Here is a 56,400-nt window from a genome sequence, read left to right on the forward strand (position 1 = left end):
GCGTCTAGAGGGTCTCCAAGAACCCGAGGATATCCCCGACGACCTGCTGCGGGCTGCGCCCGTCGGTGCGGGCGCGGTAGTCGGCGACCTCACGGTAGAAATCTGCGCGCTGGTCCAGTAGCTCTTGGTAGCGCGCGAGCGGATCCGCGGACTGCAGGACCGGGCGGGAATTATTGCTGGAGGTGCGGCGCACCCCTTCTTCGGCGCTGACTTCCACCCAGATGACGGTGTGGCGCTCCAAAAGGTCCCGGGTCGCCGCGCTGACCACGGCTCCCCCGCCGAGGCTGACCACGCCGCCGGCCGACAGGGCCTCGGCCGCGTGCTTTTCTTCCTCCCGGCGGAAGGCTTCCTCGCCCAGCTCGGCGAAAACCTCACCGCAGGGCTTGCCGTGGGCGACCTCGATCAGCTGATCCGAGTCCACCAGCCCCACGTTCAGGGCCCGGGCGAGCCGGCGCCCGATGGTGGATTTACCGGCGCCGGGCGGCCCCACCAGCACCGCCAGCGGTCGCGGAGCTCCCGTCGCTAGAGGAGGTACGGTCATCGTAGTCCTGGCCTTTCCACTGTTCTTAGTCGTTATGCTTCAGGCTAATCCTGCGGGAAGCTCAAGCGCTCGGCAACATAGTCCTGGTACGCGGCGATGTTGCGCTTGGTCTCCGCCAGGCTGTCACCACCGAACTTCTCCAGCACGGCGCGGGCGACGACGAGTGCCACCATGGCCTCGGCCACCACGCCGGCGGCGGGCACGGCGCACACGTCGGAGCGCTGGTGGATGGCGGTCGCGGCGGAGCCGTCGGCCATGTCCACGGTCTTCAGCGCGCGCGGCACGGTAGAAATCGGCTTCATGGCCGCCCGAACCCGCAGCTGCTGCCCGTTGGTCATGCCACCTTCGAGGCCGCCCGCGCGGTTGCTGAGCCGGTCGACGCCGTCGTCGGTGCGCACCATCTCGTCGTGAGCGGCGGACCCGCGGCGGCGGGCCTCGGCGAAGCCGTCGCCGATCTCCACGCCCTTGATGGCCTGGATGCCCATCAGGGCGGCCGCCAGCTGGGCGTCGAGGCGGTCCTCGCCGCTGATGTGCGAGCCCAGGCCAATGGGCAGGCCGTCGACGACGACCTCCACGACGCCACCCAGGGTGTCGCCCTGTTTCTTGGCGGTTTCGATCTCGGTGACCATGCTCTCTTCGGCGGCCTTGTCGAAGGAACGCACCGGGGAGGCATCGATGGCGCTAAGATCCGCGGGCGTCGGGGCCGGGCCTTCGTAGGGCTCGGAGGCGCCGATGGAGATGACGTGGGAGATGACCTCCACGCCGAGGGTCTCCCGCAGGAAGTTGCGGGCGAAGGTGGCCGCGGCCACGCGGGCGGCGGTCTCCCGGGCAGAGGAACGCTCCAGGATCGGGCGCGCCTCGGCGTGGTCGTACTTGACCATGCCAGCAAAATCCGCGTGCCCCGGGCGCGGGCGGGTCAGCGCCGCCCCGCGGCCCGACTGCATAGCTTCCGCGACCTGCGCGTCGTCCATATCCAGCGGGTCCGGGCTCATCACGGTGGTCCACTTCGGCCACTCGGTGTTGCCGATCATCACGGCGATCGGGCTGCCCAGCGTCTTGCCGTGGCGGACGCCGGCGAGCAGGGTCAGCTCATCGGCCTCGAACTTCATTCGGGCGCCGCGGCCGTAGCCGAGCCTCCTCCGCGATAATTGCTGCGCAATTTCGTCCTTAGTAATCGGAACCCCGGCCGGCAGGTGCTCAAGCAGCGCGATGAGCGCCTGCCCGTGGGATTCTCCCGCAGTTGTCCAACGAAGCATGGCTGTCATTATTTCACGCCGGCCCTGTGAAGTGGTGCATCCGTCTACATAATGGGGGTAGTAGCCCACCTCCCCACCGCTACCGCCGCGGCCGCGAAGAGCATGGCCGGACCATGGGGAATGCCGCCGCGGGCCGTGCCCGGCCGGCGGCCGGGCACGCTGCATAATAATCCGGCCGCCAGGGTCACCAGCCCGGCGATGACCATCGCGGCGAGCACCCCGGCGGCCCCGGCCAGCGCCGCGCAGGCCACGCCCAGAGGGAGCGCGAGCTTGATATCCCCGCCGCCTAAGCCCCCGGCCGGGCCCGGCAGCAAGGCCTGGGCCAGGTAGATGCCCGGCCAGACCAGCCCCACGGCCCAGGCGGGGTTGAAAAGCAGCGCGAGCACCGCCAGCGCCCCGGCGGGCAGCGTCAGCCAGTTGGGCAGGCGCCGGGCGCGCAGGTCCCACCAGCACAGCGCCGCGGCCCAGGCGGCCAGCGCCGCCAGACCTGCGAGCTGTGCGGCACTGACCAGTAGTGTTTCGCCCACGACGGGCCCGTTAGGCGCAGTGTGCACCATGAATTATTCCCCCGCTCCCCGAAGCTCTTGGTGCCTAGCTTAGGGGATCTGGCGCGGGGCTGCCCGGGGAGGGCGCCGTGCTGCTAGCTGCGCTTGGCGCGGTTGATGACCGAGCTTTGGCGGGCGGCCAGCGCGTTGTTGAGCGCGGAGATCATCTCTTCCTGCGGCGCGGGCTGGCCGGTAAACTGCTCGAACTGGCTAAAGGCCTGGTGTGCCAGCATGATATGCCCGTTGACCGTCGCGTAGCCATTGGCGGCCGCAGCCACAGTCAGCGGGGTCGGCCAGGGCTCGTAGATGACGTCGAGCACCGGCGCGTGCGCCAGATCCAGCAGGTAGTCCTCCAGCGCCGCCGATGGGACCGTGGAGACGATGACCCCGGTGTTCAGTGATAGCTGCTCCAGGTCGGTGTGGAAGTCCGTGGTACGCAGCTCGAGGCCCAGCTCGCGGGCCAGCGGCTCGAGTTCGGCCCGGCGGTCGGAGCGGTTGAGCACGGTGACGGTTTCTACCCCGCGCTGGGCCAGCGCCCACAGCGCCGGGCGCGCGGTGCCGCCGGCGCCGATCAGCACGGCCTCGCCGACCTGCTGGTCCCCCAGCAGGTGCTGCAGCGCGCCCACAACGCCCTCGGTGTCGGTGTTGTCCGCCCGCCAGCGCCCGCCGTCGAGCGGCACCAGAGTATTCGCCGAGCCGAGCAGTCGCGCCCGGTCGGTGACCTCGTCGGCGACCTCCACCGCGGCGAACTTGCCCGGCATGGTCACGGAGAAGCCGCGCACGTCGGCCGCGGCCTCGCGCACCAGGCGGGGCAGCTGCTCGGCGGTGCACTCCTGCCGGCCGTATTCCCAGTCCTCCAGGCCGAGGGCCGCGTAGCCGGCGTTGTGCAGCACCGGGGAGAGCGAGTGATCGATGGGCGAACCCAATACCGCCGCGCGTGGCATGTACGAGGCCTCCTAGCTTTCTAGGTTTATAGCGTTCTAGTTTTCGGCGTTGTCCGCGTCGGCCGGGTTGGTACCTTGGCGCTGGTGGTCCAGGATGCCGGAGTCAAGCGCCTCGCGGACCTTTTCCTGGTGCTCGTCGAAGTTGTTGGTGAACACGGTCGTGCCCTGATCGTCGACAGTGACGAAGAAGAGCCACTCGCCCTCGGCCGGGTGCTCCATCGCCTGGATGGCTTCCTCCGACGGCGAGGCGATCGGGGTATCCGGCAAACCTTCCTTGGCGTAGGTATTCCACGGCGTCTTGCGCTCGCGGTCCTCGTCGGTGGTAGCCAGCTCCACGTCCTCCAGGCCGTAGTTAACGGTGGAGTCGAACTCCAGACGCATGGGCTCGTCCAGGCGGTTCAGGATGACGCGAGCGACCTTGTCGAACTCACCGGCCGGCGCCTCGCGCTCGACCAGGGAGGCAGACGTCAGCAGCTCGTAGGGGCTCACGCCAATGGCCTGGGCCCGGCCCACAATATCGGTCTCGTTGTACTGCTCCGCCGAGCGCGAGACCAGGTCGGTCAGGATCTCCTCGGCGCTCATGTTCGGGTCCAGGATGTAGCGGCCCGGCGCAATGAGGCCCTCCAGGCGCTTGGGATCGTCGCCACGGGCCTTAACCGGCTCGACGGCCCATTCCGGCGCGCCCAGCTGCTTCGGGTCCGCGGTCGAGGCGACGCGCTCGAGCTCGTCCTTGTTGACGCAGCTGCCTTCCTCGCAGGTGACCTTCTCAATCATGGAGTAGATGCCGTAGCGCACGTCGCCGCCGATGACGGAGACGTCTTGGAGAGTGGCACCGCCCTGCACGTCGAGCAGATCCACCTGGTTGTTCAGATCGAGCAGCGCCTTCACGGCGGATTCCGCGCTCATCTCCTCCTGCAGGCGGTAGAACCCGGGCTGCAGGGAACCGGCGTCGACGTTGTTGGCCGCCGCAGTCTGGAAAGCCTCGTCGCTTTTGACCACGCCCTTGTCTACCAAGTCGGGGCCCAGCTGGGAGATGGAGGAGCCTTCCGGCACCTGGATAAGCTGCGTCACGCCGTTGCCCGTCCCTTCGAAATCGGTGCGCGAACCGCCCTTGTCGCCCACCAGGATCTGGCCGCCGATATAGACGATCGCGCCGATGATCAGCACGAAGGAGGCGATCAGCACGGCTAAGCCACGCTGGCGTCGCTTCACGAACTTCGGTTCCATGCGCCTAGCCAAGCGCTGTTCATTGCGGCTCACTAAATTAGTCTCCTGAGTTCGAAGGCTTTATTGGTTTGCGTCATTCTGGTTATCGGATAGTACCCGCGCGCGGGCGTCCAGCCAGCTTTGGAGAATCTCCACAGCAGCGGCTTGGTCAATCACTTTACGGCCCTTTTTCTCAGATACTCCAGAGGCACGCAAGGCTTGAGTAGCGACCACCGTGGTGAGACGCTCATCCGCCAATCTGACAGGTGCTAACGAAACCATCGTTTCAGACTTCGCCAAACGGCGACGGATACGAAACGCGATCTCTTTGGCGTGCTTCACACTCTTGGAGCCGTTGGCCTGCAAATCTCGCGGCAGACCCACGACTACTTCCGCCACTTGGTACTGTTCGGCCAGCTCAACGAGCCGATCGATGTCCGCACCGTCGCGGTCCTTGAAGCCGGTCACCCGGGCGACGGTTTCCACGGGAGTAGCCAAGCGCGCGTCGCGATCACTGACTGCTACCCCAATTCGGACGGTGCCGACGTCTACGCCGAGACGCCGGCCGGGGCCGGGGTCGTCCTGGCCGGGAGTATCCGGTGTGACTTTCGCCATAGTGCTTACAGGCTTTCCAGCATGTCCTTGACGGCCTCGAAGCCCCGCTCGGCGCCCTCGGCCAGCCGGCCGGAGCCCTGCGCCATGTCCGGCTTGCCGCCGCCGCGGCCGTCGACGTACTCGCCGAAGAGCTTGACGATGTCGCCGGCCTTCACGCCGCGTTCCACGGCGGACGGGGTCGCGGCGATGATGAAGGAGAACTTCTCGCCGTTCTTCGCGCCCAGGGCGATGACGCCGTCGCGGTCCTTCAGGCGGTTCTTCAGGTCGGTGGCCACGGTGCGCAGATCGTTGCCATCCGTGCCTTCCGGCAGGCGCAGCATGATGGTCTGGAAACCGTTGACCTCGCGGGCGGCGGCCACGAAGTCCGCGGCCTGGGCCTGCAGCTGGGCCTTGCGCAGGGTGGAGATTTCCTTCTCCGCGGCCTTGAGCTTCTCGCTCAGCTGGGCGATCCGCTCCGGCAGTTCCTCGGTCTGGACCTTCAGGTCGCGGGAAACGCCCTCGACCAGCGCGGCTTCCTTGGAGAAGTACTTGAACGCGTCCAGGCCGGTGTAGGCCTCGATACGGCGGGCGCCGGAGCCGACCGAGGACTCACCCAGCACGGAGACCGGGCCGACCTGAGAGGAGGCGCCGACGTGGGTGCCGCCGCAGAGCTCGATGGAGAACGGCCCGCCGATTTCGACGACGCGGACGTTGCGGCCGTAGTTCTCGCCGAACAGCGCCATCGCGCCCATCGCCTTGGCCTCCTCCAGGGAGGTCTCGATGGTGTTGACCGCCAGGTTGGAGTCGACCGCCTGGTTGGTGATAAGCGCGATCTCTTCCATCTGGGCCTCGGTGAGCTGGTCGGTGAAGTTGAAGTCGAAGCGCAGGTAGCCCGGGCGGTTCAGAGAACCGGCCTGGACCGCGGTCGGGCCCAGCACCTGGCGCAGCGCGGCGTGGATGAGGTGGGTGGCGGTGTGCGCCTGGGTGGCGCCGTGGCGCCAGGCGGCGTCGACCTCCGCGGTCATGCGCGTGCCCAGATCCAGCCCGCCGGCGGTGACGGTGGCCTTGTGGACCCACAGCTTCTTGCCGATCTTCTGCACGTCGTCGATCTGCAGGGTGGTCTCCCCTGCCACCAGGCGGCCGCGGTCGGCCATCTGGCCGCCGGACTCGGCGTAGAGCGGGGTCTGGTCCAGGATAACCTCGACCTCGTCGCCCACCTCGGCCTCGGTGACCTTCTCACCGTTGCGCACCAGGCCGATGACCTGGGCGTCGGAGCTCAGCTCCTCGTAGCCGGTGAAGACGGTCGGCTGGTTGTCCACCCACTCGCGGTACAGGGACTCGTCGGTGTGCCCGTGCTTCTTGGCCCGGTTATCGGCCTTGGCGCGCGCCTTCTGCTCGGCCATGGCGGCCTCGAAAGCGGGCATGTCGACCTCGAGGCCGGCCTCGGCGGCCATCTCCAGGGTCAGGTCGATCGGGAAGCCGTAGGTGTCGTGGAGGGCGAAGGCGTCCTCGCCGCGCAGGGTCTTCTGGCCGGCGGCCTTAACGGCTGCGGCGGCCTCGTCGAAGCGGTAGGTGCCGGACTCGAGGGTCTTCAGGAAGGCCTTTTCCTCGTTCTTGGCCACGCGCAGGATGCGCTCGCGGTTGTCGGCGATCTCCGGGTAGGACGGCTCCATGGTGTCCATGACCGTGGTCAGGAAGCGCTCGATGGTCTCCCCGGTCGCGCCCAGCAGGCGGGCGGAGCGGATGATGCGGCGCAGCAGGCGGCGCAGGATGTAGCCGCGGCCCTCGTTGGACGGGGTCACGCCGTCCAGGATGAGCATCATGCCGGTGCGGGAGTGGTCGGCGATGACGCGGAAGCGGATGTCGTCCTCGTGGTTCGAGTTGTACTTCGAGCCGGTCAGCTCCTCGGCCACGTCGATGACCGGGCGCAGCAGGTCCGTCTCGTAGACGTTATCCACGCCCTGGAGCAGGCAGGCGACGCGCTCGATGCCCAGGCCGGTATCGATGTTCTTCTTCGGCAGCTCGCCGACGATTTCGAAATCGCCCTTGCCGTTGCCCTCGCCGCGCTCGTTCTGCATGAAGACCAGGTTCCAGATCTCCATGTAGCGGTTGTCGTCCGCCGCCGGGCCGCCTTCCTTGCCGTATTCGGCGCCGCGGTCGTAGTAGATCTCGGAGCACGGACCGCAGGGGCCGGGCACGCCCATGGACCAGTAGTTGTCCTCCATGCCCATGCGCTGGATGCGCTCTTCCGGCACGCCGATCTTGTCGTGCCAGATGCTGGCGGCCTCGTCGTCGGTCTCGTAGACGGTGACCCAGAGGCGATCCGGGTCCAGGCCGAAGCCGCCGTCGTCGACCGAGTTGGTCAGCAGCTCCCACGCGTTAGTGATAGCGCCTTCCTTGAAGTACTGGCCGAAGGAGAAGTTGCCGGCCATCTGGAAGAAGGTGTTGTGGCGGGTGGTGATGCCGACCTCTTCGATGTCCAGGGTGCGCACGCACTTCTGGATGGAGGTAGCCAGCCCGTTCGGGAAAGGCGGGTTCTGCTGGCCCAAGAAGTAGGGCTTGAAGGGAACCATGCCGGCGTTGACGAACAGCAGGTTAGGATCGTCCAGGATCAGCGAGGCGCTGGGGACGGGCTCGTGGCCCTTCTTCACAAAATGCGCAGTAAAGCGCTCCCGAATCTCGTGGGTCTTCACCAGGTAACTTCCTTTGATTATCGACTAACGTCAGTAACAGCGCTCAACTTTACCCGCCCCACAGCTGTGGGTGAAGTTCGGGACGCCCGAATCGCCCCGTCCCACCGGCTGTACCGCGCGCCGCTCCGGCACCGCGCTAGCCCCGGCTCGTCCCTGCTCGGCCGCTAGCCGCGCCCGCGCCCGCGGACGATGTCCCGCAGGCGGCCCAGGAAACCGCGCACGCGCTTTTCCGCGCCGTGATCGGTGGGCTGGTAGTAGACCGCGTCCGCCAAGGTGTCCGGCAGGTACTGCTGGGCCACCACCCCGCGCGGATCGTCGTGCGGGTAGACATAGCCCACGGCATTGCCCAGGTCCTTCGCCCCGGCGTAGTGGCCGTCGCGCAGGTGGGCGGGCACGAAGCCGGACTTGCCGGCGCGCACGTCGTCCAGGGCGGCATCGATAGCGCCGATGACCGAGTTCGACTTCGGCGCCGTGGCCAGATGAATGGTGGCCTGCGCCAGCGGGATCCGGGCCTCCGGCAGGCCGATCAGTTGGGCGGCCTGGGCGGCGGCCACGGCGGTCGGCAGCGCGGTCGGATCCGCCATGCCGATGTCCTCCGAGGCGTGAACGATGAGCCGGCGGGCGATAAACCGCGGGTCCTCCCCCGCCTCAATCATGCGGGCCAGGTAGTGCAGGGCCGCGTCCGGATCGGAGCCGCGGATCGACTTGATGAACGCGGAGACGACGTCGTAGTGCTGGTCGCCGTCGCGGTCGTAGCGCACCACCGCCTTGTTGACGTTGTCCTTAATGGTCTGGGTATCCAGCTCCCCGCCGTCGGGCACGGCCTCGGCCGCGGCCTCCAGGTAGGTCAGCACGCGGCGCGCGTCGCCGCCGGCCAGCAGCACCAGCTGGTCCCGGGCCTCGGCGTTCACGGTGATGCGGCCGGCCAGGCCGCGCTCGTCTCCTACCGCCCGGTCGACCAGTGTCTTAAGATCCTCGTCGCCGAGCGGGTTGAGCTGCAGCAGCAACGAGCGCGACAGCAGCGGGGAGACCACCGAGAACGACGGGTTCTCCGTGGTCGCGGCGACCAGCAGGACCGTGCGGTTTTCGACCGCCGCCAGCAGCGCGTCCTGCTGCGTCTTGGAAAAGCGGTGCACCTCGTCAATGAAGAGGACGGTGCGCGCGCCCCGGGCGGCCTCGTACCGGGCCTGGGTGATGACCTCGCGGACCTGCTTGACGCCGGAGTCCAGCGCGGACAGGCCCACGAAATTCTGCCCCATCGCGCTGGCGATCAGGGAGGCGATCGTGGTCTTGCCCGTGCCCGGCGGGCCGTAGAGGATGACGGAGGCCTCCCCGGAGCCTTCCACCAGCCGGCGCAGCGGCTTGCCGGGGTCTAACAGGTGTTTCTGGCCGACGACCTCGTCCAGGGTGCGCGGGCGCATGCGCGCGGCCAGCGGCGAGCCCGCGTGGGTGCTAAACATCTGCTGCCCGCGGCCAGCCAGCCCGCTGGGCTGCTCGGATTCCGGGGTCGGGGAAATCCCACCGAAGAGATCTTCTTGAGCCACGGTGGCTGGCACCTCACTTTCTTCTACAACATCCGGGGCGGCAACGCCGGGGTCCGCGCCGCGCCGATCTAGCGCTGGCCGGGCTCGCGCAGGCGCTGGGCTACGACCGCGCCGAAGTCGGCGGCCGGGCGACAGTCGCCGTCCTCGCAGCGGTTGGCAAAGCGCGACAGGGCCTCGAAGGTCTCGAAGAGATCGCGGCGGATGAGCAGCTCGTCGTCGCTGAACGGGCCGTGCTCAGCGGTGCGCAGGAGGGACTGCTCCGGGCCGAGCGGGATTTCCTCGTGGCCGCGCAGCACGGCGGCGAGCACCTCTACCCCGCCGGCGGACATGGTGGTCAGGCTGGAAAAGGCCCAGCCGACCAGGCAGGCGGTGACCAGGTGCTGGATCTGGCCGGCGTCTTTAAACTGCGGCCACAGGCTGTGGACCTCCCGGGCCCAGGCCTCGATGAAGACGTCGGCCTCCGCGTCGGAGACCGGCTGGGCGAAGAGGAACTGCGGGAAGCCGGCGACGACGCAGGCGACGTCGAAGCCGACGTTGCGGAAACCGGCCCACTCGTAGTCCAGGAAGTGGATGTTGTCGGCCACGATGATGTTGTCCGGCGACAGGTCAAAGGGCGTGAAGGCGCGGTAGCGGCCGGACTGCAACGACTTGGCCGCCTGGTCCGCCAGGTCCTTGACCTCCTCGGGGACCTCCAGGCCGGCGGCCTCGGCGATGGTCACCCCACGGTAGATGGAGTCATAGAGCGCCTTGTCGCGCATGACCTGGTTCTCGGCGTATTCCGGGTGCTTTTTCAGCATCCGGGACAGCAGCAGGTCGTAGTCCTGCTCGCGGTCGGCGGTGCCGGCGTGCATCTGGCCCAGCTCCGCGCCCAGGGAGCGCAGCAGCGTTCGCCGCACGTCCGCGTCGGCGGACTCGAGGGCCTCGGCGAAGGTGTCGGTGTTGCCCGAGTCGGTGAGCACCACCACGCGCTTGTCCACGTCGTGCGCCAGCAGCACCGGCCCGGGGCGGACGTCCGCCGCCAGGGAGTTGGTGAACTGGTAGGCCACGATCTCCCGGAGGAAGGCGGCGTCGTCGACGGCGTAGCCCGTGGCCGGGTTGTGCTTGATGACCACCGACCGATGCGGGAGGAACGGGGAGTTGGCCACGCGGGCCCGCAGCACGACCGCATGCCCGGACCCCACCAAGGCTTCGACGTCGCTGAGCTTTTGCGTTCCCCCGAACCGGTTGGACAATAAGTCCTCAGCAAAGGCGACAATTGCCTGCTGGTCGGGCTGTGCAGTCTCCACCTAAAATCTCCTCCTGGGGTAAGCGTTAAGCCCCGGAACACGCACCGCGTGGCCCGGGGCGTGCCGCCTTAGTTATCCGTCGAGTCGGGCGCCTTCGGCTTGGTTTCCTTGTCCGCCTTGGCGTTCTTTTCCGGCTTGAAGTCCACGCCGGTCTCCTTGCGCTGCGCGGCCGGGATCGGGGCCGGAGCATCCGTCAGCGGGTCGACGCCGCCGCCGGACTTCGGGAAGGCAATGACGTCGCGGATGGAGTCGAAGCCACCCAGCAGGGAGACGATACGGTCCCAGCCGAAGGCGATGCCGCCGTGCGGCGGGGCGCCGAAGGCGAAGGCGTCCAGCAGGAAGCCGAACTTCTCGCGGGCCTCCTCCTCGCCAATACCCATGACGTTGAAGACGCGCTCCTGGACGTCGCGCTGGTGGATACGGATGGAGCCGCCGCCGATCTCGTTGCCGTTGCAGACGATGTCGTAGGCATACGCCGTGGCCTCGCCCGGGTTCTCGTCGAAGGAGTCAATCCACTCCGGCTTCGGCGAGGTGAAGGCGTGGTGCACGGCGGTCCACTTGGAGTGGCCCAGGGCCACGTCGCCGGAGGCGGTGGCGTCGGCGGCCGGCTCGAACAGCGGGGCGTCGACGACCCAGGTAAACGCCCAGTCACCTTCCTTGATGAGGTCCAGCTTGCGGGCGATCTCACCGCGGGCGGCGCCCAGCAGGGCGCGGGAGGACTTGGTGTCACCGGCGGCGAAGAAGATGGCGTCGCCCGGCTTGGCGCCGACGTGCTCGGCGATGCCTTCGCGCTCGGCGTCAGTGATGTTCTTGGCCACCGGGCCGCCCAGGGTGCCGTCCTCGGCGATGGTGATGTAGGCCAGGCCCTTGGCGCCGCGCTGCTTGGCCCAGTCCTGCCAGGCGTCGAACTGGCGACGCGGCTGGGAGGCGCCGCCGTCCATGACGACCGCGCCGACGTATTCGTTCTGGAAGACGCGGAAGGTGGTGTCCTTGAAGAACTCGGTGCACTCCACGATCTTGATGTCGAAGCGCAGGTCCGGCTTGTCGGAACCGTAGTACTTCATGGCGTCCGCGTAGGTCATGCGCGGGATCGGCGTGGTGATGTCGTAGCCGATGAGCTTCCACAGGGCGACCAGGATTTCCTCGGCCAGGGCGATGACGTCGTCCTGGTCCACGAAGGACATCTCGACGTCCAGCTGGGTGAACTCCGGCTGGCGGTCGGCGCGGAAGTCCTCGTCGCGGTAGCAGCGCGCGATCTGGTAGTAGCGCTCCATGCCGGCGACCATGAGCAGCTGCTTGAACAGCTGCGGGGACTGCGGCAGGGCGTACCAGGAGCCCGGCTTCAGGCGGGCCGGCACGAGGAAGTCGCGCGCGCCCTCCGGGGTGGAGCGGGTCAGGGTCGGGGTCTCGATCTCGGTGAAGTCGTGGGAGTCGAGGACCTGGCGGGCGGCGCGGTTGGCGGCCGAGCGCAGGCGCAGGGCGTTGCCCTGGCTCTCGCGGCGCAGGTCCAAGTAGCGGTAGCGCAGGCGCGCTTCCTCGCCGACCTCGCCGGAGGTCGACGGATCGTCAATCTGGAACGGCAGCGCCGCCGACTTGTTCAGCACCTCCAGGTCGGTGACGTTGACCTCGATCTCACCGGAGGGCAGGTTCGGGTTCTCCGAGCCCTCCGGGCGGGCCTCGACCACGCCGGTGACCTTGATGCAGTACTCGGACCGCAGGTCGTGGGCGCGCTCGGCGACCTCGGACTCGCGGAAGACTACCTGCGCCAGACCGCTCCGGTCGCGCAGGTCAATGAAGATAACTCCGCCGTGGTCACGGCGGCGAGACACCCACCCCGTAAGCGTTACTGTCTCGCCGGCAATATCCTTGCGGAGCTCGCCCGCCAAATGGGTACGCAGCACTGTTGCTCAAATCCCTTCACACATAGCTTCCTCGGTAGCTTCCGCGCCCCCAAAGCCCGGCGCGCTGCAGGCACCGCTGAGCGCGCATCACGCAGCGCCCGCGGCGTCCCAGCGGCCAGCCCGGCGAAGGGAGGCAGAAGTTGACGTTTTCAGTCTACCCACCCACGGCAAGCGGCAGTGACTTATCCCCCACCTGCCGGCGCTGGGCGCGAACCGTTATCCGGTATGGCCTCCGGTGGAACCCCGGCTTTACGTGGCCTTTGTTCGACCCTCGCCTACAGTTTCAGCCGCCTCCGGTGGGCCCGATCGCCTATTCCGCGCGGGAATTTTCGGACGCTAAAGAGGTAGATAGGGCTCGGACATGGCACACTTAAGCCATGACTTTTCGCAGTGGCGGTGACATTAGTGGTAAACGGGCGCGTACCGGCGGTGGCGGGCGCGGCGGTGTCGTGGCGGCCGGCGGCGGCCTGGGTACCGTGGTTCTGATCGGTCTCTACCTGTTGCTGGGCGGCAGCCCGGGGCAGCTGGGCGGCCTGCTCGGCTCCGAGGAGCCGGCGTCCCAGTCCGGTGCCGGGGCGGAAGCCGGCGGCCAGCTGGATCATTGCCAGACCCCCGAGGATGGCAACAAATACGACGACTGCCGCGTGGATTTCACCGGCGTTTCGCTGGACCGCGTGTGGAGCGAGGTCCTGCCGGAGCAGGCCGGAATCGAGTACACCGAGCCGGAGCGCGTGGTCTTCGAGCAGGCGACCCAGTCGGGCTGCGGTGCCGCCTCGGCCGCGACCGGCCCCTTCTACTGCCCGGCGGATAACACCGCATATTTCGACACCTCCTTCTTCCAGCAGCTGGAAAGCTTCGGCGGTTCCTCTGCCCCGCTGGCGCAGATGTACATCGTGGCCCACGAGTTCGGCCACCACATCCAGAACCTCGAGGACACCCTGGGGCTGTCGAACTACGACGACCCGGGCGAGGATTCCAACGCGGTCAAGATTGAGCTGCAGGCCGACTGCTACGCCGGCATCTGGGCCTCCCACGCGGACAAGGGCGAGGACGCCCTCCTAGAGCCGATTACCAAGGAGCAGGTCGCCGAGGCCATCGAGACCGCCCGCGCGGTGGGCGATGACAACATCCAGTCCCGCTCCGGCGGGCAGGTGGATCCCGACTCCTTTACCCACGGCACCTCCGAGCAGCGCCAGGAATCCTTCCTGGCCGGCTACCAGACCGGCTCCATGAAGTCCTGCGACACCCTGGGCCGCGGCGCCTACAAATAAGCCAGTAGCTCAGTAGCCGACTCAGGCCCCGGGTGGGATACCGCACCGGGGCTTTAGTCTGCGCAAATCCTGTCCGCTCCCCCGTCGCTGCTCCCCACGGCACGCGCCGCTCCGAGCTCTACACTGGGTGCCATGACTACCGACGCGCACTCCGGCCACGGCGCCCACCGCTTTATCGCCGCTTTCAACGACATCGAGCAACACCTCCGCGCCCGGCTCAAGGCCCGGGACGGGGACTCTTTCCGCCGGCTTATCGACTCCGCCCGGCACGAACACCTGCTCAACGCCCAGCAGGCCGAGGCCTTGCATGATTACACGAGCCTGCGCAACGCCATCTCCCACGGGCGCTACCACGACGGCGCGCCGATAGCGGAGCCGAACCCCCGGGTCATCGACCAGATCGAGCGGCTACGCGACTTGCTGATGGACCCGCCCGGCGCGGTAGCGCGGCTAGGGGATCAGAAGGTGGAGACGGTAACGCCCGAGGACTCGCTGCTCTCGGCGCTGGAACTCATCCGTACCCACGGGTTTTCGCAGTTGCCCGTCTACGACTCCGGCACCTTCCGCCAGCTTTTGACCACCAACACCATCGCGCACTGGGTGGCGGCCGATTTGGGTGATAACCAGACCATCGACGCCCGCACGGTGGCCGACGTGCTGGAGCGGGCGGAAAACACCGATCGGGCGGTCTTTATGCCGAAGACGGTGGGCGCGCAGGCGGCTATCGATGCCCTGACCTCCCCGGCGCGCGATGGCTCCCTGCCCTTCGCGCTCATTATCACCGAGACCGGCGAGAAGTCCCAGCGGCCCATCCGCGTGATTACCCAGTCTGACGTGGGCGTTTTGCTGGAGTCCGTGGAGTGGGAATAACTTCCCTCGAGATTTTGTTGACACGTCATAGATAGTTGATCGAGAAAGGATCCCACCATGCAATTCGGCATCTTCACCATTGGCGATGTGACCACTGACCCGACCAACGGCACCACCCCCACAGAGGCAGAGCGCATCCGCAACATGACGGAGATTGCGCTCAAGGCCGAGGAGGTCGGCCTGGACGTCTTCGCCACCGGCGAGCACCACAACCCGCCGTTTGTCCCGTCCTCGCCCACGACGCACCTGGCCTATATCGCCGCGCAGACCCAGCGCCTGCAGCTGTCGACCTCGACGACGCTTATCACCACCAACGATCCGGTCAAGATTGCCGAGGACTACGCCTTCCTGCAGCATCTGTCCGGCGGGCGCGTCGACCTGATGATGGGCCGCGGCAACACCGGCCCGGTCTACCCGTGGTTCGGCAAGGACATCCGCCAGGGCATCCCGCTGGCGGTGGAGAACTACCACCTGCTGCGCCGTCTGTGGCGCGAGCCCTCGGTCAACTGGCAGGGCAAGTTCCGCACCCCGCTGCAGGCGTTTACCTCCACCCCCGCCCCGCTGGACGGTATCCCGCCGTTCGTGTGGCACGGCTCTATCCGCTCGCCCCAGATTGCCGAGCAGGCCGCCTACTACGGCGACGGCTTCTTCCACAACAATATCTTCTGGAACAAGGAGCACACGGCCAAGATGGTGCACATGTACCGCCGCCGCTACGCCAAGTACGGCCACGGCCGGGAGGACCAGGCCATCGTGGGCCTGGGCGGCCAAGTCTTCATCGCGGACACCGAGCAGGAGGCCAAGGACTTCTTCCGCCCCTACTTCGACAACGCCCCGGTCTACGGCCACGGGCCGTCGCTCGAGGACTTCACCGAGATGACCCCGCTGACCGTCGGCACCGCCGAGCAGGTCATCGAGCGCACCATGCAGTTCGCCGACTGGGTGGGCGACTACCAGCGCCAGCTCTTCCTCATCGACCACGCCGGCCTGCCGCAGGAGGTCGTCCTCGACCAGATCGAGCGCCTGGGCACCCAGGTCGTGCCGGAGCTGCGCCGCCGCTTCGAACAGCGCCGCCCGGATCACGTCCCCTCCGATCCGCCGACCCACGCCAGCCTGCGCAACACCCCGGATTCGCCGCACTTTCGCGTCAACCCCGGCGAGGAAAGCTAAACTGCCGGGAACCTAGCCCCGCCCTATTCACCGGCCCCGTATACCAACCCAAGGAGGTTTTTACCGTGCACACCCTCGTGGTCGTGACCGCCGGCCTGTCCACCCCCTCTACTACCCGCCAGCTAGGCGAGGAGCTCGCCGCGGCCACCGAAGCCCGCGTCACCGCCCGCGGGGAGGGCCTCAACATCGAGTTCATTGAGGTCCGCAACCTGGCCCAGGACCTGACCAACGCCATGACCAACTGGGGCGCGGCCACCCCGGCGCTGGACGACGCCCGCCGGCTGCTCAGCTCCGCCAGCGCGCTCATCGCGGTCACCCCGGTCTTCCAGGGCAGCTACTCCGGGCTGTTCAAGATGTTCTTCGACACCCTGGACCCGCAGGCCATCACCGGCATGCCCACGCTCATCGCCGCGACCGGCGGCTCCTCGCGCCATGCGCTCATCCTGGACTACGCCCTGCGACCGCTGATGAACTACCTGCACGCCGTGGTGGTCCCCACGGGCATCTACCGCGCCACGGAGGACTACGGCGCGGCCCCCGCCGGCGGCGAGGCTGGCCACGGGGGACTGAGCCCCAACCGCATCAGCCAGGCCGCCGAGCAGCTGGCCGACCTCATCGTCACGCCGACGGACCGGGTGGGCGGCCTGTCCGCCTCCCCCGCGGTCACGCGTTCGGCGCCCAGTCGGCGCAACGGAATCGACTACGAGGACGACTTCACCCCCATGAGCGAGCTCCTCGGCGGCGACGCCAATTCCGGCGCCGAGGCCAGCGCTGCCGCCGCCCCCGAACCGGGCACGAGCGTGCGGGACGCGACCGGGTTTGTCGACGTCAGCCCGAACGCCGCGACGAGCGAGCAGGAAACGCAGGAGACGGAGAAGTAACCCACACGCCCATTGTGGGGTTCGTCACGTAGACTGGGGCGAGACAACTTTCCCCTTAAGTTACAATCCACGTCTGTTCGCTCAGAGAAAGGTGGCTTGAACTCAACATGACAATTAGCGTCGTTGATATCTTCTCCATCGGGATCGGGCCCTCCTCGTCCCACACCGTCGGCCCCATGCGCGCCGCCAAGGCGTTCATCGACTCGCTGCCCCAGCTGCCCGCGCGCGTCCACACGGAGCTGCGCGGCTCCCTGGCCGCGACGGGCCGTGGGCACGCGACCGACCGCGCGGTCATCCTGGGCTTGGCCGGCTGGACCCCGCTGACGGTGCCGCTGGACGCCGAGCCGGACCCGTCCAGCCCCATCCCCTCCGAAGGCCGCGTCACGGGCCCGGCGGGCAGCCTGGAGTTCGAGATTAGCTTTAACAATGAGCCGGTGCCGGAGCACCCGAACTGCCTCATCTTCAGTGCCTGGGACGCCGCCGGCAACGAGATCGCCACGGGCCAGGAGTGGTTCTCCGTGGGTGGTGGCTTCATCCTCTCCCGCGCGGAGCTGGAGGCGGAAAAGGAAGCCACCAGCGAGGTGCCCGCCGGTATCGCCGCGGCCGCCGTTGGTGACCAGGTGCCTTACCCGTTTACCTCGGGCGAAGAGCTGCTCGAGCTGTGCGAGGCCCACGACCTGCCGGTGTGGGAAATCGTTTTGGCCAACGAGGCCGTGCTCCACCGCAGCTCCGGCGGCGCGGACCACGTCCTGCGCCACCTCGACACCGTCTGGGACACCATGCGCGAGTGCGTGACCGAGGGAATCTCTACCAAGGGCACCCTGCCGGGCGGGCTGCGCGTGCCCCGGCGCGCCCCGCAGGTCTACCAGACCCTGCTGGAAAAGCAGGAGGATCCCTCCTGCGGCTTCTCCGCGATGGAATGGACCAACCTCTACGCCCTCGCCGTCAACGAGCAAAACGCCGCCGGCGGCCGCGTCATCACCGCGCCCACCAACGGCGCCTGCGGGATCATCCCCGCGGTGCTGCACTACGCGCGCGACTTCATGGCCAATTTCACCCGCGAAGACGCCCGCCGCTACCTGCTGACCTCGGGGGCTATTGGAACCATCATTAAGGAAAACGCCTCCATCTCCGGCGCCGAGGTCGGCTGCCAGGGCGAGGTCGGCTCGGCCTCCGCGATGGCCGCGGCCGGCATGTGCGAGCTGCTGGGCGGCAACGCCCGCCAGATCGAAAACGCCGCGGAGATCGCCCTCGAGCACAACCTGGGGCTGACCTGCGACCCGGTCGGCGGCCTGGTGCAGATCCCGTGCATCGAGCGCAACGCCATCGGCGCGGTCAAGTCCATCAACGCCGCCCGCATGGCCATGCTGGGCGAGGGCACGCACTACGTCTCCCTGGACAACGCCGTGCAGACCATGGCGGAAACCGGCCGGGACATGCTCTCCAAGTACAAGGAGACCTCCCTCGGCGGCCTGGCCAAGACCATGGGCTTTTCCGTCACCCAGGTCGAGTGCTAAGCCTAGCCACTGGGACGTTGCCGCCCCGGCCTGCCTAGACCGCCACCTCCGGGTGCAAGTCCTTCATCGCGATGTGGCGCCCGCGCCGGGCGCCCACCACGGCGACGGCCAGGAAGATGACCCAGATGATCGCCAGGACCCCGACGGCCTGCTGCAGGCGCGGATCGGCGGTGTCGTAGTGGAAGATCATCTGCCGCAGGAGGTTCGTCGAATAGGTCATCGGGTCGAAGTTGTGGAACCACTGCAGGAACGCCGGCTGGGTCTCCGGCGGGTACAGGCCACCGGAAGAGACGATCTGCAGCGACATCAGGGAAATGCAGATCACCCGGCCCACGGTAGCGCCCAGCAGGGCGTTGATGCCCAGCGCGATGGCCTGGAAGGTCACCGCGGTCAGGCACATGGCCAGCCACATGCCCACCTCGTGGCTGGCGTTGAGGCCTAGCGCCAGCTTCTGGACCAAGAACATGACGGTGGCCTGGGCAATGCCGACAATGGCCGCCGGCAGGTAGGAAGCCAGCACCACGCGCAGCGGGGACATGCCGGACTCGATGGCGCGGCGCTGCAGCGGGTGCAGCACCATGAAGGTGACCGTGGCACCCATGAACAGGCCCAGCGAGATGAAGATCGGAGCTAGCCCCTCGCCAAAGATGGCGAGGCCGTCGCCCTGCTGGTTCTGCTCCACCGGGCTCGACATGGCGCCGGCGTAATCGGCGCGCTCGTCGTCGCCGTAGTGCGGAACCTTGCCGCCGGCCTCAGACAGTTTCAGGGCGAGCGTGTCCGAGCCCTCGTCGAGCTGGACCAGCCCGTCGCTTAGCTGCTTCGCGCCCACTGAGAGCTGTTGCGAGCCATCCACGAGTTTGCTGGTGCCCTGGCTCAGCGTCTGCGTGCCGACTACGAGCTGGCTCGAGCCGTCGTTGAGTTTGTGCAGGCCCGTCGCCAGCTGCTGAGAGCCGTCGGAGGCGCGCTGCATGCCCTGCGAATACTCGCTGGCCGGGTCGGTGAGCTGGCGAGCGATTTCCCGCGCGCCGCCGCTGAGCTTTTCCACGTCGCCGAGCACCGGCGAGTCCGGGCCGAGGGCCTGCGTGCGCACCTGCTCGATGACCCCGTCCAGTTGGTTGGCCAGGTCCTGGGCCGGCGGCAGGCCGGTGGCCCGTAGCTGGCTGGAGACGTTAACCAGTCCCGCCAGCAGCTGTGCCTGGGCGTCGGCGGCCTGGCCGACCATGTCGGAAATCTGATCCACGCCGCCGGAGACCTGGCTGGCGCCCTCACCCAGGCGCTGCGTGGCGGAGTTGAGCTGCCCCAGCCCGCCGGCCAGCTGGTCGGCCGCATTACTTGCCGTGCCCAGGCCCCGGTCGAGCTCCTGGGCGCCGGACTCGAGCTTCTTCGCGCCCTCGTCCGCGGTCACGATGCCGTCGTGGAGCTCGCCGGCGCCGGAATCCAGCTTCTTCGACGCGTCAACCGCACTGCCGGCACCGTCGGAGAGCTCGTTCGCGCCGTCGGCGGCCTGGTTCACCCCGTCCCCGATGGTGTTGAAGCCGACCAGGAGGTTGTCGGTCACGCGGGTGCCCAGCTCCTCGTTGATCGTGCCCAGCACCGTGGAGACCACTTGGTTGCCCAGGGTCTGCGCGATCTGCCCGTTGTCGTTGTTGAACGTGGCGTTCAGGCTCGCCCGCCGCGGGTTATCCCCACGGACGGAGAGCACCGACTCGGAGAAATCCTCCGGCAGTTCCATGGCGAAGTAGTACTCGCCGCTGCGGACCCCGTCACGGGCGGTATCCGCGTCCACGACGTCCAGGTTGAGTTGGCCGGAGTCGGCCAGCCGGTCGGTGATCTGCTGGCCGGCGTCTAGGTGCTCGCCGTCGGCGTCGGCGCCCTTGTCGGAGTTGACGAAGGCGACCGGCAGCTCGTTGACCTTGCCGACCGGGTCCCAGTAGGACCAGACGAAGAGGCCGCCGAAGAGCAACGGCAGCAGGATAATGACCACGAAGGCCAGCGGCGGCAGCTTGCCGTGTCCGAAGCGGCGGATCTCAGTGCCTAGGTGTGTCAGGTTCATGCCTGCTCTCCTTCCCCATCCGCGTTCCCAGTCGGGGGCTCAGCCATAGCCATCTCCGAATCATGGATGCGCACTTCGTGGTCGGCGAAGCCGGAGGTATCCGCGTTCGCGCTAATGCAGACCACCGGCAGGCGGTCCGCCAGGCGGCGCACGGTGGCAAGGAAGTCCTCGCGCAGGCGCCAGGAGCGCAGCTGGTCCACGTCGTCGATGACCAGCGCCACCGCCTCGGGCCGGGAGATAAGCGCAAGTGCTACGCGCAGCTTTAAGCGGGTGAGAACGTCGAGTTCGCCCACCTTGGTCTTCCGGCAGGCCTCCTCGTCGAGGTCGATCTCCAGCGCGCTAAAGGCGTCCTGGACGCGCTCGTTGGACATAATCTTGCGGGGTGTGAGCCGGTACCACGGGCTGGTCCAGGCCAGCTGCTCGCGCACCACGGCCCGCACCGGGACGAGGCGCTCCAGGCCGTCGATCTCCGGGGTGCCGGCATAAGCGATGTCGGAAAATAGCTTGCGGGCGGGAATCTCTACCCCGGCGGCGTGCGCGCCGCCATCCTCGTACTGCCCGGCTTGCGACGGGGTCCAGCGCACCTCGCCGCCTTTCTTCTTCATCCGACCGGCAAGGGTCAGGCCTAGCACGGTGGCGGAGGCCTCCCGGCTGACGTGCAGCAGGTTGAGGCCTTCGACAAGGTGGAAGTCCGGTACCGCAAAGCCGGTGCTCAGCACCAGGTTATGGGTGCTGCACAGGTAAGCTTGTGTCATGGTGGCGGTTACTCCGACTTAAAAAGCACCCTTCAAAAATGGTTAATACCTAAAGCGGAGGGTGTACTATCAGTTAACGTAAATATACTGAACCCTCGCCGCCGACAATGTCAACTAACCCGCGAAAGGAAGCGTCATGCGCGCCGATGCCGCCCGCCGCCGCCAAGCCATAATCACCGCAGCCCTCGAGCTGTTTCGTGCGCACGGCAACAACGTCAGCTTGGAAAAGATCGCCGCGCACGCCGGCGTCGGCATCGCCACGCTCTACCGCAACTTCCCCGATCGGCAGGCGCTCATCGACGAATGCGTGAGCACGTACGCCCAACGCTTCATCGATACCCAGAACACGTTGCTGGAGCGTTTGGACTCGGCACCTGAGTCCGCGGGTGAGACCGTGTGTGAATACGCCCGCCAGTTGCTCTCGCTGGGGCTGGGCGTGCTTATCCCGAATTTCCTGCCGTCCAACCTGGATTCTCTGCCCCCGGAGCAGAAGGCCTTGCAGAACGAGCTGATGGACAACGGTGCCCGTTTCATAGAAAAGACGCGCGCCCTGGGACACGTTGGTCCCGGGGTCACGCACCTCGAGTTCATCGCCGGCCTGCTGGCACTCCAGCGGCCGCGCGACATCGACCTAGGCGAGGCCGAGTCCGACCTCGACAACGCGATGGTTCGGATCTACCTCGCCGGTATCCGGGTCGGGATTAGACCCGACTAGCGATGGTCTCGACGACCTGGTCGAGCGAGACCTCCTGCTGTTCGTGGGCGGCCAGGTCCTTGACCGCCACGGTGCCGGCGGCGAGCTCGTTCTCGCCCAGCACCAGCGCCAAGCGGGCGCCGGCGCGGTCCGCACCCTTCATAGCGCCCTTCAGGCCGCGGTCGCCGTAGGCCATGTCGGCCGAAATCCCGCGGGCGCGCAGATCGTTAACCAGCCGCGCCATCTTCTGCTTGGCCTCAGTACCCAGCGCGACGCCGTAGACGTCAACGCGGCGCTCGGTGCCGTCGAGGGTAATGCCCTCCGCCTCGAGTGCCAGCACCGCGCGGTCCACGCCCAGGCCGTAGCCGATACCGGAGAGATCCTGGCCACCCAGCTGGGCCATCAGCCCGTCGTAGCGGCCGCCGCCGCCGATGCCGGACTGGGCGCCCAGGCCGTCGTGGACGAACTCGAAGGTGGTCTTGGTGTAGTAGTCGAGGCCGCGCACCATCCGCGGGTTGATGGTGTACGGGACCTCCATGTCCTCGAGCAGGCCCCTGACGGTCTCGAAGTGCTCCCGGCACTCGTCGCTCAGGTAATCCAGCATGAGCGGGGCGTCCGCGGTGGCCTCCTGGATTTCCGGGCGCTTATCGTCCAGCACGCGCAGCGGGTTGATCTGCGCACGGTGGCGGGTCTCTTCGTCCAGGTCCAGCTTGAACAGGAATTCCTGCAGCTTGTCTCGGTACTGCGGGCGGCAGGTGTGATCGCCCAGGCTGGTCAGCTCCAGGCGGAAGCCGCTCAGGCCCAGCGCGCGGTAGGAGCGGTCTGCCAGGGCGATGACCTCGGCGTCCAAGGCCGGGTCGTCCACGCCGATGGCCTCGACGCCAACCTGCTGCAGCTGGCGGTAACGGCCGGCCTGCGGGCGCTCGTAGCGGAAGAAGGGGCCGTAGTAGTTCAGCTTGACCGGCAGCTGGCCGCGGTCCAGGTTGTGCTGGATCACCGAGCGCATCACGCCGGCAGTGCCCTCCGGGCGCAGCGTCACCGAGCGGTCGCCGCGATCGGCAAACGTGTACATCTCCTTGGAGACCACGTCGGTCGACTCGCCCACGCCGCGGGCGAACAGGGAGGTGTCTTCGAAGACGGGCAGCTCAATGTGCTGGAATCCGGCCAGATGGGCCTGCTCGACCATGGTCTGGCGGACCTTGTAGAAGGTGGCGGACTCCGGCGGCAGGTAGTCCGGCACTCCCTTCGGGGCGGACAGGGGCTTAAACTGCTTCTTCTTGTCACTCACGCTCATCTACATTACCCGTCCGACCTTGAGCAAAAAGGGATTGGCCCCCCGCTCCTGCCGCATGGTCGAGGTCATCCCGTGGCCCGGCAGGACCGCCAGGTTATCGGCCAGGTTCCACACGGGCCCACGCAGGGAGGCGTCCATGGCCGCCGGATCCGAATGCGGCAGGTCCGTGCGCCCGATGGAGCCACGGAAGAGCACGTCACCGGTAAACGCCACCTCCTCGTTGACCAGCAGGACGCTGCCCGGCGAGTGCCCCGGCGCGTGGCGGATGGCAAACTTCAGGCCAATCAGCTCGAGGTCCTCCCCGTCACGCAGGTGGCGTACATCAGTAATCGGGACCATGTGGGCGGCGTCGAAAAGCACCTTGGATTCCTCGGATACGCCCGAGCCGTCTGCCAGCATGAACTCGTCTTCAGCGTGAATATAGACCGGGCAGTTGTGCTTTTGGGCCAGGTCTCCGGCGTTGCGCGTGTGGTCGATATGCCCGTGGGTGAGCACCACCGCTTCCAGGGTGACCTGGTGTTCGTTCAGCAATCCTTCCACGCGATCCAGCGCGTGCATACCGGGGTCGATGACGAATGCCTTGTCCTCGTGCGTGACCAGGTAGCAATTCGTCTTGTAGGGACCCGCGGTGAAACCGTAATACTGCATGCCCTCCAGAATAGTGACTCGGCCCCGCAGCGACTACGACCGCTCTCCTCCGCCACCACCGGCCGCCACGCCCCATTCAACAACAACCTGACGAACCGCAATAGGAAAAGCCGCCGCCCCGCAAGTGCAGGACGACGGCGTTGAAGCGCGCGAGCGCGGACTACTTCAGGGCGGCCAGGGCGGCGTCGTAGTCGGGCTCGGTGGTGATTTCGTCCACCAGCTCGGTGTAGACGACCTTGTGGTCGGCATCGGTGACGACCACGGAGCGCGACAGCAGGCCCTTAAGCGGGGAGCCTTCCAGGGCCACGCCGAACTTCTCGCCGAAGTCGGTGCGGAAGTCGGAGCCGCTGACGACGTTCTCGATGCCCTCGGTGGAGCAGAAACGGGCCTGCGCGAAGGGCAGGTCGCGGGAGACGGACAGCACCACGGTGTTGTCCAGGCCGGCGGCCTTCTCGTTGAAGTTACGCAGCTGGGCCGCACAGACGTCGGTGTCCAGCGACGGGAAGATGGAGATAACCAGGCGCTTGCCGGCGAAGTCCTGCGCGGTAATTTCCTTCAAGTCGGTACCGACCAGGGTGAAGTCCGGAATCTGCTCGCCTACTGCGGGCAGCTCACCGGTGGTCGTCGTTGCATTTCCATCAAAGTTAACGTTTGCCATGGCCCCGAGGATACCCACACTGTCTAATGCCTGCCACGGCCCTGCTAAAGCCACACAGTCCCCGGCCTAATCCCCCACCTAGGACGGGCGACGCGATAGGATTGTGTGCCAGTTGGTTCGGGCCGCGCCGAAAGCGTCCCGGACCGGAAGACGTGTTCATTCTGCCTACTGTGTAACGAGGAAAACTACAGTGCCTGATAACAAGAAGCGCAGCGAGGAGGCCTTGGCCAACCTCAACCGTGAGCTCAAGTCCCGCGAGCGCAAGACCAAGACCCGCCCCATCGGCGTGGCTTTGATCGCCCTGCTCGCCATCGTCGCCCTCGTCGGCGGCGTCTGGTTCATGGCCTCCCGCGATAGCTCCGACGAGGAAATCACCGCGGAGGACCAGAACACTACTGAGACCACCGAGTCCGAAGAGCAGCCGGAGGCCGTCGCGCTGACCGGCAAGCGCACCCAGGCACTCCCGGAGACCGTCACCTGTGAGTACCCGGAGACGCAAGGCCAGGATTCCAACGGCGCTACCGTCCCGAACGGCGACGACATCTCCACCAAGGGCACCGTGAAGGTTAACTTCGCTACCAACCAGGGCGACATGGAAATGGAGCTCGACCGCTCCGTGGCTCCCTGTACCGTCAACGCCATCACTCACCTGGCCGATGAGGGCTACTACGACGGCAGCGTCTGCCACCGCATGACCTCCGGCGGCCTGAACGTCCTGCAGTGCGGCGACCCGACCGGCACCGGCTCCGGCGGCCCGGGCTTCAGCTTCGCCAACGAGTACCCGACCGAGGAAGACGCCGAGGCCGGCCAGCCGGTGACCTACCCGAAGGGCTCCATCGCCATGGCTAACTCCGGCAAGGACACCAACGGCTCCCAGTTCTTCGTCAACTACGCCGACTCGCAGCTGGCACCGGACTACACCTACTTCGGCAAGCTGACCGACAAGGGCCAGGAAACCCTCGACAAGATCGCCGAAAAGGGCGTCGAAGGCGGCCAGCCCGACGGCAAGCCCGCCGAAGAGGTCAAGATCGACAAGGTCTCCGTCGAGTCCTAACGAATACTCAGGAGGTGAAGCCCCCAGGCCACCTTCCTAAACGCCAAGCCCCGGCACCCGCGCACCCTCGCGCCGTGCCGGGGCTTTCCCGTATCCGCACCACCCCCGCCAAGCAGCCCCCCATAGACCCCTCCAACTTAGGTTACCCACACTCAGTAGATTCTTAGTTTTTCTTTAGGTATTACCAGTTAACCCTTTGTTTACCTGCGATTCTAGATTCACTAAGAACTCTACGATTACGGTCCGATTTGGCAGTTTCCTTAGACAGGTCTTGCAAACCCCTGCCCGTATCGCTACTATTTGTAGCGTCTGCAAGTACTCCACGGAATCTAAGGATTTTGATAATGAAGCTTTTCTCCCGTAAGTCCCTGGTTGCTGGTGCAACCGCCATCGCCGTTTCCTTCGCTGGCGTCAACGTTGCCACCGCTGAAGAGTCCGGCGCCGGTGAGACCTCCACCGCCGCCACCTCGACCCCCGAGGCTCCGAAGGACGACAAGGACCAGAACGACAACGGTTCTTCCTCCATCTCTGACCTGTCCTCCAGCGAGGGCGAGAACGGCGAGAAGAAGGACACCAAGAAGATCGCTGAGGAAGTCAAGGCTTGGGTCGGCGTCGCCAGCGCCATCATCGGTGTGCTGGGCTCCCTGTTCGCTTTCTTCAGCAAGTACATCGACCTGCCGGGCCAGAAGTAATTCGGCTTGTACTAGCTGCTAGCTAGCACGCTTTATACCCCGTGGTTTTATCCACGGGGTATTTTTTATGCCTTGGTTCGGGATCCGGTTGTGTGTTCGGCTTTCGGCTTTGCTGATCTGTTTTGGAGCTTAGTCTTGGCCGAGGCCCTTGACGTCGCGGAAGACGTCTGGGTCCATGGCCTTGCCTTCTTGGATGACGGCGATTTGGCCGGTGGGCTCCAGGATCATGGCTTGGACTTCCTGCGTGCTGCCGAGGCCGGCCTTGCGGATGGCCGAGTAGATGTCGGTGTCGCTGACGTGGGCGAAATCGGCGTTGGCCTCGACCTTCTCCCCGTGGTGCATGATGAGGATGGGCTTGCGGTCGATGAACCGGGACCAGCCCACAGCGTTGCGCAGCACACCGAAGGCGGCCTCCAGCCCCATGAGCGTGGCTAGGCCTAGGACGCCGGCGGCCAGTGACGGGGGCACGCCGACGATGACGCGGCCGGCGACGGCGCCGAACATGATGATAATGACAGCATCGGAAGCAGTCATGGAGGTCAGCACGCGGGAGCCAAAGACCTTCACCAAGAGCATGAAGGCCAGGTAGATGCCGATGGAGGCCAGGATGACGATCGGGATGCGGTGCCACTCCAGCCCCAGCTGGTAGTAGGCCTCGTCCAGAAGAATTTGCTGCCAACTCACGTGCCCTAGCTTAGTCCCTGATAGGTACGGCTATGGGAACGCTGGTGGTTATTGCTTGGCTACGGTAGGGCGAACGAAGGCCCTGGGGTAATCCCCAGGGCCTTGTTGTCGTGGTTGCGCAAGCGTTTGGGCCGCGCGGTGGGTGGTCTTAGAGGCCGAACTGCTTGCGCAGGTCCTCAATCATCTTGCGGACCGGGGCCGGCAGGGTGATGATGCCGGTGCCGACCGCGCCCATCAGGCCGGCGACGAGAGCGACGATAACGCCCGCGCCAATGCCGACCGAGGACAGCAGCGAGTCGCTGGAACCGGAGCTCAGGCTGGAGGTGGAGCTCAGGCTGGAGCCGTTGTCGCTGTCGTCGGTGTCGTCGTCGTTGTCATCGCCACCGTTGCCATTGCCGTCGGCGGCAGTGACGGTGACCGGGATGATGACCTCGGTGCCCTGGTCGGTGGTGACCTTGAGCTCCTGCTCGCCGGAGAGGTCCTCCGGGACGGTCAGCTCGACGGTGGCGCGGCCGCGCTCACCCATCTGGTCATCGCCGTCCTGGCGGGCGTTGTCGATCTCGGCCTCGGCGCTGGCCTCACCCAGGGAGACGGTGGCGGTCTTGGCCATCGGCTCGCCCTCGCTGGTGTAGTTGAGGGAGGAAAGCTCCACAGTCAGCTTCTCCCCGGCCTTCGGCTCGCCGGACAGGTGCACGCCGACCTGGCCCTGGCTGGTGCGGACGTCGGCCTCGCCGCTGGCGATGTAATCGATCATCGCCTGGGTGTCCATGTAGCCCACATCCACAATGTCCTTGACCTGATCCTCAGCGAAGAAGCCGTCGCCGCCGCCGGCCAGGAAGGTCGACAGGGCCACGGTGTAGTTCTTGCCCAGGTCGAGCGGCTCGCCGTTGATGATGACCGACTGGACGCGCTGGCCCTGCTCCGCCTGCGGGTCGTAGGCCACGGAGACGTTCTCCGACAGGCCCAGCGCCAGGCGCGGGCGGGAGTTGCCCGGCTGCCACTGGTTCTCCAGGGCATCGACCAGGTCCTGGCCGGTGATGGTGCCGTAGGCGATGGAGTTGCCAAACGGCTGGACCTCGAAGATGTCCTGGTAGGTCACCTTGCCGCCCTTGAGGTCGGCGCGCACGCCGCCGGCGTTCATCAGGCCCAGGTCGATGTCCTTGTCGACCTGCTTGGACATGCTCACGCGCTGGCCCTCAGCGATGAAGTTGTTCAGGGTGGACTCGACGCCGCGGTTGGAGCCCGGCTCCTTGCCCTCGTCGGAGCCGCGGAACATGGCCTGCGGGGTCTCACCGGCTTCCTCGGCGCCCTTCTCAGCGGCCTTGTCCTTGGCCTCCGCCACCAGGCCCGCGATCTCCGCGTGCGGCTCCAGGGCTGCCGCATCCGTGTAGTCGTACTGGGTCAGTTCCACGTCGGTGAGCTCGCCGGCGGTCTTGTCGTAGGTGAAGTCCACGTCGTTGAGCACCTTGCCGTACTCGTGGCCCTGGGCCCAGTGCAGCGGCAGCGCGCCCTCGCGCTCGACGGTGCCCTAGGAGCGCACGTGGGAATCGCCGCCGAAGAGGACGTCGACGTCGTTGTTGAAGCCCTCGGCGTACTGCTCCGCGTCCTCGTGCATCAGCGCCACGACGACGTCGGCCTCGCCCGACTCCTTCAGGCGGGTGGCCTCCTTGTTGGTGGCCTCGACCGGGTCGGTGAAGGTGATGCCCTCGATGGCGCTCGGGGCGACCTTCTCAGCGGTCAGCTGGGTCACGGTGCCCACGTAGCCGACCTTGACGCCGTCAATTTCAGAAACGTGGGACGCTTCCATCGCCGGCTGGCCGTCCTTGAGGACGTTGGCGCCCAGCACCGGGTAGTCGGACTTCGGGATGATGCGGCCCGTCAGGTCATCAAAGCCCTGATCGAATTCGTGGTTGCCCACGGCGCTGGCCTCGACCCCCATGTCGTTAAGAACCTGCAGGGTGTACTCGTCGTCGGTGATGGCGGAGACGAACGCGGAACCGCCGACGTTATCGCCCGAGGTGGTCAGATCGTAGTTCTGGTCCTGGTTGACCTGCTCGACCAGGCTCATCAGCTTAGCGGCACCCAGTTTCGGATCCGCTTCTTCCAGGTGGCCGTGGAAGTCGGTGAAGTTGGAGACCGAGAAGCTGACCTTGTCCTCGGCGAAGGCGGCCGGAGCGCCCTGCAGGGCGACGGCAGTGACGGTGGTAGCCGCCACGAGGCGGCCAATGCGACGGAAGTTACTCATGGGAGTTCTCCTGCGAGACTTGGGAAAAGGGACTTAGAGACAAGTCCCTTTATAAACCCGTGACCAAGCCCCCGCAGCGCTCCCGGCGGTAGGTCGCGGCTTCCCCTGCGGTGTTAACCTGCCCGCGGCGCAGAGTTCACCTGCCGGTCACCGGACGGGGGCACTGCGCTCTCCCCTGCCGCTCGTTCCTCCGTCGCTGGCGCCGAGGATTCGCGGTCCCGCGGGGTTAAGCGGTGACGCGGTAGACGTCGAAGACGCCCTCGGTGTTGCGCAGCGTGGTCATCAGCTGGCCCAGCTGCTTGGTGTCGGAGACCGAGAAGGTGAACTTCAGCGTCGCGATGTGATCGTCGCCGCGGTTCGAGGTCATCGACAGCACGTTGAGGTTCTGATCGCTGAAGATCCGCGTGATTTCAAACAGCAGGCCCTGGCGGTCCAGGGCCTCCAGCTGCAGCGTGGCCGCGAAGGCGCCGGAGGCGGAATTGCCGCTGGCCCAGGAGACGTCCATCATGCGCTCCGGCTGGCTGCGCAGCTTCTCCGCGTTGGTGCAATCCACGCGGTGTACGGAGACCCCGCCGCCGCGGGTGACAAAGCCGAAGATCTCGTCGCCCGGGACCGGCTGGCAGCACTTGGCCATCTTCGCCATCACGTCCGGGCTACCCTCGACCAGGATGCCGGTGCCCGAGGAGGAATCTTCGGTTTCCTTGGTACGGGAATTCTCCAGCGCCGACAGCGGGGTGCGATCGGCCAGGGCCTCGACCGCGTCGTCGCGGTCGCCGAACAGGGAGGTCAGCTGGTTGGCCACGTGCTGGGCGGAGACATTGCCCGAGCCGATGGCCGTATACAGCGAGTCCACGTCCGGGTAGTGCAGCTGCTTGGCCACCTGCTTCATCGAGCTGGCCGTAAACAGTCGGTAGAGCGGCAGGCCGCCGCGCTGGACCTCCGTGGCTAGGGCGTCGCGGCCGGCTTCGAGGTGTTCTTCGCGGCGCTCCTTGGCGAACCACTGGCGCACCTTCGCCTTCGCGCGCGGCGAGACCAAGAACTCCTGCCAATCGCGCGACGGGCCGGCGTTAGTGTCCTTGGAGGTAAAGATCTCCACCTTGTCGCCGGATTTCAGCGTCGATTCCAGCGCCACCAGCTTGCCGTTGACCTTCGCGCCGATACAGCGGTGGCCAACCTCCGTGTGGACCGCGTAGGCGAAGTCGACCGGCGTGGAGCCGGCCGGCAGGTTGATGACGTCACCTTTCGGGGTGAACGCGAAGATCTGCTTGGCCGACAGGTCGTAACGCAGGGAGTCCAGGAAGTCGTTCGGATCAGCGGCTTCCTTCTGCCAGTCGAGCAGCTGGCGCATCCACGCCATCTGGTCGACCTCTTCCTGGTGGCCAGAGTTTTTGCCCTTGGTCTCCTTGTAGCGCCAGTGCGCGGCCACGCCGAATTCGGCGTTGTAATGCATCTCGTGGGTGCGCACCTGCACCTCCAGGGAGGAGCCACCGTCGGCCAGCACGGTGGTGTGCAGCGACTGGTAGACGCCGAAGCGCGGCGAGGAGATATAGTCCTTGAACCGGCCGGGAAGCGCCGAGTAGAGGGCGTGGACCACGCCGATGGCGGCGTAACAACTGTTGATGTCCTCGACCAGGATGCGGATGCCCACCAGGTCGAAGATCTCGTCGAAGTCGCGGCCGCGCACGATCATCTTCTGATAGATCGACCAGTAGTGCTTCGGCCGGCCCATCACCTCAGCCTGGATGCCGTTCTCCTTGAGGGCGGCGCCGACCTCTTCCTTGATCTGCTTCAGGGCGCGGTCGCGCGAGGGGGCGCGGGCGGCGACCATGCGCACGATCTCGTCGTACTTCTTCGGGTACAGGATGGCAAAAGCCAGGTCCTCGAGCTCCCACTTGACGCTGGCCATGCCCAGGCGGTGCGCCAGCGGGGCAATCACGTCGAGGGTCTGGCGGGCCTTCTTCGCCTGCTTTTCCGGCGGCAGGAAGCGCATGGTTCGCATGTTGTGCAGGCGGTCAGCGACCTTGATGACCAGCACGCGCGGATCCTGGGCCATGGCCACGATCATCTTGCGGATGGTCTCAGCCTCGGCGGCAGCACCCAGCGCCACCTTGTCCAGCTTCGTCACGCCGTCGACGAGCCGGGCGACCTCGGGGCCGAAATCGCCAGTCAGGTCCTCGAGGGAATAATCGGTGTCCTCCACCGTGTCGTGCAGGAGGGCCGCGGCCACCGTGGTGGTGTCCATGCCGATCTCCGCGGCGATGGTGGCGACCGCCAGCGGGTGCGTGATGTACGGATCCCCCGACTTGCGCATCACGCCCTCGTGCAGGCGCTCGGCGGTTTCGTAGGCGTTGTTCAGCAGCTCCACGTCTGCCCGCGGATGGAATTCGCGGTGGATGGACAGCAAAGGCTCCAAGACCGGATTGACCTTGGTCCGCCCACCCGTCAGGGAACGAGCCAGGCGGGCGGACATGCTGCGCATGCTAGACCCAGCGGGGCGTTTCGCCGGTTTATCGTGAGTCATTACGCGCCCCTTTCCGAACTAAACTACTAATTAGTTCAGTCTAGCGCTTAATTCTCCTCAGGTGTGCGTAAGACCACCAAAGGCGTACCCGCTAGTCGCTCGCGCCCGCCCAGGCCCTCGACCTCGATGACCACGACGTTGCCGACTACCTCGGCGCCGGCCTGTTCGAGCAGCTGGCGGGCACCAAACAGGGTGCCGCCGGTGGCCAGGACGTCGTCGACCAGGGCGATCTTCTTGCCCTTAAGCTCCGCGCCGTTGGCGGGGATCTCCAGGGCCGCGGTGCCGTATTCCAGCTCGTATTCGGTGTGCAGGACCGGCGGCGGCAGCTTGCCCGCCTTGCGGATGGCCAGGATCCCCACGCCCATCTTGTAGGCGACCGCAGACCCCAGCAAGAAACCGCGGGCGTCCAGCCCGCCGATCATCTCCGCGCCCAGGTCCTCGCAGGCCTTCGCCAGGCCATCAACCACGACGCTGAAGGCGTCCGCGTCGGCCAGCACCGGGGTCAGGTCCTCGAAGAGAACACCCGGCTCCGGGAAGTCCTGGACGTAACGGATCTTGTCTTGTAGGGCTTCATTAGCGTTGGAGTACTGAGAACTCACTTAATTATCCTTCGATTTCGATTCAGTGGCGCCTTCGGGGATCAGCGCCCACCTGTCCATATTCCAACCGATTCCCGCCAGCCCAGTGTACGGTACCACGTGTTTGACATCGTTGCGGACCACGAAGGTCTTCGGTTGCGCAGCCAGCGGGATGGTCCGCACCGTCTGCCACTGCTCGGCCTCGGCCTTGTTGAGCTCTTCCACATTCGAAATCCGCGGCTCCGCGGTCGAGAATTCGGTGAGCGGATCGATAGGCCCCAGGAAGGCGTCGATGGCGGGCAGGCCCGTTTCCGGATCCGGGTTGAGCATGTACTGCGAGGTGTTCTCCGCGCTCACGTCCTCGACCGTGATCCCGGCCGGCTGGCAGGTCTCCGAGATCTTTTCCACCATGGCCGCATAGCGGTCGTTGGGGCCCAGGTAGCCGATGCGGATGGTCTGCCCGCTCAGCGTCTGGGCGATGGCGTTGTCGGTGCCCACGTGCGGCTCGACGGCCCGCTTCAGGTACTTGCCGATGGGGTCGTTGTGCCGCAGGACGTGCTGGTAGACCGGCGGGACCTCCACGCCGGACTCGGCGGAGCTGAGCTTGGCGAGCGCGGCCTGGTCGATGCACTCGGAGAAGGCCCGCCGCGGCTCCTCCTGCGCGAACAAGCCGTACTCCGACAGGACCAGCGACTCGGTCAGATCGCCGACGACCGGCTCAATCTCATAAGGGTTATCGGCCGCGTCGCGGTCCAGCCAGGCAGGGTTCGCCGCGCGGGAGTCAACCACGCCAAGGGTCCCGGCGTCCTTCAGCGCGCCGGAATCCGCGTCCGCGGGCCAGACGGTCACCGGGGCGATCTCGGCCTCGTTGCCGAAGAAGTGCGGGTTGCGTTCCAGGACCACTTCCCCGCTCTCGCCCACGTGGTCGATGACATACGGGCCAAAGGAGACCTGCAGTTCCGGATCGAACTCGGCCAACTGGAAGTCGAAGCGCCAGATGCGCGCGACCTCCTCCAGCACCGTGGGATCCTGCGAGTACAAGGCGTTGGTCAGCTCCTGGGAGTCCATGCCCAGCTTCTTGGCGATAGCGTGGGCCGGCATCACCGTGCCCGGTCCGAACAGCCCGCGCCAGCGCTGGCCGGTGCCCGGGGCGAAGACGACCTCGAAGACCTTGTTCTCCGGTGCGCACTTGAACTGCTGGATGTCCTGGGCCAGCGGCATGTGGGAGCCGAAGGTTTCCTGCATGGTGCCGGCCGTATACGCCAGCAGGTAGTCCACGCAGGTCACCGGCTGGCCGTCGGAGAATTTCGCGTCGTCGCTGAGCGTGTAGAGCACCGACTTGGACTCGTCCTCGGAGCCGGGGTTGAGCTCCTGGGCCTGGACCAGGTCCGTGTTCGGGATCATCTGCCCGCGCGGGCCCGGCACGAAGGCGGCCGGGTACAGGCGGCTGGACAGCTGCGCCACGCTGCCGGCGGAGCCGAAGGCGGTGCCGGCGTTGGTGGTCACCAGCTCCGAGGAGGTCTGGTAGCCGAAATGGTCGCTGGAGGCGGTGCCTTCCTCCTCGGCCGGCTCCTCCCCCTGCCCGCAGGCTGCCAGGCCCAGCGCCAGGCTGGCGGCCAGGCCCGCAGCTGCCAGACGCCACCGCGTTGGATTCTTGTTGACTCCACTTCCCATTTCGGGCTAACTCCTACCTGAGACTACCGATTGCAAAACCCCGGGGGTCAAAGCCCCCCGGGGAGAGAAACTGACCGTGAACTACCTAGGCCGGGCTACTGTCCCGGGCGCCAGGTGGCGCCGGAGCCGGTAGTGCCCTCGCCGGGGCGCGGGCCGTGGTCGTCACTGGATTCGGCGATGTCGTCGTTAGCCGACGCCGTCACCGGAGAGGCCACGGTGCGCTTCGCGCCGCTTTCCTCGGGGTCGAGCTCCTCGTCAGCCTCGCCCGAACGGTAGCGCTCCACCTCGGCGTTGTGGCGGCGGAATTCCTTCTTCCGGTTGACCATGCTGACCAGCAGCGGGGTGGCCAGGAACAGAGAGGAGAAGATGCCCTCGATAACGCCGATGAGCTGGATCAGTGCCAGGTCCTTGAGCGTGCCGATGCCCATCAGCCAGACCGCGACCACGAAGAGGGCGATAATCGGCAGGGCGGAAATCACCGAGGTGGAGATAGAACGCATCACGGTCTGGTTGATGGCCAGGTTGGCCTGTTCGCCGTAGGTGTGTTTGCGCTGCCCCAAAATGCCCTGGGTGTTCTCGTTGACCTTGTCGAAGACGATCACGGAGTCGTAGATGGAGAAGGTCAGCACGGTCAGCAGACCGATGATGACGGCCGGGGAAACCTCGAGCCCGAACAGGGCGTAGATGCCGGCGATGATGACGCCGTCGACAATCAGCGCGAGGATGGCCGCGAACGCCATGGTGCGCTGCAGGCGGATGGCAACGTAGACGGTCGCCGCGATGAGGAAGACCACCATCGCGATGATCATGCGCTCGGTAATCGAGGAGCCCCAGGACTCAGAAACGGTGGAGGTACCGATGGCGTCCGGGGTGGCCTCGCCCTCGGCGTTTTCCGGCTGGTACTCCTCGTAGATGGCCTGCCGGGCGTTGTCGACCTGCTCCTGGCTCAGGCGCTCGGAGGTGATCTCCAGCGTCTCGGAGGCGCCGGAGCCGACGATCTGGACCTGCTCGGGTTCTACGCCGGTGGCTTCCTCGAAGGTCTGGCCGACCTCCTCTTCCACCAGGTCCGCGGCCGGCATGGTCACGGTGGTGCCGCCCTCGAAGTCCAGCGAGAGGCTGAAGCCGCGGATGAGGATAGCGGCGATGGACACGACCAGCAGGCCGATGGTGATCGAGTACCACAGCTTCGTCCGGCCGATGAAGTCGATGCCGCCCTCGTCGGAGTAGAGGCGATCCAACCGGGAAATCTTGTTCTTAGCCATTAGTTGTTCTCCTCGCCCTGCTCGTTGCGCTTGCTGCGTACGGTGCGCTCGGTGTGCTCAGGCTTCGTGTCTTGAGCGTCCGCGGCCTGGTCGCCGCGCGGATGCGTCTTACCATAGTGGCCCTTCGCCCGGTTTTCTTCGGCCAGTGCGAAGATGCCGCCGAGGCCGTTCATGGACGGCTTGGCGAAGACCGGCTTGCGGGCGGCCAGCATCATCAGCGGCGCGGTGATGAGGAAGGAGACGACCAGGTCGAAGACGGTGGTCAGGCCCAGGGTGAAGGCGAAGCCCTTGACCTCGCCGATGGCCAGGAAGTAGACGACCACGGAGCCGATCAGCGTGACGGCGTTACCGGTCACGATGGTGGTGCGCGCCCGCTCCCAGGCCTTGGTGGTCGCAGATCGGAAGGTGCGGCCTTCCAGGATCTCGTCCTTGATGCGTTCGTAGTAGACCACGAAGGAGTCGGCCATGGCGCCGACACCGATGATCAGGCCGGCGATGCCGGACAGGTCCAGCGAGTAGCCGACCCAGCGGCCCAGCAGCACCAGGGAGCCGTAGGTCAGGGCCATGGCGCCGACCAGCGTCAGGAAGGAGACGAAGGCGAAGGCGCGGTAGTAGTAGATCGAGTAGGCCAGAACCAGAATCAGGCCGACCAGGCCGGCGATGAGGCCGGCCTGCAGGGCGGCGTGGCCCAGCGACGGCGGGACCGTCTCGGTGGTGCCGCCCGGCTCGCCGTTTTCGCCGACAAACGACAGCGGCAGCGCGCCGTAGCGCAGGTTGTTGGCCAACGACTGCGCCTCTTCCTGGCTGAAGTCACCGGTAATCGAGGTGGCCGAGCCGTACGGGGTCGCGCCCTGAATCTGCGGCGCGGAGATGACCCCGGAGTCCAGGGTGATGGCGATCTGCTTCTGAAGGTACTCCTCGGTCAGCTTGGCCCAGGTGGCCGAGCCGTTCGGGCCGTCGCCGGTCTGGAAGGAGAAGCTGATCTGCATCTGGCCGGTGTCCGGGTTGAGGCCGCCGTCGATCGGGGAATCCGTGTCGATTTCCGAGCCGGTCAGGCGGGTGCCGTTCGGATCCTCGACGCCGTCCAGCAGCGGGGCCGGGTCCAGGGTGTACGGCATGCCCTGCGAGTAGTCACAGGTCACCAGCGGCTTGGCGGGATCGTCCGCGCCCGCCAGGGGATCCGTGTCCTGGGTGCAGGTCATCAGAGCCGAGGCCGCGGACAGCGTGGTCGGGTCCTCCGACTGGCGGTCCTTGAGCAGCATGTCGGTCATCTCTTCGCGGCGCTCCGCCTGCTCCAGGGAGTTCTCCGGCTCCGGCAGCGGCTCGGCGCTGACCTTCTTCTCATCCACCTTGGTGTTGTTCGAGCCCTGGCCCTCGGCCTGCTCGTTAGCCTGGTTGATGGCGTCGGTCACGCGCTTCAGGGACTGGTTCGCCTCATCCTTGCTCAAGACGCCGTACTTGACCCAGCGGTTGGCCATGTCTTCCATCTCCGGCAGCAGCTTGGTCATGTCCGGGGTGGGCTGTTCGGCCACCGGGCGGAAGAGCAGCTGCGAGGTCTGGCCCACCGACTGCGCTTCCTGGGTGTCCTCGCCCGGGACGGTAATGACCAGGGTGTTGCCGTTGATGACTACCTCGGATCCGGACACGCCCATGCCGTTGACGCGCTGTTCCAGGATCTCGCGAGCCTGTTGCAGCTGGTCCTGGGTCGGTTCTTCGCCCTGCGGGACCAGCGTGACGCGGGTACCACCCTGCAGGTCGATGCCGAGTTTGGTGCCGGCGGTGCGATCGCCAGTAAAGAATACGAGCGCCCACACCGCCAGCAGGATGACGACGAAGAGCATGATGGCACGCTTCGGCCATTTCCTACTGGCGTTGTTGATGGCGCCTTTGTGAGGAGCGGACACGAATACAATCTCCTGTGCATTGCAAGTTACAGGGCTAAGTAAAAATCGCTACCTTTAACGGTGAAAGGAGCGAACACGATCCATCATGGTACGTCATATCGCTGGCAAAACCTCAACAGGGAGCCAGAAAAGCGCATAGTGTGACCATGACAACGATCACAGTGCGGGGAAAATAGAAAAAAACCGCCTGCCGGTGGCGTGCGCTCGGCACGCCCAAAGCGGGCGGTGAGTGGAATCCAGGACGGGCGGGTCCGCTTGACCTAGTTCCGCTCGTCCGGGTTGCGCGGGTTGTCGTCGGGGTGGAAGTCGGTCTGCTGCGGATCGGCCGGGGCATCACCCACCACGTTCGGGGCGGTGTTGGCCGCGCGCAGGATGCCCATCTTGTCGACGGTGATGATCATGCCGCGGGCGACCTCCAGGTCGATATCCCCTTCGCGCACCGCGGTCACGGTGCCGTGGATGCCGCCGGCGGTCACGACGCGCTTACCCGGGGTCAGCGAGGCCTGGAAGGCGGCAACTTCCTTCTGGCGCTGGCGCTGCTTGCGCATTGCGAAGAAGGTAGGCAGGACTAGAAGGACAACGAGGACGATAAATAGTACTAGTTCCATACCGATCCAGTGTGCCAGAAATTTCAGTTTAACTGTTAATCAAACGCCGTTTGGCAGTAAGAATCTATTAAAACAGGCCAATCGCCCCGTCGGGCGGGGTCAGCCCCAGGTGCTGCCAGGCCGCCGCCGTGGCCACGCGCCCGCGCCCGGTGCGCGCGATCATGCCGGCGCGCACGAGGTAGGGCTCGCAGACCTCCTCGACGGTGGAGGGCTCCTCCCCCACGGCGATGGCCAAGGTGTTCACGCCGACGGGCCCGCCGTTGTGGCCTTCGATGAGCGCGTGCAGGACCGCCCGGTCCAGGCGGTCCAGGCCCATCTCATCCACGTCGAAGACGGCCAAGGCCCCCTGCGCGGCCGCCAGATCGATCTCGCCGTCGCCGTTGACCTCGGCGTAGTCGCGCACGCGGCGCAGCAGGCGGTTGGCGATACGCGGGGTACCCCGCGAGCGCGAGCCGATTTCCACGGCGGCCTCCCGCGTGATGTCCACGTCGAGGATCTGCGCGGCGCGCTTGATAACCCGGGTCAGATCCGCGGTGTCGTAGAACTCCATCTGCGCGGTAAACCCGAAGCGGTCCCGCAGCGGGCCGGTCAGCATGCCGGCGCGGGTGGTCGCACCCACCAGGGTAAACGGCGGGATCTCCAGTGGGATGGAGGTCGCACCCGGGCCCTTGCCCACGATGACGTCGATCCGGAAGTCCTCCATGGCCATGTACAGCATTTCCTCGGCCGGGCGCGCGATGCGGTGAATCTCGTCGATAAAGAGCACGTCGCCCTCCATGAGGTTGGAGAGCATGGCGGCCAGATCGCCGGCGCGCTCCAGCGCCGGGCCCGAGGTCATCCGCAGGCTGGTGCCCAGCTCCTGGGCGACGATCATGGCCATGGTGGTCTTGCCCAGCCCGGGCGGGCCGGACAGCAGCACGTGGTCCGGGGTCACGCCGCGCTTCTTCGCGCCCTGCAGCACCAGCGAGAGCTGCTCGCGGACCTTCGGTTGCCCGATGAACTCGTCCAGGCTCTTCGGGCGCAGGGAGCGCTCGATGTCGCGCTCGCCCTGCTGCGCGTGCCCGTCGACGTCGTCGTTGCGGCGCTCCGCCGCCTGCGCGCTGCCCTGCCGGGCGGCTTCTAGCCCGTCTGGCAGCTGAAACTCGGTGCGCTCAATATCTGACATGTCCTAACACCCTACCCGTCGTGAACCCCTGGCGTGCGCCTACTTATTTCTTGCCCAGCCGGGCCAGCGCGCTACGCAGGACCACCGGCGTGGCGGCATCGGGCTGCTCGGCGACGATCGCCTCGACGGCCCCGGCCGCGGCCTTTTCGGTAAAGCCCAGGCCCACCAGCGCCTCGGTGACCTGCTGGACGACCGGCTCGCTGGCCGCGGGGACCCCGCCGGCGGCTGCGCCCTCGCCCGCGGCCGCGCCGGCCCCGGCGAAGCCTGCCACCTTGTCCTTGAGCTCGAGCGCTAGCCGCTCCGCCATGCGCTTGCCCACGCCCGGGATGGTCTGCAGGCGCTTGGCGTCCGACTGGCTAATCGCCTGCGCCAGCTCGTTGGCCTCCAGCACCGACAGTGCGGCCAGCGCCAGCTTCGGGCCGAGCCCCGAGACGGACTGCAGCAGGTGGAACATCTCCCGGTCCTCGGCGGTGCCGAAGCCGTAGAGGGTCATGGAGTCTTCCTTGACCACCATGGAGGTCAGCACGAAGGCCTCTTCCCCGCGGGTCAGCCGGCCGAGGGTGGGCGGGGCCGCGTGCACGAGGTAGCCCACGCCCTGGCATTCGATGACGGCGTGGTCCAGCGCGATGGAGATAACCTCTCCGCGCAGCGATGCGATCATGGCGAGGGTTGTCCTTTCTTCCCGGGGTGGAGTTTTAGGTTCTGCAGGTTTCGGGCGACGTGTTGCTCGTCCGGCCGCCTAGCCGGACTGGGTGGCGCGGGCGCGCGCCAGGGCCTGCCGCTGGGCCTGCGTCTTTTCCCGCACCTGCTCGGCGCGGGCCAGCGCCGGGGCCCGCCAGCAGTGGCTGACGGCGAGCGCTAGCGCGTCGGCGGCATCGGCCGGCTTGGGTGGCTCGCTCAGCCCCAGGATACGGGTGATCATGGCGGTCATCTGCTTCTTGTCGGCGCGGCCGTTGCCGGAGACGGCTTTCTTGACCTCCGAGGGGGTGTACATGTGCACGTCCAGGCCGCGTTCGGCCGCGGCGAGCACCAAGACCCCGACCGCGTGGGCGGTCTGCATGACCGTGGAGACGTTGCCGCGTTCGAAGACGCGCTCGATGGCCACCACGTCCGGTTGGTACTCATCCATCCACTCGGCCACGGCCTTGGACAGGCGCAGCAGGCGCTCGGTGAGCCCCTTGTCCGCGGGCGTGCGCACCACGCCGACGGAGATGGGGATGACGGCGCGGCCCCGGCCTGCCTGCACGACCGACAGGCCGCAGCGCGTCAGGCCCGGGTCGATGCCCATGACGCGCAAGCCCTCCAGGTTCACCGGCCACCTCCGTCACACATATGTTCTAGTACCTTATCACGCATACTACACGCGCCGTGGCAGGCAGGCCAGCCTGGGTGCCAAGGGGCGCAAGGAGCCGGGTAGACACGACCAAGGGCAGCCGCGGCAAGAAATACTCGCCCCGACTGCCCCATTGCCAGGTTCTTAGGCCCCGGGCCGGCTTCTTAGTCCTCGAGCTCGGCCAGGACCTCGTCGCTGAGATCCATGTTGGTGTAGACGTTCTGCACGTCGTCGGAGTCTTCCAGAGCGTCGACGAGGCGGAAGATCTTCTTGGCATCGTCAGCGCCGAGCGGAACCTCGACGGACGGGCGGAAGTCGGTGTCGGAGTCCTCGACGGAGATCTCCGCCTCTTCCAGGGCGGTGCGCACCGCGCGCACGTCGGCGGGCTGGCAGGTGATCTCGAACTGCTCGCCGCGGTCGTTGACTTCTTCGGCGCCGGCCTCGAGCACGGCCAGCAGCAGGTCGTCCTCGGCCAGCTCGCCCTTCTGGACGACGACGACGCCGACGCGGGAGAACATATAAGACACGGAGCCGGACTCGCCCAGGTTGCCGCCGTTCTTGGTCATGGCGGTGCGCACCTCGGTAGCCGCGCGGTTGCGGTTATCGGTCAGGCACTCGATGAGCATGGCCACGCCGTTGGGGCCGTAGCCTTCGTACATGATGTTTTCCCAGTCGGCGCCGCCGGCTTCCTCGCCGGAGCCGCGCTTGCGGGCGCGCTCGATGTTGTCGTTGGGAACGGAGGCCTTCTTGGCCTTTTTGATCATGTCGTCCAGCGTCGGGTTGGCCGCGGGATCGCCGCCGCCGGTCCGCGCCGCCACCTCGATGTTCTTAATCAGCTTGGCAAATTCCTTGCCGCGCTTGGCGTCGTTGGCAGCTTTTTTATGCTTGGTCGTCGCCCATTTAGAGTGGCCGGACATAAGGTGTGCCCCTTCCTAGTTGGTTTTAACTAACGCGATTATACGTGCCGCGGTCGCCGCGTCTCACTAAGACCCCGCACACGCGGCCCAAGTCGGTCATTCCTTCAGCCAACGGATGAGCCCCTCCTGGCTCACCTGGGCCACCAGCGCCCCGTCCTGGCGGTAGACCCGCCCCTGGGCGAAACCGCGCCCGCCGCCGGCGAACGGCGAGTCCTGCTCGTAGAGCAACCACTCGTCGACGCGGATCTCGTCGAAGAACCAGAGGCTGTGATCGAGGCTGGCCATCTGCACGCGCGCCTCGGGGTGGGAAATCAGCGTCGAGTTCAGCAGGGTCATATCCGACAGGTAGGACAAGGCCACCTGGTTCAGGGCCGGATCCTCGCCCAACCCGGCGTTATAGCGAAACCAAATGTGCCGCGCGCCGGCGCCGTATTTGTCCTGGGCGTGGCGGGAATTGTCGTGCTCGTCGGGAACCATGAGCACGTCCCAGTCGCTCCACTCGCCCAACACGATGCGCGAGGACGACGGCCAATCCTCCGCGCTCGCGCGGCACTCCTCCGGGCCCGGCACGTCCGGCAGCTGCGCGGCGTGCTCCGGGCCCTGGTCGCCGGGGCGGCGGAAGCTGACCAGCATCTCCACGATCTCCTTATCCCCCTGCCAGCCGGTGACCCGGCGGTGGCTGAAGGTGCGCCCGTCCCGGATGGTGTGCACGGTGAAATCGATGGGCTCGGCAGACAGTCCGCCGCCGACGAAATACGCGTGCAGCGAGTTCGCCGTCTTGCCTTCCACGGTCTGCTGCGCCGCCTGCAGCGCCTGGCCGACGACCTGCCCGCCGAAGGTGCGCTTCATCTCCGAGGGCACCCCGGGCCCGCGGTAGCGCCTATCCCCCAGGTCGGACATCTCAATTACCTGCCGAAACGACACCCTAAACTCCCTTCTTCTGGCAGGCGGGCGCCGCGCCAGTGCGCGCGAGCTAGCGCCCGGGCCAGTCCGGGAACTATGACGCCCACCACATATACGGCTGCCCACCTTACCCCGTGGGGCGAGCCTCCGTAAGATGGTCGGGCGATGACTCCCCAGAAACTACACCTGTCCGCCGCCGTGCTCGAGATGTTTACCTGGACCCTGTTGTTGGTGGGCATGGCCCTGAAATACTCCGGTATGACCGAGGCCGTCGTCCCGGTCGCCGGCAGCATCCATGGCTTCGGTTTCTTGAGCTTCCTGGTCATGACCTGCCTGATCTGGATCAACAACCGGTGGCCCCTGGGCGTCGGCGTCCTGGGCCTGGCCGTTTCCGCCATCCCCTTCGCCGCCCTGCCCTTCGCCCTCTGGACGGCCCGCCGCGGCCTGGTGGCCGGCGGATGGCGCTACCGTGACACGGACAGCGCGGCTACCCCCGCCGGGCCCGCCGACGCGCTGTTGGCGCAAGCGGTGCGCCACCCCGTGCGCTCTATCCTGTTGGCGGTAGTGGTTATTGCTATCGTATTTGGGGTCCTCGTGACGCTGGGCCCGCCCGTCGATGTCGAAGGAATCATCAGCGGTTCTTAAGGCCCTTCCTTCCAGCTGCGCGAGCGCTTTGGCTCGCCGTAGCCCGGCGCTCGTTGGCGCCAGTTTCTGTCCGTGTTGTGATGATGAAAAGACTTTTGAATAATGACTAAGCTCCTGCGGGCACGCGGTGGACTCCGCCGCGTCCCGGTCGTGTGGGTCGGCTGGGCCATCGCGCGCCTGTGCCTGGCTGTGCTCATCAAGCTCAACCACGAGCCGCGGGGCGATCTTTTCTACTACCACGCGGCCATTTTCGGCTCGAACCCGCAGGATATGACCGAATACCCGCACGCCGGGACCTGGCCGACCTACCTGGCCGCCTGGCTGGGCGGCAGCGAGATCATGGCCTTCATGTTCGTCTTCGCCCTTTTCTGCCTGGCCTGCGACGCCGCCTTCCTCGCCGCTCTGCTCCACCGCCACGACACACGCCCGACCGCCTTTGCCGCCGCCTGGTTCTGGGTGCTGTTCGGGCTGGCCGCCGGCCACGTCTTCCTCATGCGCCTGGACATCTTCCCCGGGCTGGCCGTCGGCTTTGCCGCGCTGGTCATTCACCGTTGGCCCGTGCTCTCCTCCAGCCTTATCGCCCTGGCCTGCGCGATGAAGCTGTGGCCGGGCGTACTCGCCGCCGGGTTGGTCGGGCGCTTTTCCAGCGCCCGCGCCTGGCTGCGGGTGCTGAGCTTCGGGGTGTCCCTGGTGGCCTTCGCCGGCATCACACTGCTCGCGGGCGGGTGGGAGCGCCTGACCAGTCCCCTGGACTACCAAAACGTCCGCGGCCTGCAGATCGAGTCGGTCGCGGCCACGCCCTTTATGTGGGACGCCTACCGGCACCCGGCGGCCTACGAGATTGGCATGGCGCCGTCGAAGTCCTTCGAGATCACCGGCGCGGGCACCGACGGCGCGGTGCAGGCCACGGCCTGGGCGATGGGCATCGTTATCGCCTTCGCGCTGCTCTGGGCGCTCTACCGCTTCATCTGGGGCGGCTGGAGCCCGCAGACCACCATCTCCTGGGCCGGGGTCGTCGTGCTGGGGCTTATCGTGACCAACAAGGTCTTCTCCCCGCAGTACATCATCTGGTTCGGCCCGCTTATCGCGGTCGCCCTGCGCACGACGGCGCCGGGAAGCGCGCGCCGCAAGGTAGTGGCAGCCCTGGGGGTGATGACTGTGATCTGCGCGGGCCTGGGGACCTATATCTACCCCTTCGGCTACGACTACCTCTGGAATTTCGTCGGCGAGCAGCTAGCCCCCGTGGCCGCGCTGGTTGCGCGCAACGCGCTGGTCGTGGCCATGTTCGTGCTCGCGCTGGTGTGGTGGGCCCTGGAGCTGCGCGCCCAGGGGCTAGAACGCCGTGAGATCAAAGAACTCGGGCAGCCGGGCGGTGCCGCCCAGCCGGAAGGTGCGCACGAGGGGGCGCAGGCGTAGCGCCCGGGTGTCGGCCACCGCCTCGTTGTAGAAGCGGTGGGCTAGCTGGACGCGCACCTCGGCGTCGACCAGCTGCGCCGGCACCGGGTCGCACAGGCGGCGGATTTCCTCTCCCAGCCGGTGCTCGAGGTCGCTGCGCTGGGTGAACTGGCCCGGCACCAGGGCGGTCGCCTCGGCCTGCGCGCTGGCCTCGGCCAGCCGCGGCTCCAGCGCGGCCGCCACCGCCGCGCGCCTGTCCAGCGCCGCCTGCAGCTGCGCCAGGGCCGCGTCCGTGCGGATGTGCAGCGTGTTGAGCCGCTGGGCCGTGAAATAAGCCCAGAGCATCACCACGGTCACCACCACGGCGGCGACCACGAGCAAAGCGGTACCCATTTATTTCACCTGCACTTTCGATCCGTCTTGCACGGTCTCATAGACCGCCATCACCTGGGCGGCCACGTGATCCCAGTCGTAAGTTCGCGCTCGGCGGGTGCCGGCGGCCGTGAGCCTGGCGCGCAGCTGTGGGTCGTCCAGCACGTGGTTGAGCTGCCGGGCTAGCGCGGCGGCGTCGCCGTTGGCAAAGAGCAGGCCGGCCGGCTCGTCCGATTCCACGTCGCAGACCGCCGCGAAGGCCTCGAGGTCGCTGGCGACGACCGCGCAGCCGGCGGCCATGGCCTCCACCAGCACGATGCCGAAGGACTCGCCGCCGGTATTCGGGGCGACGTAGATATCCGCCCGGCCCAGAATCTCCGCCTTCTCGGCGTCGCTGACGCGGCCGGCGAAGTCCACCCCGTCGACCTCGCGGGCCCGTCCCCCGCCCATCACGGTCACCCGCACCTCGTGGTGGACCTGGGGCAGGGCCTCTAAGAGGATGTCCAGGCCCTTGCGCGGCTCGTCCAGCCGGCCCAGGAAAACAATCTCGGGGCGCGGGTCCGCCCGCTGCGTTTCCTCCTGCGCCTGGCGGGAGCGCGCGTAGACCGACGTGTCCACCCCGTTGGGGATGAGCACCGGGTCCCCGCCGAGTTGCTCGACCTGCCAGCGGCGCGCCATCTCGGAGACCGCGATCCCGCCGCGGACTTTCTCCAGGATCGGCGCCAGGACGGGCTTGGCCAGGGTCAGGATGGTCGAGTTGGCGGCCGAGGCGTGGTAGGTCGCCACGATGGGCCCGGTGGCGAGGTAGAGCGCCACCATGGAATAGCTCGGCGAGTTCGGCTCGTGGATGTGCAGGACGTCGAAATTCCCCTCGGTGATGAACTCCCGCAGCCGCCGAAAGACCTGCGGGCCGATGGCCAGGCGGGCCACGGAGCCGTTATAGGCGATGGGGATAGACCGCCCGCCCTTGACCACGAAGTACGGCAGCTCGGTGTCTTCGTCCGCTGGCCCGATAACGCGCACGTAGTGCCCTTGCTCCAGGTAGACCGTCGCCAGGTCAAGGATGTGGGCTTGAACTCCGCCGGGTTCGTCGAAGGAATAGGGGCACACGATACCAATCCGCATGGGTGCTAACTCCCCCTCTTCTCGGCCTTGTGGGCGCGTTCGGCCCGCCGCCGCTCGACATCAACGTTCCACTGCGGTTGCAGTATGTGCCAGTCGGCCGGGTGCGCCGCGATATTCTCGGCGAAACCGTCCGCCATCCGCTGGGTCGTTTCCGCCACGTCGGTCACTTCCAGCGCCGGCGCGCAGGACAGGCCCCAGCCATCCTCGGTGAACCAGGGGTGCACCACGTGCAGGCGCGCGCCGGTCTGCGCGGCCAGCAGGGCCGGGCCGGCGGCCATATTCGCCGTCTCCCCGAAGAAATCGACCGGCACGCCGGTGCGCGACAGGTCCCGCTCGGCCAGCAGGCAGACGATGCCCCCTGCGGCCAGCACCTCCTTCAGCCGGCCAAAGGGCGGCTGGGCTCCCCCGGTCAGCGGCAGGACCTCGAAGCCTAGGGACTCGCGGTAGTCCACGAAGGCATCGAAAAGCACCTCGGGGCGCAGGCGCTCAGCAACGGTGGTGAACTGGCCGTGCATGCCCACCAGGCAGACCCCGGCCATGTCCCAGTTGCCCGAGTGCGGCAACGCCAGGATGACGCCGCGCCCGCGAGCCAGGCTCTCCTCCAGGTGTTCGCGGCCGACCAGGTCGCGCTGCAGGGCCGCGTGCAGGCCCGGGTCGTCGTGGATGGACGGCAGGCGGAAGGCCTCTTTCCAGTAGCGCATATACGAGCGCATCGACGCGCGCACCAGTTCGCGCGTGACGTTTTCAGGCCCCACGACGCGGGCCAGGTTGCGGCGCAGCTGGTCCATGCCCCGCCCGTGGTCGCAGGCCAGGTCCGCGATCCGGTCGAAGAGCCAGGAGGCCCAGGACTCCGGCAGCCAGCGGACTACCCGCCAGCCGGCCAGATACCCGAGCGCCGAGAAATCGATATCGCGTGCGAGAAACCGCGCCATTGCTGCCCCTTAAAGTTAAGCTCGGTCGGCTACCTTGTCCTGCTTCATGGCCATGATGAGCCGCTGGTAGATGGTAAACACCGAGCCGACGGCTAGGATCCACAGGGCGATAGCCAACGCGTTGGGCACGCCGAAGCCCTCCAGCCCCACGCCGACTAGGCCGATGATGAGCCGCTCGGGCCGCTCAATCAGCCCGCCGACCATGCGCAGCCCGGAGGCCTCGCCGCGGGCCTTGACGTAGGAGATGACCTGCGAGGAGACCAGGACGATGAGCCCGGCCGCCACGGTGGACGGGTGGGCGTCGACGGTATAGACCAGGTACCAGATAATGGCCGCGAAAAGCGCGCCGTCGGTCACACGGTCGCAGGAGGCGTCCAGCGTCGCGCCAAACGGCGTGCCCCCGCCGCGGATGCGGGCCATGGTCCCGTCGATCATGTCGAAGGCGGCGAAAAGCCCGGACAGCACCGCCGCCCAGACCAGGTGCCCGGAGGGGATCAACAGCACCGAGATGGCGATGGTCACGATGGCGCCGACCGCGGTCACTGCATTCGGGGTCAGCCCGACCTTCAGAGCCGCCTTGGCTACCGGTTCCACCACCACCGCGGCTGGTTTCCTGCCGTGCACACTAAGCACGCGAATCCTCCTCGTCTATGTCCTGCCACGCTGCGGCCAAAAGACGACGCGTCTCCTGCAACAGCTGCGGCAGTACTTTAACCCCATCCAGGATAGTCATAAAATTGCTATCTCCCGGCCACCGCGGCACGACGTGCATGTGCAGGTGGTCTCCCACCGAGCCGCCGGAAGCCTTACCTAGGTTAAGCCCCACGTTGACCGCCTCCGGACGCGACACCCGCTTGAGGACGCGAATTGCCTTTTTCACAAAGGCCATCATCTCCGTGGTCTCGGACTCGGTGAGGTTTTCCAGCTGGGACTCCTTGCGGTAAGGCACCACCATGAGGTGTCCCGCGTTGTAAGGGAAGAGGTTCAGCAGCGCGTAGACCTGCCTACCGCGGGCGATGATGAGCCCGTCCTCGTCGCTGCCCTGCGGGGCTTCGACGAACGGGTCCTTCGACCGCTTCTGGATATAGGCCATGCGGTACGGGGCCCAGAGCCGCTCAAGGCGGTCTGGCTCACCCGCCCCGGCGTCGACGTAGGCGCCGGGTTCGGGCTGTGCGGATTCCGCGTTTTGGCCACTAGCCACGGAGGTTGTCCTCGCTCGGCTGGTCGTTGACCCGCTGGGTCACCCACTTGTCGATGAGCTCGACGGCCTCGTCGACCGGCACGCCGTTGACCTGAGAGCCGTCGAGGAAGCGGAAGGAGACCGCCCCGGCCTCGACGTCGCGGCCGCCGGCCAGCAGCATGAACGGAACCTTGCCCGTGGTGTGGTTGCGGATCTTCTTCTGCATGCGGTCGTCGGAGGTATCCACGTCGGCGCGGATGCCGCGGGAGCGCAGCTTCGCGGTGACGTCCTCCAGGTAGGAGACGAATTCGTCCGCCACCGGGATGCCGATGACCTGCTGCGGGGCCAGCCAGGCCGGGAAGGCGCCGGCGTAGTGCTCCAGCAGGACGCCGAAGAAGCGTTCGATGGAGCCGAACAGCGCGCGGTGGATCATGATCGGGCGCTGCTTGGAGCCGTCCGGGGCGGTGTATTCCAGCTCGAAGCGCTCCGGCAGGTTGAAGTCCAGCTGCACGGTGGACATCTGCCAGGTGCGGCCGATGGCGTCGCGCGCCTGGACCGAAATCTTCGGGCCGTAGAAGGCCGCGCCCGCCGGGTCCGGGACCAGCTCGAGGCCGGACTTGGTGGCCACGCGCTCCAGGATGCTGGTGGAGCGCTCCCAGATCTCGTCCGAGCCGACAAACTTGTTCGGGTCCTTGGTGGACAGCTCCAGGTAGAAGTCGTCCAGGCCGTAGTCCTGCAGCAGGGAGATGATGAACTCCAGCACCTTGGTCAGCTCGTTCTCGAGCTGGTCCTCGGTGCAGTAGATGTGGGCATCGTCCTGCGTGAAGCCGCGCGCCCGGGTCAAGCCGTGGACCACGCCGGACTTCTCGTAGCGGTAGACCGTGCCGAACTCGAACAGGCGCAGCGGCAGCTCGCGGTAGGAGCGCCCGCGAGAGGCGAAGATCAGGTTGTGGAACGGGCAGTTCATCGGCTTGGCGTAGTAATCCTGCGGCTGCTTGGTGCAGTTGCCCTCCGCGTCGTACTCGCCGTCCAGCTGCATGGGCGGGAACATACCGTCCGCGTAGAAGTCCAGGTGGCCGGACTTCTTGAACAAGTCGCCCTTGGTGATGTGCGGGGTGTTGACGAAGGAGTAGCCGTCCGCCAGGTGGCGGCGGCGGGAGTGGTTTTCCATCTCCATGCGCACGATGCCGCCGTTCGGGTGGAAGACCGGGAAGCCGGAGCCGATCTCATCCGGGAAGCTGAACAGGTCCAGCTCCGCGCCCAAGCGGCGGTGGTCGCGCTTTTCGGCCTCGGCCATCAGCGTCTGGTAGGCCTCCAGGGCCTCCTTGGACTCGAAGGCGGTGCCGTAGATGCGCTGCAGGCCGGCCTTGGACTGGTCGCCGCGCCAGTAGGCGGCCGAGGAGCGGGTCAGCGCGAACGCCGGGATGTACTTGGTGGTCGGCAGGTGCGGGCCGCGGCACAGGTCGAACCACTCGACCTCGTTGGTGCGCGGGTTGACGTTGTCGTAGAAGGTCAGGTCGCCGGCGCCGACCTCGGCGGCCTCGTCCGAATCCGGGTCGACGTTGCCCTTGTCCTGGATGAGCTCCAGCTTGAAGGGCTCGTCGGCGAGCGCCTCGGCGGCCTGCTCCGGGCTCTCGTAGACCCCGCGGGCAAAGCGCTGGCCGGTCTTGATGATCTTCTTCATGCGCTTCTCGATGGCCTTGAGGTCCTCCGGGGTGAAGGGCTCTTCGGTCTGGAAGTCGTAGTAGAAGCCGTTCTCAATGGCCGGACCGATGCCCAGCTTGGTGCCCGGGAACTCCGCTTGGACGGCCTGGGCCAGCACGTGGGCGCAGGAGTGGCGGACCACCGCGCGGCCCTCCTCCTCGCTGGCGGCGACGGGGGTAAAGGTCTGCTCGGTCTCCGGGACGTGCGACAGGTCCTTGAGGTTGCCCTCGGCGTCGCGCACAACCACGACGGCCTCCGGGCCCTTGTTCGGCAAGTCCAGCTCGCGCATCGCTGCCCCGACGGCAGTGCCCGCCGGGCAGACGAAGGACTCGTAGTTCACGGGGACTGCAGGAATAGCTTCCGCCATTTGGTGCGCTCCTTTGCGCTCATGCGGGCAGCAGCATACCTGGCCGCGGCCCGCGGTTTATTATTCCGGGGCTTATCTTACCGCGTCCAGCAGTGCGGATCCCCAAAAGGCCGAGCCCGCGCCGCCGCTGCTGGTCCCGGGTGGGACGAAATAGACCGCGGAGCCGATGTGGCTAATCCAGGTGTTGAGGTGATCGGCCTCGTCCAGGCGGGCCTGGATGGGTTCGAACTGGCGCGTCGGGTCCTTCTGGAAGCAGATGAAGACCAGGCCCGCGTTGGACAGCTGGATGAGGTCTTCTTCCTGGGATTCGGCGTAGTCCGGCATCAGGTCGTAGCTGTACGGGCGCCGCTTGAGCTTTTGCTCGGGGTGGTCGGCCGGCGGCCGGGCCCGGGCCATGTGGGAGTTCGGATCGATGACCGGCAGGCCGTATTTGTCGGTGGCCGAGTAATCCGCCTCGTCCAGCTCCTCCTCGCCCGTCAGCGGCGCGCCGTTGGAAAGCTTGCGCCCCACGGAGTTCTCCCGCGTGGCCCGGTCCAGCTTTTCCCACGTGTCCAAGTTCATACGGATGCGGCGCACCACCATGCAGGTCCCGCCCTGGGCCCAGTCGGGGCCCTCATCAATCCAGACCTGTTCGTCGTATTCTTCCTCGCCGCGCGGGTTAACCGTGCCGTCGAGCTGGCCGAACAGGTTGCGGTGGGTCGCGCCCTGCGGCAGGGAGCCGAAGGAGTTGGCGAAGCCCTGCTGCAGCCACGTGACCTTGGCGTAATCGGTACCGGCGCGGATCATGTGCCGCATGGCGTGGGAGGCCATCACCGCGTCGTCGCAGCAGATCTGCAGCACGACGTCGGTCTGGCCCCATTTGTCGCTGAGCTGGTCCCGCGAGAAGGACTTGATGTCCCGCAGCCACTCCGGCTTCAGGTCCGCGGCGTCGAGCTTGTCGAAAACCGGCTCGCCCCAGCCGCAGGTGATGGTGAGGTTGGCGGGCACGTCCACCATCTCCGGCTCCAGGGAGCCCAGCGGGGTCTCGCCCGTGCACAGCGCCCGGGCGTCCTCCGTCCACAGGCTCATCAGGTTGCGAAAGCCCCGCTTGCCGATGCCCGGCTTCAGGTCAAAGCCCACCAAGTTCAGGTGGGCCTGCATGTCCGTGTCCACGCCCGCCTGGTGCTCGCCGTCAAAGGCAACGATCGCCTCCGCCAGCGGCTCGGACTGGCTGGCCTGCTCAATCGCGTCTTTTTCCTCCGCCTGGCTGCACGCGCTCAAGGCGAACGATGCCGCCCCCACCGCGCCCGCGCCCTGCAGGAAGTGCCGGCGATTAAGTCCCGTCATGGCTTTCGCTTACCTTCCCCTAGTGGCCGCTGTGGCCTTCGTGATCGGCGTGGTCGCCGTGATCACCGTGATCGGCGTGGTCGCCGTGCTTGTTGTGCTCGGCGTGATCGCTGTGATCGCCGTGGTCGGTGTCCTCGGCGTGGTCACCCGGGTCGCCGTGGTTGCTGTGATCGGTGGAGCCCAGGTCGCCGTAGTCCTCGTCGCCGGCGCCGATGCTGCGCACCGGCACCTCGCCCAGGTCGATGGTCTTGCCGTCGGTCAGGTGCAGCGTAATCGTCACAGACTCGCCGGCCATGACCGGCTCCTTCACACCCATCAGCATCAGGTGGTCGCCGCCCGGCTCCAGGGTGGCCTCGCCGCCGGCCGGAATGGTCAGCGGTTCGGTCATCTCGGACATCTGGCCATCGACGGTCTCGTGCAGCTGGGTCATCTCCGCTTCGATGCTGGTGCTAAACGACTCCACCTCCAGGTCGGAGTCGGTGTGGTTGACCAGGGTGCCGAAGATGGCGGTCATGTCCGAGTCCTCGGCCATCGCGCGCACGACGCCGCCTTCAAAGGTGACGTCCGTTTCGGCGGCCTGCTCCGACTCGGCGGAGGTGGTGGTCTGCGTGTCGTTCTGGTCCACGGGCTCTTCGCTCGGGGAGCAGGCCGCCAGGGACAGGGCCGAGGCGGCAACAGCGGAGACTACAAGACGGGGGTATTTCATGACAGATTCCTTTGTTTACTGTTCATCAATGGGGCGACGCTTGGCCAGAACCAGCACGACGACGGCGGCCAGCACCAACACGCCGCCGACGGCGAGGATCCACTTCAGCGGGCCATCGGCGCCGCCGATCTCTTCGCCGGGCTCGGGGACGGCGGACTCGTCGACGGCGACGCTGGAGTCGTCATCGCCGGCCACGGTGAAGCTGACTCCCCCGCGGGTGGCGTGCCCGTCCGAAGAGGTGATCTGGAAGCCGACCTGGTAGTCACCGGGACCCGGGTCGACGTCGTCCGGGGTCTCGATGGTCAGGTTGCGATCGTCGAGCTTAGGCTCGGCAGAAAACAGTACGTCCCCGGTTTCCTCGTTGGTCACGGCGAAGTTGTTGAAGCCCTCCCGCGGAATTCCGGAGAATTCCAGGGTGATGGTCTCGGGGAATTCGTCGAGGACCTGACCTTCGGTGACGGTGCCGCCGATGACGGCATCGTGAGCCAGGGCTACCGGCGCTGCCCACGCGGACAGGCCGAGGGCCCCGGCTGCCACCGCGGCGCCTGCAGTGCGCGGGGAAAATGAAAACATGTACTGCTCCTTACGGCGAGGACTCGCCTGGTCGTTCCAAGGTCGCAGCGGCACACACCGCGGGCTTGCCGCCGCGCTGCGCGACGCGTATCCGACTAGTCGCTCCATTGCTGGAAGTAGTTCCCAACAATGGCACAGATCTCACTGCTACTAGTTGTGCCCCCGATTGTCCCCCACCCGAGCGCGAACATACAAAACGCCGCCCCCAGCGGGGACGGCGTCGAAAAATTGAGCGGATGACGAGACTCGAACTCGCGACCCTCACCTTGGCAAGGTGATGCGCTACCAACTGCGCTACATCCGCAAATTTGAAACCAGGCCCGGTTTCAGGACTTCCCAACTAGGTTGGAAAACCCGTGGTGCGCGATACTGGGATTGAACCAGTGACCCCTTCCGTGTCAGGGAAGCGCTCTCCCGCTGAGCTAATCGCGCAGGCGTCGCCGGTGGCCACGCTAACTGGAGGTGGAAACGGGAATCGAACCCGTGTGCACGGTTTTGCAGACCGTTGCCTCACCACTCGGCCATTCCACCGTGGCGTATGCCGCCTCACACAAGTATACAAAGTGAAACTGTGTTGGAGCGGATGACGAGACTCGAACTCGCGACCCTCACCTTGGCAAGGTGATGCGCTACCAACTGCGCTACATCCGCATTTTCGAAACCCTTAAGGCTTCCGGACTTCCCAACTAGGTTGGAAAACCCGTGGTGCGCGATACTGGGATTGAACCAGTGACCTCTTCCGTGTCAGGGAAGCGCTCTCCCACTGAGCTAATCGCGCGGGATAACCACCTTCTCAAAGGAAGGCGCGGAGCGGATGACGAGACTCGAACTCGCGACCCTCACCTTGGCAAGGTGATGCGCTACCAACTGCGCTACATCCGCATGCACCATGTTAAGCCGAAGCTTTCTGTGCGGTGCGAGTAAAAACATTATCCTGAACCGGCCCCGGTTTACAAATCGCCCGCTCACGGGGCGGTTCTGGGGCCATTCGCGGCAGCTTGTGACGCAAGCTAAATGACACCGCTGTCATCCCCGGCCGCACGTGCCCGCCGATACCGCCGTTTTACTGGGGATTCGTCGAATCACGCGGCACCGTGCTACATTTTAGCCCAGCACGGTCCCATGGCTCAGTGGAAGAGCGTTCCGTTCACACCGGAAAGGTCGCTGGTTCGATCCCAGCTGGGACCACCACTTATTTTTAAGAGCGTCTCCCCTCCTACGGGGAGGCGCTCTTTTTGTATCCGCGCCCTAGGATGGTGGCCATGGATATCAACGCTTTGCTAGGCCCCGACCGCCGCGAAGTCCGGGCGGTGATGGTGGCTACGGTGACTGGCTCGGCATCGGCGGCCGGGACCTCCGAGTCCCTGGGCAACGACACCGACGCGCAGCTCTTGCAGGGCCTGCGGGACTGGGCCGAGGTCATCGTGGTGGGTGCGTCCACCGTGCGCGCCGAGGACTACGGCGGCGCCACCTCCGCGGCAGGCACGCCGGCCCCGATCGCGGTCGTCACCGGCAGCGCCGACATGGATCCGCGCTCCCGCTTCTTCACCGACTACTCCACCGCCCCGCTGCTGCTGGTCCCGCACGCCGCGCTCGCCCAGGCCGAGGTCCGCGAGCGCACCCGCCGGCTGGAGGCCCAAGGCGCCGAGATCATCGACGCCGGGACGGCCAGCCCCGCCGACCTCCTGGCCTGCCTGCGGGCCCGGGGCTACGGGCGCATCGTCTGCGAGGGCGGGCCGGGCCTGCTCTCCCAGTTCGTGGCCGCCGACGCCGTCGACGCCTTCTACCTGACCCTCGATCCCACGGTCACCTCGGCGGTGGAGACCCCCGTCGTCCGCGCCGACGATGCCACCTCCTCCCGCGCCACCCGGCTTACCCTGGACAATTGCGCCCCCGATGCCGACGGCACCGTGTTTCTGCGGTACCGGCGCGCGCGGAGGCCGTAAACTAGCTGGCCGTGAGTACCAGTTTCCTGTCTTCCGCGTGGACTTCCCGCACCGCGCTCGCCCCCGGCCGCCCCATCCAGCTGCCCGCCGGCCTCAACCTGGCTGCCTGGCCGCTGGCCATCTTGTTGGTGCTCAACACCGTGCTGGTCCGCGCCTTCAACGGCGCGCCCACGGATGACTTCAGCACGGTCTACTACGCCGTGCGCCGGGCGCTCGACGGCCAGGCCGTCTACGAGCAGGCCTACCACCACGTCGCCCCGCTTTACCTCTACAACCCGGGCGCCACGCTGCTGCTCTACCCGCTGGGCCTGGTGGAGAATTTCAGCCTGGCCCGCGGGCTGTTCATCCTGGTCAACGCCGCGGCGATCGTCGCCGCGCTGGCGGTTCTGACCCGCCTGGTCGGCCACCGCCTGTCCAGCCCGCTGTGGCCGGCAAGCATCGCGCTGGCCTTTGCCACCGAGTCCGTTATCAACACGCTGACCTTTGCCAATATCAACGGCCTCCTGCTGCTAGCGCTCAGCGGCTTCCTGGCGCTGGGCCTGCGCGAGCGGGCCGGCCGGGGTGCGGGTTCCGGCCTGTGGGCGGGCATCGTGCTGGGCCTGGCCATTACCGTCAAGCCGCAGTTCGCCCCGCTGCTGGTCCTGCCACTGGTCAAGGCCCGCTGGTCCACCGTGGCCGCCGGGCTGGCGGTGCCGGTGGGGCTCAACGCCTTGGCCTGGCCCGTCATCCCGGACGCCGGGGACTACCTGCGCCGGCTGGTGCCTTACCTGGGCACCACGCGCGACTACGCCAACTCCTCCTGGGACGGCCTGCGCGCCTATTTCGACCTGCCCGGCTGGGCCTACTACCCCGTATGGGTGCTGGCAGCGGCCCTGGTCGCCGTCGCCGTCGTGCTGCTTTTGCGCTGGCGGAATACGGACCCGGTCCTGTGGGCCCTGACGACCACCGGCGTGCTGCTGGTCGGCATCTTCTTCCTGTCCTCGCTGGGCCAGCAGTACTACTCGATGTGGCTGTTCCCGCTGATGTTTACCGCGGTGCTGCCGCGCAGCGTTTTTCATTCATGGCTCGCCTGGGCCGCCGCGGCCTGCTTCCTATTGCCGGTCACCTGGACGTCCACCCACTGGCCGGACGCGGGGCGCTGGGCGAACTTCTTCCTGGGCACCGCCGGGTGGTTCCTGCTCATCGTGGCCTGCGCGGCCAGCGTGACCGGCTGGTACCTGGGCCAGCGCCGCAGCGCCGGTTACACTGGGCGGCATGACCAACCAGCCCACTGATTTCAAGCTCATCGCCGACGCCGACTGGAAAAAGCGCCTAAGCGACGAGGAATACTACGTCCTGCGCCAGGGCGGCACCGAGCCGCCGCACGTCGGCAAGTACACCGACACCACCACCGAGGGCGTGTACTCCTGCCGCGCCTGCGGCGCCGAACTGTTCCGCTCCACCGAGAAATTCGCCTCCCACTGCGGGTGGCCGTCCTTCTACTCCCCCAAGGACGTCGACACGGTCATCGAGCGCGAGGACCGCTCGCTCGGCATGGTGCGCACCGAGGTGCTGTGTGCCAACTGCCACTCGCACCTGGGCCACGTCTTCGCCGGTGAGGGCTACGACACCCCCACCGACCTGCGTTACTGCATTAACTCTATCTGTCTGGACCTCGACGAGCGCGAGGTTTAGCCGCGGCTTAAGGCAGAACCTTGATGAGTTCTGCCACGTCCGCGACGCGGCGCCCGGTGTGGAACGGGATTTCCTCGCGCACGTGGTTGCGGGCCTCGGTGTAGCGCATGACGTACATCAGGTCGACGATCCGGTCGAGGCTCGGGGCCTCGAAGGCCAGGATCCACTCGTAGTCGCCCAGTGCGAAGGCCGGGACCGTGTTGGCGCGCACGTCGGCGTAGTCGTGCGCCGCCATGCCGTGCTCGACCAGGATCTTGCGGCGCTTTTCCTCGTCCATGATGTACCAGTCGTAGGAGCGCACGAACGGGTAGACGGCGATCCAGTCGCCCGGCTCCTCGCCCATGATGAACGACGGCAGGTGCGACTTGTTGAACTCCGCCGGGCGGTGCAGGGCGTTGCCCACCCAGGTCACGTCGGAGACCTGGCCGAGGACCGTGGTGCGGCGGAAGTCCGCGAAGGCGCGCTGCAGGTCCTCGAATTCCTCGGCGTGCCACCAAATCATGAAATCGGCGCTATCGCGCATGCCGGACAGGTCGTAGATGCCGCGGACGGTGACCTTGCCTTCCTCCGCCAGGCGGGCGAAGAAGTCCTGGG

Annotated in this window: 52 protein-coding genes and 7 tRNA genes (1 of these 59 only partly in view); 14 read left to right on the forward strand and 45 right to left on the reverse strand. The window is 66.7% G+C overall.

The features are described from left to right. Window positions 1-4 precede the first annotated feature (4 nt). The 10 genes from VVS03_RS00810 to aspS all read right to left on the reverse strand — a co-directional run bounded on the left by VVS03_RS00810 (window position 5) and on the right by aspS (window position 12,510). The gene (locus VVS03_RS00810; RefSeq protein ID WP_368533960.1) at window positions 5-541 is read right to left on the reverse strand and encodes a shikimate kinase; all 537 of its coding nucleotides are present in this window, start codon (window positions 539-541) and stop codon (window positions 5-7) included. A 44-nt stretch (window positions 542-585) separates the two neighbouring features. After that, window positions 586-1,797: a chorismate synthase gene (gene aroC, locus VVS03_RS00815; protein ID WP_368533959.1), complete on the reverse strand. Its 1,212-nt coding sequence runs from the start codon at window positions 1,795-1,797 to the stop codon at window positions 586-588. 44 nt (window positions 1,798-1,841) lie between these two features. After that, window positions 1,842-2,324 carry a prepilin peptidase gene (locus tag VVS03_RS00820; protein WP_368534549.1) on the reverse strand — a complete coding sequence of 161 codons (483 nt, stop codon included), beginning with the start codon at window positions 2,322-2,324 and terminating at the stop codon, window positions 1,842-1,844. 113 nt (window positions 2,325-2,437) lie between these two features. Then, window positions 2,438-3,286: a shikimate dehydrogenase gene (locus tag VVS03_RS00825; protein WP_368533957.1), complete on the reverse strand. Its 849-nt coding sequence runs from the start codon at window positions 3,284-3,286 to the stop codon at window positions 2,438-2,440. Between the two features lie 36 nt (window positions 3,287-3,322). Continuing rightward, a complete protein-coding gene (gene mltG, locus VVS03_RS00830; RefSeq protein ID WP_368534061.1) occupies window positions 3,323-4,513 on the reverse strand; it encodes an endolytic transglycosylase MltG in 1,191 nt (396 codons plus the stop codon). A 60-nt stretch (window positions 4,514-4,573) separates the two neighbouring features. Continuing rightward, the gene (gene ruvX, locus VVS03_RS00835; protein WP_368533956.1) at window positions 4,574-5,107 is read right to left on the reverse strand and encodes a Holliday junction resolvase RuvX; all 534 of its coding nucleotides are present in this window, start codon (window positions 5,105-5,107) and stop codon (window positions 4,574-4,576) included. 5 nt (window positions 5,108-5,112) lie between these two features. Beyond that, entirely contained in the window at window positions 5,113-7,779 is a 2,667-nt protein-coding gene (gene alaS, locus VVS03_RS00840) for an alanine--tRNA ligase (protein WP_368533955.1), read from the reverse strand. 164 nt (window positions 7,780-7,943) lie between these two features. Then, a complete protein-coding gene (locus VVS03_RS00845) occupies window positions 7,944-9,323 on the reverse strand; it encodes a replication-associated recombination protein A (protein WP_409338385.1) in 1,380 nt (459 codons plus the stop codon). A 68-nt stretch (window positions 9,324-9,391) separates the two neighbouring features. Beyond that, a complete protein-coding gene (locus VVS03_RS00850) occupies window positions 9,392-10,609 on the reverse strand; it encodes a phosphotransferase family protein (RefSeq protein WP_368533954.1) in 1,218 nt (405 codons plus the stop codon). 68 nt (window positions 10,610-10,677) lie between these two features. Beyond that, window positions 10,678-12,510, reverse strand: a complete 1,833-nt coding sequence (gene aspS / locus VVS03_RS00855; RefSeq protein WP_368533953.1) for an aspartate--tRNA ligase — start codon at window positions 12,508-12,510, stop codon at window positions 10,678-10,680. A gap of 377 nt (window positions 12,511-12,887) precedes the next feature. Here aspS and VVS03_RS00860 point away from each other — a divergent pair, with 377 nt between their 5' ends. The 5 genes from VVS03_RS00860 (at window position 12,888) to VVS03_RS00880 (ending at window position 18,219) form a co-directional block, all read left to right on the forward strand. Continuing rightward, the gene (locus tag VVS03_RS00860; protein WP_368533952.1) at window positions 12,888-13,781 is read left to right on the forward strand and encodes a neutral zinc metallopeptidase; all 894 of its coding nucleotides are present in this window, start codon (window positions 12,888-12,890) and stop codon (window positions 13,779-13,781) included. Window positions 13,782-13,913: 132 nt separating this feature from the next. After that, a complete protein-coding gene (locus VVS03_RS00865) occupies window positions 13,914-14,651 on the forward strand; it encodes a CBS domain-containing protein (RefSeq protein ID WP_368533951.1) in 738 nt (245 codons plus the stop codon). 57 nt (window positions 14,652-14,708) lie between these two features. After that, complete coding sequence (locus VVS03_RS00870) at window positions 14,709-15,821, forward strand: LLM class flavin-dependent oxidoreductase (RefSeq protein WP_368533950.1); 1,113 nt, start codon at window positions 14,709-14,711, stop codon at window positions 15,819-15,821. 65 nt (window positions 15,822-15,886) lie between these two features. Beyond that, window positions 15,887-16,702, forward strand: coding sequence for an FMN reductase (locus VVS03_RS00875; RefSeq protein WP_368533949.1), 816 nt, complete (start codon window positions 15,887-15,889; stop codon window positions 16,700-16,702). 107 nt (window positions 16,703-16,809) lie between these two features. Next, the gene (locus VVS03_RS00880; RefSeq protein WP_368533948.1) at window positions 16,810-18,219 is read left to right on the forward strand and encodes an L-serine ammonia-lyase; all 1,410 of its coding nucleotides are present in this window, start codon (window positions 16,810-16,812) and stop codon (window positions 18,217-18,219) included. A 34-nt stretch (window positions 18,220-18,253) separates the two neighbouring features. Here VVS03_RS00880 and VVS03_RS00885 read toward each other — a convergent pair whose 3' ends face one another. Together VVS03_RS00885 and VVS03_RS00890 are read right to left on the reverse strand one after the other, a co-directional pair. Then, window positions 18,254-20,272: a YhgE/Pip family protein gene (locus VVS03_RS00885; protein WP_368533947.1), complete on the reverse strand. Its 2,019-nt coding sequence runs from the start codon at window positions 20,270-20,272 to the stop codon at window positions 18,254-18,256. Then, a complete protein-coding gene (locus VVS03_RS00890) occupies window positions 20,269-21,027 on the reverse strand; it encodes a hypothetical protein (protein ID WP_368533946.1) in 759 nt (252 codons plus the stop codon). The genes VVS03_RS00885 and VVS03_RS00890 overlap by 4 nt, the downstream gene beginning before the upstream one ends. A 136-nt stretch (window positions 21,028-21,163) precedes the next feature. Between VVS03_RS00890 and VVS03_RS00895 the strand changes: the two genes are divergently transcribed. Then, window positions 21,164-21,742: a TetR/AcrR family transcriptional regulator gene (locus tag VVS03_RS00895; protein WP_368533945.1), complete on the forward strand. Its 579-nt coding sequence runs from the start codon at window positions 21,164-21,166 to the stop codon at window positions 21,740-21,742. On the opposite strand, the gene hisS is transcribed toward VVS03_RS00895, so the two are convergent. From hisS to tpx, 3 genes are all read right to left on the reverse strand, one after another. Next, window positions 21,729-23,015, reverse strand: coding sequence for a histidine--tRNA ligase (gene hisS / locus VVS03_RS00900; RefSeq protein ID WP_368519243.1), 1,287 nt, complete (start codon window positions 23,013-23,015; stop codon window positions 21,729-21,731). The genes VVS03_RS00895 and hisS overlap by 14 nt on opposite strands. Next, the gene (locus VVS03_RS00905; protein WP_368534550.1) at window positions 23,016-23,663 is read right to left on the reverse strand and encodes an MBL fold metallo-hydrolase; all 648 of its coding nucleotides are present in this window, start codon (window positions 23,661-23,663) and stop codon (window positions 23,016-23,018) included. Between the two features lie 160 nt (window positions 23,664-23,823). Further along, the gene (gene tpx, locus VVS03_RS00910; RefSeq protein WP_368534551.1) at window positions 23,824-24,321 is read right to left on the reverse strand and encodes a thiol peroxidase; all 498 of its coding nucleotides are present in this window, start codon (window positions 24,319-24,321) and stop codon (window positions 23,824-23,826) included. Between the two features lie 190 nt (window positions 24,322-24,511). On the opposite strand from tpx, the gene VVS03_RS00915 reads away from it, so the two are divergent. Both VVS03_RS00915 and VVS03_RS00920 read left to right on the forward strand, forming a co-directional pair. After that, complete coding sequence (locus tag VVS03_RS00915) at window positions 24,512-25,375, forward strand: peptidylprolyl isomerase (protein ID WP_368534552.1); 864 nt, start codon at window positions 24,512-24,514, stop codon at window positions 25,373-25,375. Between the two features lie 344 nt (window positions 25,376-25,719). After that, entirely contained in the window at window positions 25,720-26,067 is a 348-nt protein-coding gene (locus VVS03_RS00920) for a hypothetical protein (RefSeq protein ID WP_368534553.1), read from the forward strand. Window positions 26,068-26,196: 129 nt separating this feature from the next. Here the strand turns inward: VVS03_RS00920 and VVS03_RS00925 are convergent, their stop codons facing one another. The 14 genes from VVS03_RS00925 to VVS03_RS00990 form a co-directional block, all read right to left on the reverse strand. After that, window positions 26,197-26,751, reverse strand: a complete 555-nt coding sequence (locus VVS03_RS00925; protein WP_368534554.1) for a DUF421 domain-containing protein — start codon at window positions 26,749-26,751, stop codon at window positions 26,197-26,199. A 148-nt stretch (window positions 26,752-26,899) separates the two neighbouring features. Beyond that, window positions 26,900-28,216 carry a bifunctional UDP-sugar hydrolase/5'-nucleotidase gene (locus VVS03_RS00930; RefSeq protein WP_368534555.1) on the reverse strand — a complete coding sequence of 439 codons (1,317 nt, stop codon included), beginning with the start codon at window positions 28,214-28,216 and terminating at the stop codon, window positions 26,900-26,902. A gap of 63 nt (window positions 28,217-28,279) precedes the next feature. Beyond that, window positions 28,280-28,996 (reverse strand): metallophosphoesterase, encoded by a 717-nt coding sequence (locus VVS03_RS00935; protein ID WP_368534556.1) that lies wholly within the window; start codon window positions 28,994-28,996, stop codon window positions 28,280-28,282. Between the two features lie 226 nt (window positions 28,997-29,222). Then, window positions 29,223-31,517, reverse strand: coding sequence for a bifunctional (p)ppGpp synthetase/guanosine-3',5'-bis(diphosphate) 3'-pyrophosphohydrolase (locus VVS03_RS00940; RefSeq protein WP_368534557.1), 2,295 nt, complete (start codon window positions 31,515-31,517; stop codon window positions 29,223-29,225). Between the two features lie 47 nt (window positions 31,518-31,564). Then, window positions 31,565-32,116 (reverse strand): adenine phosphoribosyltransferase, encoded by a 552-nt coding sequence (locus tag VVS03_RS00945; RefSeq protein WP_368519235.1) that lies wholly within the window; start codon window positions 32,114-32,116, stop codon window positions 31,565-31,567. Continuing rightward, the gene (locus tag VVS03_RS00950; protein ID WP_368533942.1) at window positions 32,117-33,769 is read right to left on the reverse strand and encodes an ABC transporter substrate-binding protein; all 1,653 of its coding nucleotides are present in this window, start codon (window positions 33,767-33,769) and stop codon (window positions 32,117-32,119) included. A gap of 95 nt (window positions 33,770-33,864) precedes the next feature. Next, complete coding sequence (gene secF / locus VVS03_RS00955) at window positions 33,865-35,031, reverse strand: protein translocase subunit SecF (RefSeq protein ID WP_368533941.1); 1,167 nt, start codon at window positions 35,029-35,031, stop codon at window positions 33,865-33,867. Then, the gene (gene secD / locus VVS03_RS00960) at window positions 35,031-36,872 is read right to left on the reverse strand and encodes a protein translocase subunit SecD (RefSeq protein ID WP_368534059.1); all 1,842 of its coding nucleotides are present in this window, start codon (window positions 36,870-36,872) and stop codon (window positions 35,031-35,033) included. Before secD ends, secF begins: the two co-directional genes overlap by 1 nt. 323 nt (window positions 36,873-37,195) lie before the next feature. Beyond that, complete coding sequence (gene yajC, locus VVS03_RS00965; protein ID WP_368533940.1) at window positions 37,196-37,543, reverse strand: preprotein translocase subunit YajC; 348 nt, start codon at window positions 37,541-37,543, stop codon at window positions 37,196-37,198. A 67-nt stretch (window positions 37,544-37,610) separates the two neighbouring features. Next, window positions 37,611-38,708 (reverse strand): Holliday junction branch migration DNA helicase RuvB, encoded by a 1,098-nt coding sequence (gene ruvB, locus VVS03_RS00970; RefSeq protein ID WP_368533939.1) that lies wholly within the window; start codon window positions 38,706-38,708, stop codon window positions 37,611-37,613. Between the two features lie 43 nt (window positions 38,709-38,751). Further along, complete coding sequence (gene ruvA, locus VVS03_RS00975; protein WP_368533938.1) at window positions 38,752-39,369, reverse strand: Holliday junction branch migration protein RuvA; 618 nt, start codon at window positions 39,367-39,369, stop codon at window positions 38,752-38,754. Window positions 39,370-39,447: 78 nt separating this feature from the next. Beyond that, a complete protein-coding gene (gene ruvC / locus VVS03_RS00980) occupies window positions 39,448-40,020 on the reverse strand; it encodes a crossover junction endodeoxyribonuclease RuvC (RefSeq protein WP_368533937.1) in 573 nt (190 codons plus the stop codon). 185 nt (window positions 40,021-40,205) lie between these two features. After that, window positions 40,206-40,958, reverse strand: coding sequence for a YebC/PmpR family DNA-binding transcriptional regulator (locus VVS03_RS00985; protein WP_368533936.1), 753 nt, complete (start codon window positions 40,956-40,958; stop codon window positions 40,206-40,208). Window positions 40,959-41,054: 96 nt separating this feature from the next. Then, window positions 41,055-41,882, reverse strand: coding sequence for an acyl-CoA thioesterase (locus tag VVS03_RS00990; protein ID WP_368533935.1), 828 nt, complete (start codon window positions 41,880-41,882; stop codon window positions 41,055-41,057). 144 nt (window positions 41,883-42,026) lie between these two features. On the opposite strand from VVS03_RS00990, the gene VVS03_RS00995 reads away from it, so the two are divergent. Together VVS03_RS00995 and VVS03_RS01000 are read left to right on the forward strand one after the other, a co-directional pair. After that, window positions 42,027-42,506 carry a DUF3817 domain-containing protein gene (locus tag VVS03_RS00995; RefSeq protein ID WP_368533934.1) on the forward strand — a complete coding sequence of 160 codons (480 nt, stop codon included), beginning with the start codon at window positions 42,027-42,029 and terminating at the stop codon, window positions 42,504-42,506. A gap of 102 nt (window positions 42,507-42,608) precedes the next feature. Continuing rightward, window positions 42,609-43,922: a DUF2029 domain-containing protein gene (locus VVS03_RS01000; RefSeq protein ID WP_368533933.1), complete on the forward strand. Its 1,314-nt coding sequence runs from the start codon at window positions 42,609-42,611 to the stop codon at window positions 43,920-43,922. Here the strand turns inward: VVS03_RS01000 and VVS03_RS01005 are convergent. The 15 genes from VVS03_RS01005 to VVS03_RS01075 form a co-directional block, all read right to left on the reverse strand. Further along, window positions 43,839-44,294 carry a hypothetical protein gene (locus VVS03_RS01005; RefSeq protein ID WP_368519224.1) on the reverse strand — a complete coding sequence of 152 codons (456 nt, stop codon included), beginning with the start codon at window positions 44,292-44,294 and terminating at the stop codon, window positions 43,839-43,841. The genes VVS03_RS01000 and VVS03_RS01005 overlap by 84 nt on opposite strands. Then, entirely contained in the window at window positions 44,295-45,398 is a 1,104-nt protein-coding gene (locus VVS03_RS01010; RefSeq protein WP_368533932.1) for a glycosyltransferase family 4 protein, read from the reverse strand. A 5-nt stretch (window positions 45,399-45,403) separates the two neighbouring features. Further along, entirely contained in the window at window positions 45,404-46,330 is a 927-nt protein-coding gene (locus VVS03_RS01015) for a phosphatidylinositol mannoside acyltransferase (protein ID WP_368519222.1), read from the reverse strand. Between the two features lie 15 nt (window positions 46,331-46,345). Then, entirely contained in the window at window positions 46,346-46,963 is a 618-nt protein-coding gene (gene pgsA, locus VVS03_RS01020; protein ID WP_368519221.1) for a phosphatidylinositol phosphate synthase, read from the reverse strand. Further along, window positions 46,956-47,531, reverse strand: a complete 576-nt coding sequence (locus tag VVS03_RS01025; RefSeq protein WP_368534558.1) for an HIT domain-containing protein — start codon at window positions 47,529-47,531, stop codon at window positions 46,956-46,958. Before VVS03_RS01025 ends, pgsA begins: the two co-directional genes overlap by 8 nt. Next, window positions 47,524-49,581: a threonine--tRNA ligase gene (gene thrS, locus VVS03_RS01030; protein WP_368519219.1), complete on the reverse strand. Its 2,058-nt coding sequence runs from the start codon at window positions 49,579-49,581 to the stop codon at window positions 47,524-47,526. Before thrS ends, VVS03_RS01025 begins: the two co-directional genes overlap by 8 nt. Before the next feature lie 72 nt (window positions 49,582-49,653). Next, window positions 49,654-50,907 (reverse strand): Dyp-type peroxidase, encoded by a 1,254-nt coding sequence (locus VVS03_RS01035; RefSeq protein ID WP_368519218.1) that lies wholly within the window; start codon window positions 50,905-50,907, stop codon window positions 49,654-49,656. Window positions 50,908-50,926: 19 nt separating this feature from the next. Next, entirely contained in the window at window positions 50,927-51,613 is a 687-nt protein-coding gene (locus VVS03_RS01040) for a copper chaperone PCu(A)C (RefSeq protein WP_368534559.1), read from the reverse strand. 15 nt (window positions 51,614-51,628) lie between these two features. Continuing rightward, entirely contained in the window at window positions 51,629-52,186 is a 558-nt protein-coding gene (locus VVS03_RS01045) for a copper resistance CopC family protein (RefSeq protein WP_368519216.1), read from the reverse strand. 231 nt (window positions 52,187-52,417) lie between these two features. Next, window positions 52,418-52,490, reverse strand: a tRNA-Gly gene (locus tag VVS03_RS01050). 53 nt (window positions 52,491-52,543) lie between these two features. Continuing rightward, a tRNA-Val gene (locus VVS03_RS01055) sits at window positions 52,544-52,618 on the reverse strand. 25 nt (window positions 52,619-52,643) lie between these two features. Then, window positions 52,644-52,717, reverse strand: a tRNA-Cys gene (locus tag VVS03_RS01060). 44 nt (window positions 52,718-52,761) lie between these two features. After that, window positions 52,762-52,837, reverse strand: a tRNA-Gly gene (locus tag VVS03_RS01065). Window positions 52,838-52,889: 52 nt separating this feature from the next. Continuing rightward, a tRNA-Val gene (locus VVS03_RS01070) sits at window positions 52,890-52,964 on the reverse strand. Between the two features lie 31 nt (window positions 52,965-52,995). Beyond that, window positions 52,996-53,068 (reverse strand) — tRNA-Gly (locus VVS03_RS01075). A gap of 234 nt (window positions 53,069-53,302) precedes the next feature. Here VVS03_RS01075 and VVS03_RS01080 point away from each other — a divergent pair. The 4 genes from VVS03_RS01080 to msrB all read left to right on the forward strand — a co-directional run bounded on the left by VVS03_RS01080 (window position 53,303) and on the right by msrB (window position 55,806). After that, a tRNA-Val gene (locus VVS03_RS01080) sits at window positions 53,303-53,377 on the forward strand. Between the two features lie 71 nt (window positions 53,378-53,448). Further along, the gene (locus VVS03_RS01085; protein WP_368521209.1) at window positions 53,449-54,132 is read left to right on the forward strand and encodes a pyrimidine reductase family protein; all 684 of its coding nucleotides are present in this window, start codon (window positions 53,449-53,451) and stop codon (window positions 54,130-54,132) included. A gap of 11 nt (window positions 54,133-54,143) precedes the next feature. Next, window positions 54,144-55,406: a glycosyltransferase family 87 protein gene (locus tag VVS03_RS01090; protein WP_368521210.1), complete on the forward strand. Its 1,263-nt coding sequence runs from the start codon at window positions 54,144-54,146 to the stop codon at window positions 55,404-55,406. Further along, window positions 55,387-55,806, forward strand: coding sequence for a peptide-methionine (R)-S-oxide reductase MsrB (msrB, locus tag VVS03_RS01095; protein ID WP_070768300.1), 420 nt, complete (start codon window positions 55,387-55,389; stop codon window positions 55,804-55,806). The genes VVS03_RS01090 and msrB overlap by 20 nt, the downstream gene beginning before the upstream one ends. A gap of 7 nt (window positions 55,807-55,813) precedes the next feature. On the opposite strand, the gene hemQ is transcribed toward msrB, so the two are convergent. Beyond that, window positions 55,814-56,400, reverse strand: the 3' portion of a protein-coding gene (hemQ, locus tag VVS03_RS01100) for a hydrogen peroxide-dependent heme synthase (protein ID WP_368534560.1). It continues 115 nt past the right edge of the window; only the last 587 of its 702 coding nucleotides appear in the window; its start codon lies off the right edge, out of view; it ends in the stop codon at window positions 55,814-55,816.

The sequence above is a fragment of the Corynebacterium sp. LK2537 genome (genome assembly GCF_040946485.1).
Lineage (GTDB): Bacteria > Actinomycetota > Actinomycetes > Mycobacteriales > Mycobacteriaceae > Corynebacterium.

What these genes read in the sequence shown, in the direction of transcription:
- VVS03_RS01085 (WP_368521209.1), top strand. Translation starts at nt 53,449, where the DNA reads ATGGATATCAACGCTTTGCTAGGCCCCGACCGCCGCGAAGTCCGGGCG.
- aroC (WP_368533959.1), bottom strand. Translation starts at nt 1,797, where the DNA reads ATGCTTCGTTGGACAACTGCGGGAGAATCCCACGGGCAGGCGCTCATC.
- hisS (WP_368519243.1), bottom strand. Translation starts at nt 23,015, where the DNA reads ATGAGCGTGAGTGACAAGAAGAAGCAGTTTAAGCCCCTGTCCGCCCCG.
- VVS03_RS01045 (WP_368519216.1), bottom strand. Translation starts at nt 52,186, where the DNA reads ATGTTTTCATTTTCCCCGCGCACTGCAGGCGCCGCGGTGGCAGCCGGG.
- msrB (WP_070768300.1), top strand. Translation starts at nt 55,387, where the DNA reads ATGACCAACCAGCCCACTGATTTCAAGCTCATCGCCGACGCCGACTGG.
- VVS03_RS00950 (WP_368533942.1), bottom strand. Translation starts at nt 33,769, where the DNA reads ATGGGAAGTGGAGTCAACAAGAATCCAACGCGGTGGCGTCTGGCAGCT.
- VVS03_RS00995 (WP_368533934.1), top strand. Translation starts at nt 42,027, where the DNA reads ATGACTCCCCAGAAACTACACCTGTCCGCCGCCGTGCTCGAGATGTTT.
- VVS03_RS00920 (WP_368534553.1), top strand. Translation starts at nt 25,720, where the DNA reads ATGAAGCTTTTCTCCCGTAAGTCCCTGGTTGCTGGTGCAACCGCCATC.
- VVS03_RS01015 (WP_368519222.1), bottom strand. Translation starts at nt 46,330, where the DNA reads ATGGCGCGGTTTCTCGCACGCGATATCGATTTCTCGGCGCTCGGGTAT.
- ruvA (WP_368533938.1), bottom strand. Translation starts at nt 39,369, where the DNA reads ATGATCGCATCGCTGCGCGGAGAGGTTATCTCCATCGCGCTGGACCAC.
- VVS03_RS00895 (WP_368533945.1), top strand. Translation starts at nt 21,164, where the DNA reads ATGCGCGCCGATGCCGCCCGCCGCCGCCAAGCCATAATCACCGCAGCC.
- yajC (WP_368533940.1), bottom strand. Translation starts at nt 37,543, where the DNA reads ATGGAACTAGTACTATTTATCGTCCTCGTTGTCCTTCTAGTCCTGCCT.
- VVS03_RS00940 (WP_368534557.1), bottom strand. Translation starts at nt 31,517, where the DNA reads ATGACTCACGATAAACCGGCGAAACGCCCCGCTGGGTCTAGCATGCGC.
- VVS03_RS01035 (WP_368519218.1), bottom strand. Translation starts at nt 50,907, where the DNA reads ATGACGGGACTTAATCGCCGGCACTTCCTGCAGGGCGCGGGCGCGGTG.
- mltG (WP_368534061.1), bottom strand. Translation starts at nt 4,513, where the DNA reads ATGGAACCGAAGTTCGTGAAGCGACGCCAGCGTGGCTTAGCCGTGCTG.
- VVS03_RS00985 (WP_368533936.1), bottom strand. Translation starts at nt 40,958, where the DNA reads ATGTCCGGCCACTCTAAATGGGCGACGACCAAGCATAAAAAAGCTGCC.
- ruvB (WP_368533939.1), bottom strand. Translation starts at nt 38,708, where the DNA reads ATGTCAGATATTGAGCGCACCGAGTTTCAGCTGCCAGACGGGCTAGAA.
- VVS03_RS00885 (WP_368533947.1), bottom strand. Translation starts at nt 20,272, where the DNA reads ATGAACCTGACACACCTAGGCACTGAGATCCGCCGCTTCGGACACGGC.
- secF (WP_368533941.1), bottom strand. Translation starts at nt 35,031, where the DNA reads ATGGCTAAGAACAAGATTTCCCGGTTGGATCGCCTCTACTCCGACGAG.
- VVS03_RS00860 (WP_368533952.1), top strand. Translation starts at nt 12,888, where the DNA reads ATGACTTTTCGCAGTGGCGGTGACATTAGTGGTAAACGGGCGCGTACC.
- VVS03_RS00905 (WP_368534550.1), bottom strand. Translation starts at nt 23,663, where the DNA reads ATGCAGTATTACGGTTTCACCGCGGGTCCCTACAAGACGAATTGCTAC.
- VVS03_RS00880 (WP_368533948.1), top strand. Translation starts at nt 16,810, where the DNA reads ATGACAATTAGCGTCGTTGATATCTTCTCCATCGGGATCGGGCCCTCC.
- VVS03_RS01005 (WP_368519224.1), bottom strand. Translation starts at nt 44,294, where the DNA reads ATGGGTACCGCTTTGCTCGTGGTCGCCGCCGTGGTGGTGACCGTGGTG.
- secD (WP_368534059.1), bottom strand. Translation starts at nt 36,872, where the DNA reads ATGCTCTTCGTCGTCATCCTGCTGGCGGTGTGGGCGCTCGTATTCTTT.
- VVS03_RS00935 (WP_368534556.1), bottom strand. Translation starts at nt 28,996, where the DNA reads ATGAGTAACTTCCGTCGCATTGGCCGCCTCGTGGCGGCTACCACCGTC.
- ruvX (WP_368533956.1), bottom strand. Translation starts at nt 5,107, where the DNA reads ATGGCGAAAGTCACACCGGATACTCCCGGCCAGGACGACCCCGGCCCC.
- VVS03_RS00870 (WP_368533950.1), top strand. Translation starts at nt 14,709, where the DNA reads ATGCAATTCGGCATCTTCACCATTGGCGATGTGACCACTGACCCGACC.
- VVS03_RS00810 (WP_368533960.1), bottom strand. Translation starts at nt 541, where the DNA reads ATGACCGTACCTCCTCTAGCGACGGGAGCTCCGCGACCGCTGGCGGTG.
- VVS03_RS00865 (WP_368533951.1), top strand. Translation starts at nt 13,914, where the DNA reads ATGACTACCGACGCGCACTCCGGCCACGGCGCCCACCGCTTTATCGCC.
- VVS03_RS01000 (WP_368533933.1), top strand. Translation starts at nt 42,609, where the DNA reads ATGACTAAGCTCCTGCGGGCACGCGGTGGACTCCGCCGCGTCCCGGTC.
- thrS (WP_368519219.1), bottom strand. Translation starts at nt 49,581, where the DNA reads ATGGCGGAAGCTATTCCTGCAGTCCCCGTGAACTACGAGTCCTTCGTC.
- VVS03_RS01040 (WP_368534559.1), bottom strand. Translation starts at nt 51,613, where the DNA reads ATGAAATACCCCCGTCTTGTAGTCTCCGCTGTTGCCGCCTCGGCCCTG.
- tpx (WP_368534551.1), bottom strand. Translation starts at nt 24,321, where the DNA reads ATGGCAAACGTTAACTTTGATGGAAATGCAACGACGACCACCGGTGAG.
- VVS03_RS01010 (WP_368533932.1), bottom strand. Translation starts at nt 45,398, where the DNA reads ATGCGGATTGGTATCGTGTGCCCCTATTCCTTCGACGAACCCGGCGGA.
- VVS03_RS00890 (WP_368533946.1), bottom strand. Translation starts at nt 21,027, where the DNA reads ATGACACAAGCTTACCTGTGCAGCACCCATAACCTGGTGCTGAGCACC.
- VVS03_RS00825 (WP_368533957.1), bottom strand. Translation starts at nt 3,286, where the DNA reads ATGCCACGCGCGGCGGTATTGGGTTCGCCCATCGATCACTCGCTCTCC.